At 72.2% G+C, this 49597-nt stretch carries 42 protein-coding genes and 1 riboswitch (1 of these 43 running past the window's edge); of the genes, 30 read left to right on the top strand and 12 right to left on the bottom strand.

Annotation, left to right across the window (positions count from 1 at the left end; all coding sequences use genetic code 11):
* A partial coding sequence (locus tag ACIP93_RS35480) for a catalase (protein ID WP_401766118.1) occupies positions 1-413 on the bottom strand: 413 nt, incomplete at its 3' end.
* A 417-nt stretch (positions 414-830) separates the two neighbouring features.
* Here ACIP93_RS35480 and ACIP93_RS35475 point away from each other — a divergent pair.
* From ACIP93_RS35475 to ACIP93_RS35435, 9 genes are all read left to right on the top strand, one after another.
* Positions 831-1940: a glycosyltransferase family 1 protein gene (locus tag ACIP93_RS35475; protein WP_401766115.1), complete on the top strand. Its 1110-nt coding sequence runs from the start codon at positions 831-833 to the stop codon at positions 1938-1940.
* Positions 1937-3007 carry a glycosyltransferase gene (locus ACIP93_RS35470; protein ID WP_345218025.1) on the top strand — a complete coding sequence of 357 codons (1071 nt, stop codon included), beginning with the start codon at positions 1937-1939 and terminating at the stop codon, positions 3005-3007. The genes ACIP93_RS35475 and ACIP93_RS35470 overlap by 4 nt, the downstream gene beginning before the upstream one ends.
* Positions 3004-4038 (top strand): glycosyltransferase, encoded by a 1035-nt coding sequence (locus ACIP93_RS35465; RefSeq protein WP_401766112.1) that lies wholly within the window; start codon positions 3004-3006, stop codon positions 4036-4038. Before ACIP93_RS35470 ends, ACIP93_RS35465 begins: the two co-directional genes overlap by 4 nt.
* A complete protein-coding gene (locus tag ACIP93_RS35460; RefSeq protein WP_401766109.1) occupies positions 4023-4859 on the top strand; it encodes a glycosyltransferase family 2 protein in 837 nt (278 codons plus the stop codon). The genes ACIP93_RS35465 and ACIP93_RS35460 overlap by 16 nt, the downstream gene beginning before the upstream one ends.
* 130 nt (positions 4860-4989) lie before the next feature.
* A complete protein-coding gene (locus ACIP93_RS35455) occupies positions 4990-5868 on the top strand; it encodes an SDR family oxidoreductase (RefSeq protein WP_401766106.1) in 879 nt (292 codons plus the stop codon).
* Between the two features lie 256 nt (positions 5869-6124).
* Positions 6125-6310, top strand: a riboswitch (cobalamin riboswitch).
* 28 nt (positions 6311-6338) lie between these two features.
* Positions 6339-7040: an energy-coupling factor ABC transporter permease gene (locus tag ACIP93_RS35450; protein WP_345218035.1), complete on the top strand. Its 702-nt coding sequence runs from the start codon at positions 6339-6341 to the stop codon at positions 7038-7040.
* Entirely contained in the window at positions 7037-7411 is a 375-nt protein-coding gene (locus ACIP93_RS35445) for an energy-coupling factor ABC transporter substrate-binding protein (RefSeq protein ID WP_345218037.1), read from the top strand. The genes ACIP93_RS35450 and ACIP93_RS35445 overlap by 4 nt, the downstream gene beginning before the upstream one ends.
* A gap of 6 nt (positions 7412-7417) precedes the next feature.
* The gene (gene cbiQ / locus ACIP93_RS35440) at positions 7418-8167 is read left to right on the top strand and encodes a cobalt ECF transporter T component CbiQ (RefSeq protein WP_401766102.1); all 750 of its coding nucleotides are present in this window, start codon (positions 7418-7420) and stop codon (positions 8165-8167) included.
* The gene (locus ACIP93_RS35435; RefSeq protein WP_401766099.1) at positions 8164-9021 is read left to right on the top strand and encodes an energy-coupling factor ABC transporter ATP-binding protein; all 858 of its coding nucleotides are present in this window, start codon (positions 8164-8166) and stop codon (positions 9019-9021) included. Before cbiQ ends, ACIP93_RS35435 begins: the two co-directional genes overlap by 4 nt.
* 254 nt (positions 9022-9275) lie before the next feature.
* On the opposite strand, the gene ACIP93_RS35430 is transcribed toward ACIP93_RS35435, so the two are convergent.
* The 4 genes from ACIP93_RS35430 to ACIP93_RS35415 all read right to left on the bottom strand — a co-directional run bounded on the left by ACIP93_RS35430 (position 9276) and on the right by ACIP93_RS35415 (position 14523).
* Positions 9276-9620 (bottom strand): hypothetical protein, encoded by a 345-nt coding sequence (locus ACIP93_RS35430; RefSeq protein WP_401766096.1) that lies wholly within the window; start codon positions 9618-9620, stop codon positions 9276-9278.
* A gap of 12 nt (positions 9621-9632) precedes the next feature.
* On the bottom strand, positions 9633-12308 hold the full coding sequence (locus ACIP93_RS35425; protein ID WP_401766093.1) for a DNRLRE domain-containing protein: 2676 nt from the start codon (positions 12306-12308) through the stop codon (positions 9633-9635).
* 847 nt (positions 12309-13155) lie between these two features.
* Positions 13156-13392, bottom strand: coding sequence for a hypothetical protein (locus ACIP93_RS35420; RefSeq protein WP_401766091.1), 237 nt, complete (start codon positions 13390-13392; stop codon positions 13156-13158).
* 501 nt (positions 13393-13893) lie between these two features.
* Entirely contained in the window at positions 13894-14523 is a 630-nt protein-coding gene (locus ACIP93_RS35415) for a class I SAM-dependent methyltransferase (RefSeq protein ID WP_401766088.1), read from the bottom strand.
* Positions 14524-15767: 1244 nt separating this feature from the next.
* Between ACIP93_RS35415 and ACIP93_RS35410 the strand changes: the two genes are divergently transcribed.
* The 21 genes from ACIP93_RS35410 (at position 15768) to ACIP93_RS35310 (ending at position 39895) form a co-directional block, all read left to right on the top strand.
* On the top strand, positions 15768-16553 hold the full coding sequence (locus ACIP93_RS35410; protein WP_401766085.1) for a hypothetical protein: 786 nt from the start codon (positions 15768-15770) through the stop codon (positions 16551-16553).
* A gap of 463 nt (positions 16554-17016) precedes the next feature.
* Positions 17017-17679 (top strand): hydrolase, encoded by a 663-nt coding sequence (locus tag ACIP93_RS35405; RefSeq protein WP_401766082.1) that lies wholly within the window; start codon positions 17017-17019, stop codon positions 17677-17679.
* Between the two features lie 5 nt (positions 17680-17684).
* Positions 17685-18191 (top strand): DoxX family membrane protein, encoded by a 507-nt coding sequence (locus tag ACIP93_RS35400; protein ID WP_401766079.1) that lies wholly within the window; start codon positions 17685-17687, stop codon positions 18189-18191.
* A gap of 84 nt (positions 18192-18275) precedes the next feature.
* Positions 18276-18854 carry a Dps family protein gene (locus tag ACIP93_RS35395; protein ID WP_401766076.1) on the top strand — a complete coding sequence of 193 codons (579 nt, stop codon included), beginning with the start codon at positions 18276-18278 and terminating at the stop codon, positions 18852-18854.
* 216 nt (positions 18855-19070) lie between these two features.
* Positions 19071-20024 (top strand): alpha/beta hydrolase, encoded by a 954-nt coding sequence (locus tag ACIP93_RS35390; protein ID WP_401766074.1) that lies wholly within the window; start codon positions 19071-19073, stop codon positions 20022-20024.
* The gene (locus ACIP93_RS35385) at positions 20021-21907 is read left to right on the top strand and encodes an amidohydrolase (RefSeq protein ID WP_401766071.1); all 1887 of its coding nucleotides are present in this window, start codon (positions 20021-20023) and stop codon (positions 21905-21907) included. The genes ACIP93_RS35390 and ACIP93_RS35385 overlap by 4 nt, the downstream gene beginning before the upstream one ends.
* 120 nt (positions 21908-22027) lie before the next feature.
* On the top strand, positions 22028-22765 hold the full coding sequence (locus ACIP93_RS35380; protein ID WP_401766069.1) for a GPR1/FUN34/YaaH family transporter: 738 nt from the start codon (positions 22028-22030) through the stop codon (positions 22763-22765).
* Positions 22766-22812: 47 nt separating this feature from the next.
* On the top strand, positions 22813-23127 hold the full coding sequence (locus ACIP93_RS35375; RefSeq protein ID WP_345218073.1) for a GNAT family N-acetyltransferase: 315 nt from the start codon (positions 22813-22815) through the stop codon (positions 23125-23127).
* A 67-nt stretch (positions 23128-23194) separates the two neighbouring features.
* The gene (locus ACIP93_RS35370; protein WP_401766066.1) at positions 23195-23920 is read left to right on the top strand and encodes an alpha/beta fold hydrolase; all 726 of its coding nucleotides are present in this window, start codon (positions 23195-23197) and stop codon (positions 23918-23920) included.
* A 103-nt stretch (positions 23921-24023) separates the two neighbouring features.
* The gene (locus ACIP93_RS35365; RefSeq protein WP_401766064.1) at positions 24024-25355 is read left to right on the top strand and encodes an ABC transporter substrate-binding protein; all 1332 of its coding nucleotides are present in this window, start codon (positions 24024-24026) and stop codon (positions 25353-25355) included.
* Positions 25355-26320: a sugar ABC transporter permease gene (locus ACIP93_RS35360; RefSeq protein ID WP_345218082.1), complete on the top strand. Its 966-nt coding sequence runs from the start codon at positions 25355-25357 to the stop codon at positions 26318-26320. The genes ACIP93_RS35365 and ACIP93_RS35360 overlap by 1 nt, the downstream gene beginning before the upstream one ends.
* Positions 26317-27204, top strand: coding sequence for a carbohydrate ABC transporter permease (locus tag ACIP93_RS35355; protein WP_401766060.1), 888 nt, complete (start codon positions 26317-26319; stop codon positions 27202-27204). The genes ACIP93_RS35360 and ACIP93_RS35355 overlap by 4 nt, the downstream gene beginning before the upstream one ends.
* On the top strand, positions 27201-29972 hold the full coding sequence (locus ACIP93_RS35350; protein ID WP_401766057.1) for an AAA family ATPase: 2772 nt from the start codon (positions 27201-27203) through the stop codon (positions 29970-29972). The genes ACIP93_RS35355 and ACIP93_RS35350 overlap by 4 nt, the downstream gene beginning before the upstream one ends.
* Before the next feature lie 130 nt (positions 29973-30102).
* Positions 30103-30939, top strand: a complete 837-nt coding sequence (locus ACIP93_RS35345; protein ID WP_345218089.1) for an alpha/beta hydrolase — start codon at positions 30103-30105, stop codon at positions 30937-30939.
* Between the two features lie 100 nt (positions 30940-31039).
* Positions 31040-32125 carry an LLM class flavin-dependent oxidoreductase gene (locus ACIP93_RS35340; protein ID WP_345218092.1) on the top strand — a complete coding sequence of 362 codons (1086 nt, stop codon included), beginning with the start codon at positions 31040-31042 and terminating at the stop codon, positions 32123-32125.
* Positions 32122-32736, top strand: coding sequence for an FMN reductase (locus ACIP93_RS35335; protein WP_345218096.1), 615 nt, complete (start codon positions 32122-32124; stop codon positions 32734-32736). The genes ACIP93_RS35340 and ACIP93_RS35335 overlap by 4 nt, the downstream gene beginning before the upstream one ends.
* 60 nt (positions 32737-32796) lie before the next feature.
* On the top strand, positions 32797-35637 hold the full coding sequence (locus ACIP93_RS35330) for an AAA family ATPase (protein WP_401766052.1): 2841 nt from the start codon (positions 32797-32799) through the stop codon (positions 35635-35637).
* Positions 35638-35773: 136 nt separating this feature from the next.
* Entirely contained in the window at positions 35774-37036 is a 1263-nt protein-coding gene (locus ACIP93_RS35325) for a helix-turn-helix domain-containing protein (RefSeq protein WP_345218100.1), read from the top strand.
* A gap of 168 nt (positions 37037-37204) precedes the next feature.
* Positions 37205-38056: an alpha/beta fold hydrolase gene (locus tag ACIP93_RS35320; protein ID WP_401766049.1), complete on the top strand. Its 852-nt coding sequence runs from the start codon at positions 37205-37207 to the stop codon at positions 38054-38056.
* Positions 38057-38101: 45 nt separating this feature from the next.
* Positions 38102-39001: a helix-turn-helix domain-containing protein gene (locus ACIP93_RS35315; protein ID WP_401766046.1), complete on the top strand. Its 900-nt coding sequence runs from the start codon at positions 38102-38104 to the stop codon at positions 38999-39001.
* Positions 39002-39181: 180 nt separating this feature from the next.
* On the top strand, positions 39182-39895 hold the full coding sequence (locus tag ACIP93_RS35310; RefSeq protein WP_401766044.1) for an alpha/beta hydrolase: 714 nt from the start codon (positions 39182-39184) through the stop codon (positions 39893-39895).
* Positions 39896-40095: 200 nt separating this feature from the next.
* Here the strand turns inward: ACIP93_RS35310 and ACIP93_RS35305 are convergent, their stop codons facing one another.
* The 7 genes in view from ACIP93_RS35305 to ACIP93_RS35275 are tightly spaced (at most 50 nt apart) and all read right to left on the bottom strand, a layout consistent with a single transcriptional unit that may run on beyond the window.
* Entirely contained in the window at positions 40096-43251 is a 3156-nt protein-coding gene (locus ACIP93_RS35305; RefSeq protein ID WP_401766041.1) for an amidohydrolase family protein, read from the bottom strand.
* A 37-nt stretch (positions 43252-43288) separates the two neighbouring features.
* Complete coding sequence (locus ACIP93_RS35300) at positions 43289-44602, bottom strand: PLP-dependent aminotransferase family protein (protein ID WP_401766038.1); 1314 nt, start codon at positions 44600-44602, stop codon at positions 43289-43291.
* Positions 44599-45981: a (3,5-dihydroxyphenyl)acetyl-CoA 1,2-dioxygenase DpgC gene (dpgC, locus tag ACIP93_RS35295; protein ID WP_401766035.1), complete on the bottom strand. Its 1383-nt coding sequence runs from the start codon at positions 45979-45981 to the stop codon at positions 44599-44601. The genes ACIP93_RS35300 and dpgC overlap by 4 nt, the downstream gene beginning before the upstream one ends.
* 16 nt (positions 45982-45997) lie before the next feature.
* On the bottom strand, positions 45998-46723 hold the full coding sequence (gene dpgB / locus ACIP93_RS35290; RefSeq protein WP_345218116.1) for an enoyl-CoA-hydratase DpgB: 726 nt from the start codon (positions 46721-46723) through the stop codon (positions 45998-46000).
* Positions 46724-46752: 29 nt separating this feature from the next.
* Positions 46753-47844: a 3,5-dihydroxyphenylacetyl-CoA synthase DpgA gene (gene dpgA / locus ACIP93_RS35285; protein WP_345219049.1), complete on the bottom strand. Its 1092-nt coding sequence runs from the start codon at positions 47842-47844 to the stop codon at positions 46753-46755.
* Positions 47845-47888: 44 nt separating this feature from the next.
* Entirely contained in the window at positions 47889-49133 is a 1245-nt protein-coding gene (locus tag ACIP93_RS35280; protein ID WP_401766032.1) for an aminotransferase class I/II-fold pyridoxal phosphate-dependent enzyme, read from the bottom strand.
* A 50-nt stretch (positions 49134-49183) separates the two neighbouring features.
* Positions 49184-49597, bottom strand: the 3' end of a protein-coding gene (locus ACIP93_RS35275) for a phenylacetate--CoA ligase family protein (protein ID WP_380837770.1). Its footprint extends 726 nt past the window's final position; the window shows 414 of its 1140 coding nt (coding positions 727-1140); the start codon falls outside the window, past its right edge — the gene reads right to left on this strand; its stop codon occupies positions 49184-49186.

Below are 49597 nucleotides of genomic sequence, written 5' to 3'. Positions count from 1 at the left end.
TGCGCGGCCGCACCACGCGCATGCACCACACGCTCGGGGATGCGCTCGTGGTCGAAGTGGGTGATCTTCTCCCGCAGGTGGTGGTCCTGGAGCAGGACCGGGCCCCGCTCGCCCGCCTTCAGGGAGTGATCGGTGTCGTAGAGCCGGGCGCCCTGCGCGGTCGTCAGATACGCCTCACGCTGCGCCACCACCTCCTGGTCGACACCGGTCGCCTCACCCGTCGGGCTGACCGTCGCGGGCCCCCGCTGGTCCGGCTTCGGCGGCAACGGCCCACGCACCTGCGTCGGCTCCTCCACCGGCACCGGCACCGGCGCCGGACGACCCGGGACATCTGCGTTCGGCGCAGCTGCCCCCTTCTCGCCGGCCTGCTTGTCGGGGTGGTCTGCGGCGCTGCTGGCGCTGGAGCGGTCCACGGGGATTCCTTCCACGTACCAAGATCGGTTCCGGAGTCGTACGTCTGCTGGGTACCCCCGTCGCACAGCCCAAACGGGGAGAACAGGGCGGAAAGCAGCCTTTCCAAGGATCGGGCACCTCCCGTCCCGCCGCACCCGGAGTCCGCCACCGGCGTCCCGGCTGGCAGGCCCGGCGGGGGTGCGGCAGAGTGGGCGTAGCCGCAACGTAACTCTGTGCGACGGAGGTCCGGTCATGTGCCTCGCCGCACCCGTTGCGACCGTGTCGACCCCGGTTCCCACCGGGCTCTCCGTGTGACACACGTCGTGGCTCCCGGAGGCTCGGCGCACCGGGCAGAACGGCGATCCCCTCGCCATACGACAGGACCGCTTCCGCAGCGGGTCCCGTGCCGTCGCGCCCAAGGCAGGAGCCCATCAGCCATGATCCGCCCCAGTTCGCTAGCGTCCCCGCACGCCCCGGCCGGCCCGGGCGTGATCCGCGTCGCCTCCGTGCCCTCGGGTCATGTCTACGTGAGGCACTGCGCGGACGGGCGGCAACCCGACGGCGTGGTGCGGCTCGCGGACCCGAGACCCAACGGCGCGCCCAGTAATTCCCAGCAGTGGTGGCCGCCGGTCATGCTCGATCCCGCGTGGGTGCGCGCCCATCACACCGAGTTCGACCTGTTCCACCTGCACTTCGGCTTCGACGCGCAGACCCCCGCCCAACTGGCCGAACTGGTCCGCACGCTCAAGGAGTTCCGCAAACCCCTCGTCTACACCGTGCACGACCTGCGCAACCCGCACCAGGCCGACCCCGCCCCGCACGACGCGGCACTGGACGTCCTGATACCGGCGGCCGACCACCTCTTCACGCTGACCCCGGGGGCGGCCGGCGAGATCGCCCGGCGCTGGAACCGCCACGCCACCGTCGTCCCCCATCCCCACGTGGTCGAGGAACCCCGGCTGTCCGCCCCGCGCCCGGAGCACGAGGGCTTCCGGGTGGGCCTGCACGCGAAGAGCCTGCGCCCCAACATGGCGCTGCTGCCGGTCCTGGAAGTGCTCACCGCCGCCGTCGGGGAACTGCCCGACGCCGTGCTCCAGGTGAACCTCCACCGCGAGGCGGCCGACCCGGGCGCGCACGCCCACGCCCCCGAGGTCGTGGCGGAGCTGCGCGCCCTGGCCGCCGCCGGGCGCATCGTGCTGCGCGAGCACGACTACTTCGACGACGACCAGCTGTGGGACTACCTTTCCTCCCTGGACCTCTCGGTGCTGCCGTACGCCTTCGGCACCCACTCCGGCTGGCTGGAGGCCTGCCACGACCTCGGCACCGCGGTCGCCGTCCCGACCTGCGGGTACTACGCCGAGCAGCGGGCCTGCCTGCGGTACGGGCTCAGCCTCGCGGACGGGCTGCACGCGGGCTCGCTGCGGGCGGCCGTGCGCGAGGCGTACCGCACCCGCCCGCAGTGGCGCGCCGACGCCGCGGACCGGGCGGCCGAGCGGGCCCGGGTGGCCGAAGCGCACCGCGCCGTCTACCAGGAACTGCTGGCGTGAGCGACCCGCTGCGCGTCGCTCTGATCGCCTCCGTGCGCTTTCCCGTCAAGGAACCCTTCGCCGGCGGGCTGGAGGCGCACACCTGGACCCTGGCCAGGGCCCTGCGGGAGCGCGGCCACCGGGTGGACCTGTTCGCCGCCCCCGGCTCCGACCCCGGACTGGGAGTGCGGGAACTGCCGGTCCACCTGCCCGTGCTGAGCAAGGAGGCCCGGGCGGACGTCAGCATGCCCGATCCCAGGTGGCTGGAGGAGCACCATGCGTACCTGCGGCTGATGCTCGACCTCGCCGCGGACGACGGCCGCCGCTACGACGTCATCCACAACAACAGCCTCCACTACCTGCCGGTCGCCATGTCGCCCGCGGTGCGCGGCCCGATGTTCACCACCCTCCACACGCCCCCGACGCCCTGGCTGGAGTCCGCGATGCAGGCCCACGGCCCCCACCGGGCGGTCTACAGCGCGGTCAGCCTGCACACCGCGTCCTCCTGGCACCCGCTGGTCGCCGACGCCCGCGTCATCCGCAACGGCGTCGACACCCGCCGCTGGCGGCCGGGCCCCGGCGGCGACCAGTTGGTCTGGTTCGGCCGGATCGTGCCCGAGAAGGGGCCGCACCTGGCGGCGCTGGCCGCCCGGAAGGCGGGCCGCCGCCTGCGCCTGGTGGGGCCCGTGGGCGACCGCGGGTACTTCGATACGAACCTGCGCCCGCTGCTGGACGAGAACATCACCTACGCGGGCCACCTCACCGGCCGCGACCTGGCCGAACTGGTGGGCCGTTCGGCCGCCGCCCTGGTCACCCCGTGCTGGGACGAGCCGTACGGACTGGTCGTCGCGGAGGCGCTGTCCTGCGGGACACCGGTGTGCGCGTTCGACCGCGGCGCTCTCGGCGAGATCCTCACCCCGGAGTGCGGGACCCTCGCCCCGCCGGGCGACGTGGACGCGCTCGCCGACCTGATCGGCCACGCCGTACGGCTGGACCGCGGATCGGCGCGGCGACGGGCGGAGGACTTCTGCTCGCTGGAGGCGATGACCGACAACTACACCGACTTCTACCACGAGCTCGCCGCATGATCGGCTACTACGTCCACCACCACGGCCGCGGCCACCTGCACCGCGCCGTGTGCGTCGCGCACCGCCTGCGCACCCCGGTGGCGGGCTTCTCGTCGCTTCCCCGCCCCGCCGGCTGGCCGGGGGAGTGGACCGAGCTGCCGAAGGACACCGGCGCCGGGGCGGAGGGCGCGGCCCCCACCGCGGGCGGCACGCTCCACTGGGCGCCGCTGGGCCACGCGGGGCTGCGCGGACGCATGGGCGCGATCGCCGGGTGGATCGCCGAGGCGGGACCGGACCTGTTCGTCAGCGACGTCTCCGTCGAAGTCGCCCTCCTGGCCCGGCTGATGGGGGTGCCCGTGGTGGTGGCCGCGATGCGCGGCGACCGCTTCGACACCGCCCACCGCACGGCGTACGACCTGGCCGACGCCCTGCTGGCCCCCTGGCCCGCGGCCTGGCCCGAGCCCGGCTGGCCGGACCACTGGCGGGCGAAGACCACCCACACCGGGGCCTTCTCCCGCTACGACGGCCGGCCGCGCCCCACGTGGGAGGGGACCCCCGCCCCGTCCCGCCGCTCGGTCGTCGTGCTGCTCGGCGCGGGGGGTGACGGCATCACCGAGGACGACGTCCGGCGCGCCCGCGAGAAGACCCCCGACTGGGAATGGACCGTCCTCGGCGGAACCGGAGGGCAGTGGACCGACGACCCGTGGCCGCTGCTGTGCCGGGCGGACGCGGTGGTGACCCACGCGGGCCAGAACGCGATCGCCGAGTGCGCGGCCGCCCGCACCCCGGCGCTCGTCATCGCCCAGGACCGCCCGCACGACGAACAGCGGGCGACGGCGAGGGCGCTGCACGGGGCGGGACTCGCGACCGTGCGGTCCGGCTGGCCGGCCCCGGAGGAGTGGCCGGGGCTGCTGGAGCGCACCGCCCGCGCCCCGGCCGACCGCTGGGCCCGGTGGGCGCCGGGCGACGGAGCCGACCGGGCCGCGCAGCTCCTCGACCACCTGGCCACGGCCGGACCGGCCCTCGGGAGGCAGCCGTGCGCACAGCGGTGATCACCCTCGTCGCCGGACGCCACCGCCACCTCCTGCTGCAACAGGACGGCCTGGCGGCGGGCGAACGGCAACCCGACCACTATCTGGCCGTCACCATGGGCGACCCGGCCGTGCCCGCGCTCCTGCGCGGCCGGCGGCCGGTGGCCGAGACCCTCGCCGTGCCCGTGCCGTCCGACGGGCGGCTCCCGCTGGCCGCCGCCCGCAACGCCGGGGCGGCGAAGGCCCTGGCCGCCGGGGCCGACCTGCTGGTCTTCCTCGACGTGGACTGCGTACCGGGAACCCGGCTGCTCGCGCGGTACGCCGAGACGGCCACGGACGGCGCCCTGCTGTGCGGCACCGTCGCCTACCTGCCGCCACCGCAGCCCGGCGGATACGACCTGGCCGCCCTGCACACGCTCGCGCCGCCGCACCCGGGCCGCCCCGTGCCCGCCGACGACGAGGTGCTGGGCAATGGGAACCACGACCTCTTCTGGTCGCTGTCCTTCGCCCTCACCGCCCGTACCTGGCACACCGTCGGCGGCTTCTGCGAGGAGTACAGCGGCTACGGCGGCGAGGACACGGACTTCGCCCGGCTGGCCGCCGCCCGCGGCGTCGAGCTGCGGTGGGTGGGAGGCGCGCCCGCCCACCACCAGCACCACCCGGTCTCCCGCCCGCCCGTCGAGCACGTCGACGACATCGTCCGCAACGCGTCCCTCTTCCACCGCCGGTGGGGAACCTGGGCGATGGAGGGCTGGCTGCGGGAGTTCGCCGACCTGGGCCTGGTCGCCCGCGCGACCACGGGCGACGGATGGCGGGTGACCGCGCGGGAGGCCGCGGGGTGACGGCCGGCGGAGCCGGGGAACCCGCCCGGCGGCCAATGCGTGAAACCCCGGCCCACGGGACACACGACCTTCCGGGGCAAGGACCTATCCCCACGAACCAGAGCAAAGCGCACCACAGGAGGAACAACCGATGGGCGAGACGCCGCAGCACCCCAGGACGAAGCACCCGCAGCCCCCGTTCCCCCAGCAGGACCAGGAGCCGCCGGGCACGACCGCGGCCATGGACCCGGTCCCCGACCACGGCGAGGAGTCCTACCGGGGCAGCGGTCTCCTGCCCGACAGGGCCGCCGTGGTGACCGGCGGCGACTCGGGCATCGGCCGGGCCGTCGCGCTCGCCTACGCCCGTGAGGGGGCGGACGTCCTCTTCACCCACCTCCCCGAGGAGGCGCGGGACGCCCAGGAGACCGTGCGCCTGGTCGAGAAGGCCGGCCGCCGGGCGGTGGCCGTGCCCTGCGACATCCGGGAGGAGGAGCAGTGCCGGGCGCTCGTCGAGCGGGCCGTCGCGGAGTTCGGGCGGATCGACGTACTGGTCAACAACGCGGCGTACCAGATGGCCCAGCCCGAAGGCATCCAGGACATCAGCACCGAGCAGTTCGACCGGGTGGTGCGCACCAACCTGTACGGCATGTTCTGGCTGTGCAAGGCGGCCGTGCCGCACATCCCCGCGGGCGGCTCGATCATCAACACCACCTCGGTGCAGGCCTACCAGCCCAGCCCGCAGCTCCTCGACTACGCCATGACGAAGGGCGCGATCGTCACGTTCACGAAGGGCCTCGCGCAGATGCTGGTCGACCGGGGCATCCGCGTCAACGCCGTCGCCCCGGGCCCGGTGTGGACCCCGCTCATCCCGGCCACGCTGCCGGACACCGAGGAGTTCGGCGCGCAGTCCCCGATGGGCCGGGCGGCACAGCCCGCGGAGATGGCCCCCGCGTACGTCTTCCTCGCGTCGGAACAGGCGAGCTTCATCACCGCGGAGATCATGAACGCGACGGGCGGCACACCCCTGTAGCCCACCGCCGGACGCCCCCCCCGCGCTGCCGCCGCCGGCGCGGGGGCGGGCGCAACGGACGAGCCCCGGCCCCCTCCCTCCGGCGGCCTCCGGCCGGCACGGGTCCTGGCACTGGTTCCGGCACCGGTTCTGGACGAACCGACGCACCACCTCGGCGTCCGCGCCCAGTTCGAACTCCCGCACCTGACGCGCCCCACCGGCACCACGACGCCGGCGGCCACGCCGGTCCGTGGTTGTCATGCGCAGGACCTGGGCAGTAGTGTCCACCTGCCTTGGTGTACGGGAAATCCGGTGAAGTACCGGTGCGGCCCTCGCCACTGTGATCGGGAAGTCCTGCTCCAGCCCCTCGCGGGCAGCCACTGGGTCCTCGGACCTGGGAAGGCGGAGATCCGGGCGGTGTCACCCGTCAGCCAGGAGACCGGCCAGGGCACTTCAACCGTCCACGAGGTGCTGGAGAGGTCTGCTGAGCCATGCACATAGCCGAGGGGTTCCTGCCCCCAGTACACGCGATCGCCTGGGGCGTCGCGGCTGCCCCGTTCGTCGTCCACGGAGTGCGTTCCCTGACCCGGGAGGTCAAGGAACACCCGGAGAGCACGCTGCTCCTCGGCGCCTCCGGGGCGTTCACCTTCGTTCTCTCCGCACTCAAGCTGCCCTCGGTGACCGGCAGCTGCTCCCATCCCACCGGCACGGGCCTGGGCGCCATCCTGTTCCGGCCGCCCATCATGACGGTGCTCGGAACGATCACTCTGCTGTTCCAGGCACTGCTCCTGGCGCACGGCGGACTGACCACCCTGGGAGCCAACGCCTTCTCCATGGCGGTCGTCGGCCCCTGGACCGGATACGGCGTCTACCGGCTGCTGCGCCGCTACGACGTCCCGCTCATGGTCACCGTCTTCTTCGGGGCGTTCGTGGCGGACCTGACCACCTACTGCGTCACCAGCGTGCAGCTCGCGCTCGCCTTCCCCGACCCGAGCGGCGGATTCCTCGGCGCACTGGGCAAGTTCGGCTCCATCTTCGCCCTCACGCAGATCCCGCTGGCCGTCAGCGAGGGCCTGCTCACGGTGCTCGTCATGCGGCTCCTCGTCCAGTCCAGCAAGGGCGAACTGACCCGCCTGGGCGTGCTCGTCACCGGTGGACGGCGCGACTCCGTCTCCGAGGCGGTGGCCCGGTGAAGCGGAACACGAAGATCAACCTGCTGCTCCTGCTCGTGGTGGCCGCGCTCGCGGTCCTGCCGCTCGCGCTGGGTCTCGGCGACCACAAGGAGGAGCCCTTCGCCGGGGCCGACGCCGAGGCGGAGACGGCCATCACCCAGATCGACCCGGACTACGAACCGTGGTTCTCCCCGCTCTACGAACCGCCCTCGGGGGAGGTCGAGTCCGCCCTCTTCGCCCTCCAAGCGGCCCTCGGCGCCGGCGTCCTGGCGTACTACTTCGGGCTGCGCCGCGGACGCAGGCAGGGGGAACTGCGCGCCGCGCACCGCACCGGAAGCGGCACCGGCACCGCCGAAGCGGCCGCGGACCCACCTGCCGGGGACCGGACCTGAGCCCACGTGCTGCCCATCGACGTGGCGGCGCACAGCAGCCGCTGGCGCCGCCGCCACCCTCTCGACAAAGCCGTCCTCGCCCTGGGCCTCACCGCACTCGCCGTCACCCTGCCGCCGTGGCCGGGAGCCGTACTCGTACTCGTCACGGCACTGGTGCTCCTCCTGGGGCCGGCCGGAGTCACCCTCCGCAAGGTGTGGCGCGCCTGGCGGGTGCCGCTCGGCTTCTGCGTCACGGGTGCGGCCACCCTGACCGTCCAGGTCGGTGCGCCCGGCGCGTTCCTCGCTCTCGCTCCGCACGGCTGGGAGCACGCGACGCAGGTGCTGCTGCGCTCGTCGGCCGCGTCCCTGGGCGTGCTGCTGCTCGCCTTCACCACACCCGTCACGGATCTGCTGACGTGGCTGCTGCGGCTGGGCGTTCCGGCGCCGGTGGTGGACGTGGCCCTGGTGATGTACCGGATGATCTTCCTCCTGCTCGAGTCCGTCCGCCGCATCCGCGAGGCACAGGCCGCGCGGCTCGGCCACACCACGCGCACCGCCGCCTTCCGCTCCCTGGCGGGGCTCGGCGCCGTCGCCTTCGTCAAGGCGTTCGACCAGGCGGGCCGCATGCAGCGCGGGCTCGCGGGGCGCGGCTACGACGGCACCCTGCGCGTCATGACGCCCGACCTGCACGTCTCCCGCCGCTTCGTACTCCTCTCCCTGGTCCTGCTCACCGCCCTGGTGATCCTCACCCTCGTACTCGAAAGGCTGCTGCCATGAACCACGACGCCGTGGTGAGCCTGCACAGGGTGTCGTTCGCCTACGAGGACGGTCCCGCCGTGCTCAGCGACTTCGACTTCGCGATCGGCGCGGGGCGCGCCCTCGCGCTCCTCGGCAGGAACGGCAGCGGGAAGACCACCCTCATGCGGCTGCTCAGCGGAGGGCTGCGCCCCCGCACGGGCCACCTGGCCCTGGAGGGGAGGCCGGTGACCTACGACCGGGCGGGCCTGACCCGGCTGCGCACCAGCGTCCAGCTCGTGCTCCAGGACCCCGACGACCAGTTGTTCGCCGCTTCGGTCGCCCAGGACGTGTCCTTCGGGCCGCTCAACCTCGGTCTGCCGCCCGCCGAAGTGGCCGACCGGGTCGCCCGGGCGCTCGCCGCCCTCGGCATCACCGATCTCGCCGAACGCCCCACCCATCTGCTCTCCTACGGTCAGCGCAAGAGGGCGGCCATCGCCGGAGCCGTCGCCCTGCGCCCCCGCCTGCTCGTCCTCGACGAGCCCACGGCCGGCCTGGACCCGGAAGGGCAGGAACAACTGCTCGACACCCTCGCCGGGCTCCGGGCGGGCGGGACCACCGTCATGATGGCCACCCACGACGTGGACCTGGCACTGCGGTGGGCCGACGACGCCGCCCTGCTCACCCCGTCCGGGGTGCGGCTGGGCGCGGCACCCGACACCCTGGCCCGGGGCGACCTCCTGGAGCAGGCGGGACTGCGACCCGCCTGGGGGATCGCGGCGTCGCGGCTGCTGCGCGCGCAGAATCTGCTGGACCGGGAGGCGCCGGGGCCGCGTACCGCGTCGGAACTCGACACGTACACGGCCCTGGTGCGGGGTGCGCAGGCTGCGGAGTGAGCACCCGCGCCCGGGGCGCGGCCCGTGACGGTGTGTCCGACGCTCGACCGCCCGCCGGAAGAAGAGGCCGTCGACGACCGCCCGATGACTCCTCCACCGTCCGCCCCGTGCCGTGTTCTTCGGCAGGTGCGAACCGGAACCGCGGGCGGCGCCGCGCCCCCTCTCGTCCCGGCAAAGGTTCGACACCCCGTGCAGGCCGGGGGCTTGAGCCACGAGGACATTGATGCCCGCGTGTGTGGTGGTGAGGCCCTCCCCTACCAGGGCCAGGGCGCGTCGGGGTTGACTGATCCGACGGCCAGACCGCCCAGAACGGCAGGCAGCCAGGTGAGCCCGGTCCAGGACTTGGAGGCATGGCCCATCGCGGTACCTGCCAGCGTCGGGAGTACGCACCCCAGGAGCAGCAGTGGGACCAGATCGGAACCGCCGAGGCCGTAGTGGTGAGTGAGCGCGTACCCGGAACTGGTGGCCATGGCTGCGAGCAGCAGGTCCCTGACGTTCACCGTGTCCAGCGCCGGAAGTTCAGTGCCCTTGCCGCGGCGCAGCAGGTAGGTGATCAGGATCGCCACCTCGGTGACGACGAAAGCGAGTGCGATCAGCATCTTGGATCCCGGTCAGAACTTGCAGTTGTTCTGGATGCTGGCGTATCCGAGGATGGCGGCAACGATCTTGCGTCCCTCCACGGTGAGCTTGCGCCGCTTCTTCCAGGTCTGGATGAGCTTGGCGGTCTTCTTGAAGCCGATCTTCTTGATCAAGCGCACGGCGACGATGACCTTCTTGCTGGAACCGGCCGGGGTGAACCCGTAGATGAAGCCGGCGACGGACGCGGCACACTTCGTGATCTTCCAGGCGGTGGACCAGAAGGACGGGTCGATCACGAGGGGGAACTTGGAGTTCGCATCGAAGTCGACGTGCTGCACCAGCTTGTTCCCGACGACCTTGTAGCTGGTCGGCACGTCCTTGCCCTGCGCGTCCTTGGCCCAGGGGGCCTCGAAGAAGCCCGCCTCCCCCTTGCTGTCGTCCTGGGGAAGGACGGAGACGGATCCGTCGTCGTGAGGGACCGCCTTCATCCCGGCCGGGAGGGTGAAGCTGGTCTCGTAGTCGTGCGGTGCGCTGCTGTTCTTGATGATCTGCAGAGTACGGCTGCCGCCGTCCACCGTGGGCTGCACGACGGTGTCGACCGGGCCGCTGGACGTGTAGACGACGTTGCCTCCGATCGCGGTGCCCTTGGTGTCGACTGCCGGGAGGCCCAGTTTGGTCGGCATCTTCGCGTTCTGGACGTCGATCGTGCCGTCCTTGCCGTTCCAGGGCACGCCGACGGTGTTCTCGTCGGTGGCGGCGATGGCGGCGTACTTCTCGTCGGAGGAGGTCGCGGCAGTGGTGTCGGCGGCCTCGGAGTAGGCGTTGGCCAGTCCGAGGGCTTCCTCCGCAGCGGTGAGCTTCCAGGCCGTATCGACGTAGAACTTCACCGGTGAGGACCAGCCGGCGGAGTAGTGGGTGCCGTCGAAGGCGGTCGTGCGGAAGCTGTAGGTCTTGCCCGAGGTCAGTTTGCCTGCCGGGACCTTGACCGAAGCCGTGGTGTTGCCCGGGACCTTCTCGGAGTTGACCGTGGCGACGACCTTGCCGGTGGCGTCGTCGGTGATCTCGAAGGTGCCCTGGACGGTGTCCTCGGGGTCGGAGTCGGCCATCGACGCCCGCAGGGTCGGGGTGGTGGAGTTGACCTTGAAGATGCCGCCGGAGGAGATGAACGGGGTGCCGGCCTGGAGGTTGGCTCCGTCCCCCGGGCGGTAGTTGTGGGTGACTTCGAGGGTCGGGACCTGGTCCTGGTCGGCGGTCTCGGCGGAGTAGAAGCGCTTCCAGCCGTAGGTGTCGGATTCGTCTGCGGCCTTGAGTCCGACGGATCCGCTCGTGGCCTTCGCGGACGACCAGGTCTGGGCGAGCTGCGTGATGTCGGCGTTCACCCAGCCCGGGGCGGTGCCGGGCTTGGTCCCGGTCGAAGTGGCGGCCTTCGCCTTGAGCGCCGGCTGCTTGGTCCAGCGGGTGTTCTTGTCCGCCGGGTCGGCGGCCCATACCTCCCAGCCGCGTGCCTCGCCCGACCAGGAGTGGTAGTTCCACAGCTTGAGGTTCGCCTTGGAGACGAGGGAGTCGGCGAAGCCGGCGGTGTTGAACGTCAGGAAGGAGCGGGCGGTGCGCTTGGTGGAGCCCGAGTAGTCGCCGGGCCAACCGATCTTGAGGTCGGTGCTGGCGGACTGATCGGTGGTGTCACCGGCCTGGACGAATGTGTCGAAGAGGACGTCCAGCACATTGGCTGCCGGGTCGATCGTCACGGGGTACTGCGTGCCGGCGTCGTTCAGCCAGTCGATGTCCGGGGTGAGGGTGAGGGTGACGGTGTTGCCGGACTGGGCGACCGTCATGTCGACGGCATGACGGTTGGTGTGCTCCAGCGACTTGGGGTCGCGCTGGGAGTCCCACATCACCGGCGACGGCATCACTGCCGACTTCCCGCCGTCGGCATCGGTGAAGGTGACCGACCCGTCCGGGTTCTGGGCGGCCTTGGTGCCGTCCGGGACGGTCATCGGCAGTACCATCGGGGCCCCCTTCCGGGGGGCCCGGTGCAACTTCAGGTACTGCTCGAACCCGGTGCGGGTGGCCTCGACGATCAGGTCGCCGCCAGGCACCGCTTCCCTGTAGGTGGCGGTGTTGGCGGACAGTGCGGGGGCCGGCAGGCCCCCCTTCCACTGCAGGGCGAGCTTGTCACGGCCCTGGCCCAGGGAGACCAGGTCCTTGGCCTGGGAAGGGGCGGCCTTGGCCATGGCCTCGATGGACTTGGGCAAGGCGCCTTCCTTGCCGGCGATCTTCAGGTGCTCGGGGTGCGCCTTGGCCTGGACGGAGCCGTCCTTGGCGCGCTCCAGGTCGAGGTCGACCGGTACCCAACTGCCGTCCTTGACCATCCGGACGGGGCCGGCGGCCGTCTCTGTGGTGAGGGTGCCGTCGGGGTTGGCGAAGGTGGTGTCGGTTTCCGTGCGCATCTGCAGGACCTCGACCTTGTGGCCCTGCGCCGCTGCAGCCGCCTGCGCCGCGTCGACTGTTTCGGCTTCCTTGATCGGATGGGCGGTGAAGGTCTTCAGGGCCTTCTCCAACTCCGTCATCGCCTGGTCTTCCCGCTCATCGGTCACCCTCGTCCGATCGTCCGCGGTGGCGACGTGAGCGGTGGAGAGGAGGACCGCACCGGCGGTCAGCACGGCTATCCCTGAAACCGCGGTGGCGCGGGAGCGACTGGCGCTGTTCATGTGTGTTGTGTTCCTGAGGCTTGTCTACGCGCCCACACACCTGCGTGGGGAAGTGGACCGGATCGATTCCGGGCCGAGCGCCGACGCAGTGGCTGGGGGCAGTGGTGAAGGGGTGACACCTTTCCCAGGTGACCCGTTCATGACTCTGGCATATGCCGCACCAGGTACGGAAGGGGGCATGTGAGATAAATAAGTTTATGGCCTTTGGTCCCGAAGCGGTTAAATTACCTTTTTCTGCGGCATTCTGACGACTCGTCGGCCTGCGCAGGCGGGTACGGGAAGCGCTGCGCGACACTCGCCCTGTGGAATGGCGCGAGCAGAGGCAAGCGGCAGAACAGACCGGTGACTGGGGTGCGGCCGGCTCGCCGCTCAGGGCTCGTGCCAGGGGCTGCTGCACCGACCTCCTCGCGCGACAGCCTTCTGCGACACATGTGTCCGCGTGTTCGTGCGGAGCGATTCGTCCAGCTCGTCGAACTCGCGCTCACGGATGTCCAGGCGCGTCGGCGACTCAACAGATCGCTGCGCGAACGGGGGATCGGCACAACGCTGAGGCCGGCGACAGCAATGCCCTGTTGGGCAGACCGTTCCGCTCTTGCAGACCACCCCGTCGAAGACGGACCAAGAGCGACTTGTCTTGGTCACGCCGGAGTTGGCGGACGTGTTGAGTACGGTCGTCTCTCGAGTCCGAGGCTCGGACGGGAGAGTCCCCGTTCTTCGCAGCTACGACCACTACGAACGGGTCTGGAACCCGCCGATGCCTCTCCTGTTCCAGGATCGCTCCGGTGGCTACCTGCGTCCGCTGTCACGAGCGATGATCCGTCGGGGACTCGACGTCACCATGTTGGCCTCAGGTCTGACGGACAGCGCGGGTGACCCCCTCATCTTGCAGCCCCACGACTTCCGGCAGATCTTCATCACGGACTCCGTCCTCAACGGCCTGCCACCTCACATCGCCCAGGTCATCGCTGGTCACGACCACGTCGGAACGACGATGGGACACGCCGCGATCTACCCCACTGATGCCATCGAGGCACATCGAGCGTTCGTCGCCCGGCGCCGGGCTCTGCGGCCTGCCGACGAACACGCACCGTCACCCCTGAGGAATGGGGAGAGTTCCTCGGACACTTTGAGCGCCGCAAGCTCGCCCTGGGCGACTGCGGCCGCGCATACGGAACTGACTGTGCTCACGAACACGCTTGCGTCCGATGCCCCGCCCCGATCGTCCACGCGACAGAACGTCCCCGGCTTGTCGAAATCCGCGACAACCTCCTCACGCGCATCTTGGAAGCCGAAAGGGAAGGCTGGCTCGGCGAGATCGAAGGGCTGCAGAGCAGCCTGACCCATGCCGAGGAGAAGCTAGCCCAACTCGACGCCCGGATCTCCCGGAAGCAGGAGTCTGTCGACCTGGGAACCCCTGCCTACCGGGAGGTCGTTGCTCGCACCACTGCGGCGGCCACCCCGCCGGGGCCTGCGTGACTGAACGGCTGTCAATCCGGCGTGCTCAGCGGACACCGCCACAGAACACGGCGCGTGGACGAGCTTCGTCCACGCGGATGATCTACACCACCCCGACCCCGGCCACGTTCTACGGGCGGCGGGCCAGCAGGTGAGTGTCGAGGAAGCCCCGCTCGGACGCTGGGTCGTGGAGCAACCGAGCCACCGTGACGAGTCCGGCCCCGGCCAGCAACTCGGCAAACTGCTCCGCCGGCCAGCTATAGGCAGGCGCCACCTTGTGGTCGAAGCGGACAGGCTCCGGCCCTTCGGTTCCGAAGAATGACGCCAGGAGCAGGCCCCCTGGTGCCAAGACACGCACCTGCTCAGCGAGAAGCGCGGGCAATTCTTCAGGTGGGGTATGGATCATCGAGTAGTGGGCCAGCACTCCGCCGAGCGCGCCGTCCTCGACCGGCAGGGCCTCCATTCGTGCTTCATCGAACCGCAGCACCGGATGGGCCCGCCGGGCGTGGGCGACCATAGCCGGGGAGAGGTCGAGCCCGAAGGCGTCCAAGCCCAAGTCGTGCAGCATGGCGGTCAAATGGCCGGGCCCGCACCCGACGTCGGCTGCCCGCAGGTTCCCCGTGTCACGCACGAGCTCGGCGAAGGTGCCGATCATGTTCCGCGCGAACGGCTGCGTCTCCAACCGATTAGCGAACATCGACGCATACAGTTCGACGACCCCGTCGTAGGCCGCCCTGGTCTGATCCTGGTGTTTTAACACGGGAGTGAAGCTAACACCCGCGCCGTTCACAGCAGTTCTCCGGCCCCATACCGGCCCCTTCCCCGCAGGATTGATCGTCCTGTCACCTGACCACGGGACGCCCCGGTAGTTCGGAGAAGGTGCCCTCGGTGACATGACGGGTGTTGGCCTGGGATGCGTGTGGTCCACTGTTGTGGGTTGGACGAGCTCGTCCTGCCCTACACGGTTGCGCGAGGAGAGACTCTCGATGCGCGGGCGGACTGGGTGGGGCGTCGGACGGCCACCTGGCGGGTCGACGGAAGCGATGTCGTCATTCCCGTACGTGATCTGGCCGCCTTCCCTTGGAGTCGGGCCCGGCCTGTTCGCGCGTTCTCCTGGCGTCCGGGACAGCGGCACCGGCCCGGGCTGGCGTTCATGGGGGCGAGACGGGACGCGGGCACGGATTCGAGAGCCTGGCCGAGCGCCGCGCGCCGCGCGCTGACCGTTCTGGACCTCTGCGGTCAGGTCCGCGATGTGCTCTCGCAGCCGTTTCGCCTCCGCTTCTTCGACGACGGGGTTGGCCGGCAACACGTCCCGGACTTCCTGGTGGCCACTGCGGGAGCGACACTGCTGATCGACGTCCGCCCGGCACACGTCGTCAGGGAGTCGGACCTGGCCGTGTTCGCGGCGACCGACCGGGTGGCGGTTTCCGCAGGCCGGCGCTGCCTCGTGGTGACCGGGTGGCGGGACCACGTCGCCGACACCGTGGAGGCCCTCGCGCGTGGGCGTCGTCCGCGTACGGATCCGCTGGGCCTGGAGGAGGAATTGCTTACGGCGGCGGTCGGCCCCAGGCGCTTCGGGGAGCTCGTCGCGGCGACGGCGTGGCCAGCGGTGGCGCGGGACCATCTGCAGCGGCTGCTGTGTCGCCGCCGCAGCAGCCCGCGACGGCACCGCCTTGGAGATCCCGTCGCCCGAGCTGTACTACGAGCTGCTGCCGGTGCACTTCGTGAAGGTCGACGCCCGGCGAGGAGCAAAGGTCGGCGGCCTCTGGTACGGGGCCCACAGCCCGGCCCTCGACCCGTGCCGCGGTGTCCTGGCACCGCGCGGTGGGCGGCATGCCGGAAAGCGGGCGGTTCACCGGGCTGTGACGGAGCGCGATAGTTGGCCTTTGAGCACCCTGGTTGGCCTTGAGCGCGATGGTTGGCGCGGGAGCACCCTGAGTGGGGTGTGCCGGGCGGTCTGGCCTGGCTGGGGAGGCCCTTCACGCCGGGTGCGACTCTGGGCGGATGCACGAGACAGCTGCAGCTCTGGCGACCGCTCGGTGGCCCCTCACCGCGGGCCGGGAAGCCGACTGGTTGCGGGACCTGACCTCCGATGACGGACTGACGGGGTTCATGCCGCCAGCGCTGCCCGACGCGGTCTGGGTGCTTCACTCCATGTACGAGCACGAGCTCGGACCGACGGACATGTCCTACGTCGAGTACGAGCGGCGCGTGCTCCTGGGCGGCGGGCCCGAGATCGTCCCAGGTCTGGACCCGGCAGACGTGATGGACGCGGTCCCCGGTGAGCCCCCCGGACCTCATTGGCGCCGACTGCGATGGACGGAGCTCGCGCGCCGGATCGGTGACCCGACCGTGCCTGAGGGACGCCTGCCGTGCCACAGCTCTTTCCCCTCGATCGCGCCGCGCCCCTGGCCGGTCGGGATCCAGGTCCCGTCCGAAGGCAGCATGGACCGGGCCGCCTGGCACCGCCTGATCACGATCCTCACCGAGCACAGCCCGCAGGGCCCCGACACCCCCTGCCTGGCCTACTACAGCCCGCTGCTGCATGGAGCCGACGACTTCGACAACCTGCACATCCGCACCGGCACGCTCGCGGGCGCCTACGTGCTGTACGACCACCCTGAGGAGGACGGCTGGAGCCCGTCCAACCTCTGGCCGCGGGACCAGTCCTGGGTACTGTGCACGGACTACGACCTCTGGGCCACCAAGGTGGCCGGCCCGACCGCGCTGATCGAAGCCCTCCTCAACGACGGCGACCTCGAAGCCGTACGGCTTCCATGGGCTACCTGACCGGCCGGGGGGCGGAGCTGTGCATCGGAGTTGTCCATCCGCGCCCTCTACCGTGCTCAGTCACAGTTGAGCAGGAGCAGGAAGGCCACCCGGAGCGGCTGTCGAGATCTGTGCCGGGTGTTCCCCGGCGGGCCGGCGGCGGAGGACAGCGACGTCCCACCGTTCCTCCGGCGACCTCCCGGACTGCGCCGGCCTCGGCTGCCTGATCGAGGACACCGTCCACCACCCCGGCGACTCGTTCCACACCCCCGCCCCCCGGCGCTTAGGAAGAGTCGGGGGAGCGGGCACCCCCCGCCTCGGGCCCGTGACACCGTGCGGGTCTCGTCCTCGACCGGTTGTGCGCTGTCGTGCCAACCCCTGGGCGCAGGAGGTCAACGCGGTCGGTCAGGTCGTTCGTAACTTGGGGAAGTGCCGAGCCGCGGAGGTGGCGGGCACGTCACCGATCGCTTCGAGAGGACCCCTCATGTTCGACATCAACAAGGTGCAGGCCGCTCCGAGCAAGGATCTGCTCACGCCCGACAACTCGGTCATGCTCTTCGTGGACCACCAGCCGCAGATGTTCTTCGGCACCGGAAGCGGTGATCGCGCTGCGATCGTCAACAGCACCGTGGGCCTCGCCAAGGCGGCTCAGGCGTTCGGCGTGCCGGCCGTTCTGACCACGGTCGCCGCCGAGTCGTTCTCCGGGCCCCTGCTGCCCCAGCTCGCCGAGGTGTTCCCCAAGAACGAGGTCATCGACCGTACGAGCATGAACGCCTGGGAGGACGAGGCGCTCGTGGCGGCGGTCAAGGCGACCGGGCGCAAGAAGATCGTCCTGTCCGGTCTGTGGACCGAGGTCTGCCTGGTGCTGCCCGCGCTGTCCGCACTGGAGCAGGGATACGAGGTGTACGTCGTCTCCGACGCCTCCGGCGGCGTCAGCCCGGCCGCCCACGAGCACGCGCTCCAGCGGATGATCGCGGCCGGCGCCGTCCCGGTGACCTGGGTCCAGGTCCTCCTGGAGCTGCAGCGCGACTGGGCGCGTGAGGAGACGTACGGCGCGGTCATGGAGATCGTCAAGGCCCACGCGGGCGCCTACGGCCTGGGCGTCGTGTACGCGCAGAGCGTCATCGGCGCGCACGCCGCCGGCTGACCCCCGTGGACACCGGCATTCTCGTCCTGCGTCTGCTGGTGGGACTGCTCGTCGCCGGCCACGGTGTGCAGAAGATCAGCTCGCATCTGGGCGGCAAGGGGCTCCGGGGCGGCACCGAGGAGTTCCGCGCCGACGGTTTCCGCGGCGGAGCCCTCACCGCCCTGGCGGCGGGCGGTGGCCAGATCGGTTCGGGCCTGCTGCTCGCCACCGGCCTCCTGACCCCGCTCGCCGCGACCGGCGCCATCGGGGTCATGACGGTCGCGCTCACCGTGAAACGGAGCCACGGGCTCTGGGTGCAGAACGACGGATACGAGTACCCGCTCGTCCTCATCGGCACCGCCGCCGCCCTCGCCGCCACCGGCCCCGGCGCCTGGTCCCTCGACGCGGCCTTCGGCCTCACGCCGTACCCACTGTGGTGGGCGGCCCTCGCGCTCGTCGTCGGTCTCGGCAGCGGGCTCCTCGTCCGGCTCGTCCTCCACCGGCCCGCCGCCCCGGCCGTCGCCGAGCGCTGAGCGCGAGCCGCGCAGACCGGCCCGGCCGCCCGCGTACCCCCGACCGGGCCGCCTTCTCTCCCGATCTCCCGAACGGAGCACCCGATGGACACCCTCACGGCCCCACACGGCGGCGGACAGCCGCTGCTGCACCAGAAGGGCGCCGAGACCCAGGCGTTCGGCACGCTCAAGCAGCTCCCGATCGGCCTCGGTCACGACACCCGCATGTACGCGTGCCAGCGGCTCAACCGCGTACTCGCCGACACCCAGATCCTGTACTCCCTCTACAAGAAGCACCACTGGCTGATGCGCGGGGCGACGTTCTACTCGCTCCACCTGATGCTGGACAAGCACGCGGAGGCCCAGCTGGCCGTCGTGGACGCGCTGGCCGAGCGGATCCAGAGCCTCGGCGGCGTCGCCGTCGGGGACCCGCGCCACGTCGCGGAACTGACGTCGGTCCCCCGTCCGCCGGACGGCGTCGAACCGGTCCCCGTCATGCTGTCGCGACTCCTCGACGCGCACGAGCGGATCCTGATCGACGCGAGGGACGCCGCCGCCCGGATCTCGGCGGAGGGCGACGAGGGCAGCACCGACCTGCTCGTCTCCGACGTCATCCGCAAGGGCGAGGCCCAGGTGTGGTTCCTGGCCGAGCACCTCGTGGACACCCCTCTGGTGCACGGCTGACGGACACGTACGGCCCCCGAGACGGGGGTCCACCCCGACCGCCGCATCCGTTCGACCCGAGCGGCGCGCCCCGGGCACCGCACCCGCCGTACCCGCGGGCGGTTCGGCCGCCGTCGGCGCCGACCGGCACGGGCCGACGTGATCCTCGACGCCGTGCGGGCGTCCCGCTGGGGCCCCGACCCGCGCACTCTCGTACATCCACAAGGAGAACCCCTCATGACGAACCGTCCGATCCTCGAACCCGCCGCCCAGGCCTTCGCCGACGCCACCGCCCAGCCGCCGTACCTCTACCAGATCCCCGTCGCCGAGGGCCGCAGGGCCGTGGACGGCGTCCAGAGCGGTGAGGGCGTCCCCCTGCCCGAGGTCGACGAGGAGTGGATCACCGTCCACGGCGGCCCGACCGGCGACGTCCGCACCCGGATCGTCCGCCCCCGCGGCGTCGCAGGACCGCTTCCCGTCATCCTCTACCTCCACGGAGCGGGCTGGGTCTTCGGCAACGCCCACACCCACGACCGGCTCGTCCGCGAACTCGCCGTCGGCACCCGGGCGGCCGTGGTGTTCCCCGACTACGACCTCTCGCCCGAGGCGCGCTACCCGGTCGCCGTCGAGCAGAACTACAGCGTCGCCCAGTGGATCGCCCGCGAGGGGTACCACAAGGACCTCGACGGCACGCGGATCGCCGTCGCGGGCGACTCGGTCGGCGGCAACATGAGCGCCGCCCTCACCCTCATGGCCAAGCAGCGCGGCGACGTCGTGTTCGTCCACCAGGTCCTCTTCTACCCGGTCACGGACGCGGGCTTCGACACCGACTCGTACCACCAGTTCGGCGAGGGCTACTTCCTGCGCCGCGACGCCATGAAGTGGTTCTGGGACCAGTACACGACCGTCGAGGCCGAGCGGGCCCGGATCACCGCCTCGCCGCTGCGCGCCACCACCGAGCAGCTCACCGGCCTGCCGCCGGCCCTGGTCGTCACCGCCGAGGCCGACGTCCTGCGCGACGAGGGCGAGGCGTACGCGGCGAAGCTCCGCGCCGCGGGCGTCCCCGTCACCGCCCTGCGCGTCCAGGGCGTCATCCACGACTTCGTCATGCTGAACGCGCTGCGCGAGACGCAGGGCGCGGAACTCGCCATCGGTCTCGCCGTCGACACCCTGCGCAAGGCCCTCGCATGACCGGGCCGTCGGCCGGCATGCCGGTGGCGGGCCTCGTCCCCGCCCCGCGCCGGGAACACGGGCACGCGGACCTCCTCGTCCGCAACGCCAAGGTCTTCACCGGCGACCCCGGCCGGCCCGAGGCCTGCGCGGTCGCGATACGCGACGGCCGGGTCGCGGCCCTCGGCGACGACCACGGCCTCGCCCCCCTCGTCGGGCCGGGGACCAAGGTGGTGGACGCCCTCGGCCGCCGGGTGGTCCCCGGCCTGAACGACTCGCACCTGCACGTCATCCGGGGCGGCCTGAACTACGTCCTGGAGCTGCGCTGGGACGGGGTGCGCAGTCTGCGCCACGCCCTGGCCATGCTGCGCGAGCAGGCCGGCCGCACCCCCAAGGGGCAGTGGATCCGCGTCGTGGGCGGCTGGACCGCCGAGCAGTTCGCCGAACGCAGGATGCCGACCGTCGCCGAGCTGAACGCCGCCGCCCCCGACACCCCGGTGTTCGTCCTCCATCTGTACCAGTCGGCGCTGATGAACCGGGCCGCCGTCAAGGCCGCCGGATTCACCCGGGAGACCCGCGATCCGCGCGGCGGGCAGATCGTCCGCGGCAGGGACGGCGAACCGAACGGTGTCCTCCTCGCCGCCCCGAGCGCCCTCATCCTGTACTCGACCCTGGCCAAGGCGCTCACCCTGGACGAGGCCGACAAACGGACGTCGACGCGCCACTTCCTGCGCGAGCTGAACCGCTTCGGACTGACGTCCGCGGTCGACGCCGCCGGCGGGTTCCAGAACTTCCCCGACGACTACGCCACGGTCGCCGACCTCGCCGGGGCGGGGGAGCTGACCCTGCGGATCGCCTACCACCTCTTCCCGCAGACGGCCGGTCAGGAGCTGGCCGACCTGAAGCGGTGGACCGAGACGGTCGAGCCGGGGGACGGGGACGAGTGGCTCCGGCTCAACGGCGCGGGAGAGAACCTGACCTGGGCCGCCGCCGACTTCGAGAACTTCTCCGAGCCCCGGCCGGAGCTCGTCGCGGGCTACGAGGCCGAATTCGAGAGCGCCGTCCGTCTTCTCGTGGAGAACGGCTGGGGCTTTCGGCTGCACGCGACCTACGACGAGACGATCCGCCGCGACCTGGCGGTCTTCGAGAAGCTCGCGGCCGAAGGGCTGTTCCCCGGCGGCAACCGCTGGCTCTTCGACCACGCGGAGACGGTCTCGGCCGACAGCCTCGACCGGATCGCGGCCCTCGGCGGCGCCCTCTCGGTCCAGAACCGCATGTCCTTCCAGGGCGGTGCCTTCCGCGACCGCTACGGCGCCGAGGCCGCCGCCCGCACCCCGCCGGTCCGGGCCATGCTCGACCGGGGCCTGACCGTCGCCGCCGGGACCGACGCCACCCGCGTCTCCTCGTACAACCCGTGGGTCGCGCTGCACTGGCTGGTGACCGGGCGCACCGTCGGCGGCACGGCCCTTCGTCCGGCCGGGAACCTGATCGACCGGGAGACCGCCCTCGGCCTCTACACCCGGGGCGGGGCGGAGCTCACCGGCGAGCAGGACGTCAAGGGAATCCTCCGCGAGGGCTTCTACGGCGACCTCGCGATCCTGTCCGACGACTATCTCGCCGTGCCCGAGGACGTCATCCCCGACATCGAGTCCGTCCTCACCGTCGTCGGCGGCCGCATCGTCCACGCCTCCGCCGAGTACGCGGGTCTCGACGAGGCCGTCCCGCCGGTGAGCCCGGCCTGGAGCCCCGTGGCCCACTTCGGCGGCTACCAGAGCGGTGCGCGTCAGGCGTCGCTGGTGGCCGAGGCCGTCGCCGAGTCCGAGCAACACCGCCGGTGGCGCGTCGCTCGCGGCTCCGTCCCCGACACGACGCCGTCCTTCGTCGACCCCTGCTTCGAGCACTGAACACACGAGCGCTGACGTACGACCGCTGACGTGCGAGCGCTGAACGTACGAGCACTGAGCGTTCGGGCGCTGGAAGTTCGAGCACTGAAAGTCCGTAGCACCGAAAGAGAGATGCCCCCGATGTCCGCAGCCTCCCCCGACACCGACAGCGGCGACACCCCGGCGACCTCGCCGGAAGCGCCCCCGGGACGCCGTTTCGAACCGGACCTGCGGTCGATGACCCGGATCAACCTGCACCCCATCGCCTCACCCATGCCGCTCGGCTTCTTCACGATAGCCATCGCCTCGGTGATGACGGGCTGCCTCCAGCTCGGGATCTTCGACGAGACGGCCCGCGCCGCCGTCGCCTGCACCGTGCTGCCGGCCTTCGTCCTGCAACTCCTGGTGAGCTTCCTGGCGTTCGGCGCCCGTGACGTGATCGCGGCGACGCTGATGGCGGTCTTCGCCGGCAGTTGGCTGCCCTACTCGCTCATCATGCTCAGCGGCGCGGCCGACGGCCTCCGGGTCCTCGGCGTGCTCAACCTGGCGCTCCTGTGCTTCGGGGCCCTGATGACCGCCGTGACCCGGCCCAAGCGCGCGCTGTGGCTCGTCCTCGCGGTCTCCCTGCCCCGCTGGGCGGCCACCGGTCTCGGGGGCGTCACCGGCGCCGAATGGCTGACGCGCACGTCCGGTGCGCTCGGCCTGGTGGTGGCGCTGGTCGCGATGTACACGGCGTTCGCCCTGATGCTCGAAGACATGCGCAACGAGCAGGTCCTGCCCATCGGCCGCAGCGGCCCCGCCCACCACGCCGTGGAAGGCGACCTGACCGTCCAGCTCCGCAACCTGGAACGCCAGGCGGGCGTACGCCGCACGCTCTGACCGCGCCCTGCCCACCCCGCCCCACCACGACCGCACAGGAGCACCCCATGGAACCGCAGACGACGGACCGGCCCCAGAAGTCCCGGTACGAGATCGTCACCGGCGACGACGGCACGGAGACCGCGGGCTTCGCCGAGTACCACCTCTCGGAGGGCGAGATCGCCTTCCTCCACACCGAGATCGACGGCCGGTTCGCCGGCCGGGGCCTGGGCGGTCTCCTCGCCCGGGGAGCGCTCGACGACGCCGGGGCCCGCGGGCTGCACGTCCTGCCGTACTGCCCCTTCATCCGGAGCTGGATCGGCAAGCACCCCGAGTACGCCGACCTGGTTCCCGAGGCGAAGCGCGCCCGCTTCGGTCTGTGAAGCACCGCGTACCCCTCTCCCGTACCACCAGACCCACCCCTCCCGCCACGCCCCGAGGAGTTCTCGTATGTCCCGGCCCGCCCGCCCCACCGTCGTCCTGGTCCACGGCGCCTTCGCCGACGCCTCCAGCTTCGCCCGCGTCATCCCCGAACTGACCGCCGCCGGCCTGGACGTGGTGGCCCCGGCGGTGCCCAACTGCGGCCTCGTCGACGACGCCGCGTACGTCGCCTCGGTGATCCGTGCCGTCGAGGGCCCCGTGATCCTGGTCGGGCACTCGTACGGCGGTGCCGTCATCACCCTCGCCGGCACGGAGGACAACGTCCGCGCACTGGTGTACCTCGCGGGATACGCGCTGGAGGAGGGGGAGAGCCTGGGCGAGCTGCAGGGCCGCTTCCCCGACTCCGGTCTCGCCGACGCGCTCGTCCACACCCCGTTCCCGGTGGCCGGTTCCACCGGGACCGGCACCGACGTCTCGGTGGAGGCCGAGAAGTTCCCCGCCCTCTTCGCGGCGGACGTGGACCCCGGCCTCGCCGCGGTGCTCGCCGTCTCCCAGCGCCCGCTGGCCGCACGTGCCTTCTCGGAGGCGGCGCCTGTCGCGGCGTGGAGGACCAAGCCGTCGTGGGGCCTGGTCGCCTCTCGCGACCGCACGATCAACCCCGATGTGGAGCGCTACGGCTACGAGCGCGCCGGCATGACCACCGTCGAGGTCGACTCCTCCCACCTGGTCATGCTCGCTCAGCCCGAGGCCGTGGCGGAGCTGATCCAGGAAGCCGTGCGGGCCACCGCCCACTGACCCGATCGTTCAACATCGAACGATTAGTCGATAATGTTCGAGCGCTGGTAGCTTCTGATCGCCCCCGAGAATCCTTCGGCGGGCGATCGGAGGAGCTACACCCATGAGGTTCGGCGCGAGGCCCGCGCTCGCCGTCATCGTCCTCGCCGCCCTTGCCCTCGCCTGCGGTGTTCCGCGGGACGGCGGTGCGCAGTCGCACACCGCCGCGGACTGCGGGCCGTACGCCGGATACGGCAGGCACCCCGGCACCGCGGTGACCGTCTACGCGGAGAACCGGGACCGGGAGGCCGACCTGTTCGAAGAGACCTGGGCGGACTTCGCGGACTGCACGGGGATCGACGTCCGCTACGAGGGGGACGGGGAGTTCGAGGCCCGGATCCAGCTCCGGGTCGACGGCGGAAGTGCGCCGGACGTGGCCTTCTTCCCCCAGCCAGGGCTCCTGGAACGCTTCGCGCGGGCGGGCAGGCTCAAGCCCGCGAGCGCCGGGGTCGTGGCGCTCGCGAAGAAGGGCTGGTCGGCGGACTGGAACAGCTACGCGACCGTGGACGGCACCCTCTACGGCACGCCGCTGGTCGCGAATGTGAAGTCGTTCGTCTGGTACTCGCCGACGTTCTTCCGCGACAGGGGGCTGAGCGTTCCCCGTACGTGGTCCGAGCTGATGGCCGTGACGGAGAAGGTCGCGGCGTCGGGCGTCAAGCCGTGGTGCGCGGGCATCGAGTCCGCCGAGGCGACCGGCTGGCCCGTGACGGACTGGATCGAGGACGTCCTGCTGCGCCAGCAGGGCACGGCCGTCTACGACCAGTGGGTCGCCCACACGATCCCGTTCGACGACCCCCGGGTGATCAGGGCCATGGACACCGTGGGGTCCGTCCTCAAGGAGGACCGGTACGCCAACGGCGGGTTCGGCCCGGCCCGTTCGATGGCGTCGATCTCCTACCAGGAGGCCGGCACACCGATTCTCTCCGGCGACTGCGCGATGCACCGCCAGGCCTCGTTCTATGCCGGCCTGTGGCCGAAGGGCACCCGGATCGGACCGGACAAGGACGTCTACGCCTTCCTCCTGCCGGGGACCGAACCGGCCAGCCGCCCCGTACTGGGCGGGGGAGTGTTCACCGCGGCGTTCACCGACCGTCCCGAAGTGCGGGCCTTCCAGGAGTACCTGGCCTCCGCGGACTTCGCGAACGCGCGCATGAGGAAGGGCCCGTTCGTCTCGGCGAACAGGGGAGTGGACCCGGCGAACGCCGCGACTCCGGTCGACGGGCTCGCGATCCGGCTGCTCCAGGATCCCCGGACACGGTTCAGGTTCGACGGTTCGGACCTGATGCCCGCGTCGGTCGGCGCCGGGACGTTCTGGAAGGCAGCCGTCGACTGGATCAGCGGTGAGGAGACCCGGCAGGCGGCCGGCTCCGTCGAACGGTCCTGGCCGAGTCGCTGATGCCGTTCGACGTCGTCGCCCAGCAGCCCAAGCTGCTGTACCTGTTCCAGGGCATCGCCGCCTTCGCGGCGGTGGTCTGCGTGATCCTGTGGGCGCTGCACCGCGGGCCGGCACGGAGGCGGGGCGCGGCCCTGATCCTGCTGGCCCCCGCGCTGCTGCTGCTCACGGCCGGTCTTCTCCTTCCCGCTCTGCGCACCGTGGCGCTGTCGTTCACCGGCAGCGGGGGAGAGGCGTGGGCCGGCTTCGACAACTACGCGTGGATGCTCACCGACCCCCGGGCACTGGTCGCGCTGCGCAACACCCTGGCGTGGGCGGTGCTCGTGCCGTTCGCGGCGACCTCGGTCGGCCTGCTCTACGCGGCGGCCGTCGCACGGTCGCGGTTCAGAACGTTCGCGCTGTCCCTCCTCCTGATGCCGATGGCGGTCTCCTTCGTCGGCGCGGGGGTCGTCTGGAAGTTCGTCTACGCCTACCGTCCCGCGGAGACCGGGCAGATCGGGCTGCTGAACCAGCTCGTCGTCGCGTTCGGCGGCGAACCGAGGCAATGGCTCGTGGACTCCCCCTGGAACGTCCTCTTCCTCGTCGTGGTGATGGTGTGGACGCAGGCGGGCCTCGCGGCCGTCCTGCTGACCGGCGCGATCAGAGCCGTTCCCCGGGAGCTGACCGAGGCGGCCCGGCTCGACGGCGCGTCCCCCCGGCAGATCTTCCGGTGGATCACCCTGCCGTCGATCGGGCCCGCGCTGCTCGTCGTGGTCCTCACCCAGGCGATCGGCACCTTCAAGGCCTTCGACGTCGTCAAGACCATGACCGGCGGACAGTTCGACACGGGCGTCATCGCCCACGAGATGTACGACCAGGCGTTCCGCTACGGCGAGACGGGCCGCGGCGCGGCGCTCGCCGTGCTCCTCTTCGTCCTCGTCGTCCCCGTCGTGGCCGTCCAGGCGCGGGCGCGCCGGAGGACGGGATGAGCGGCGTCCGGGAGCGTCTGGCCTCCCGCGCCCTCACGTCGGCCGCCGTGGTGATCGCCCTCCTCTGGACGACGCCGACCCTCGGCCTCCTGCTCTCCTCGTTCCGCCCCGAGGAGGCGGTCAAGACGACGGGCTGGTGGACCGTGTTCGGCACGCCGCGGCTCACGCTCGACAACTACGGCGAGGTGCTGGCCGGAGGCGGGAACGGGCCGGGGCGGCTCGCGGAGCACTTCGTCAACTCCGTCGTCATCACCCTTCCCTCGGTGCTGTTCCCGCTCGTGCTGGCGTTCTTCGCGGCGTACGCCCTGGTGTGGATCGACTTCAGGGGCCGGGACGCGCTCCTCGTCGGCGTCTTCGCGCTCCAGGTCGTGCCGCTCCAGATGGCGCTCGTCCCCCTCCTGAAGCTGTTCTCCCAGGGGTGGCTGTTCCTGCCCGCCTGGAACCTCGCCGGCCCCGCGCGTTTCGGCCAGGTCTGGTTCGCCCACACGGTCTTCGCGCTGCCGTTCGCGGTGTTCCTCCTGCACAACTTCCTGGCGGGGCTGCCCCGGGAGCTGATCGAGGCCGCCCGCGTCGACGGCGCCTCGCACGGCACGCTGCTGCTGCGGATCGTGCTGCCCCTGGCCCGCCCGGCCCTGGCCTCCCTCGCCGTCATCCAGTTCCTCTGGGTGTGGAACGACCTCCTCGTGGCACTGACGCTGTCGGGCGGCACGGCCGAGACCGCGCCGATGACGGTCGGGCTGGCGAACCTGGCCGGGACGTACGGCAACGAGTGGCAGCGGCTCACCGCAGGAGCCTTCGTGGCGGCGTTCGTGCCGTTGCTCGTCCTCTTCCTCCTCCGTCGGCACGTCGCACGGGGACTGGCCGCCGGATCGGTCAAGGGATGACCCCCGGCCGGCCCGACGGAGAAGGCGTCGCGACACCCGGGAGCGCGGGGCTGAGCCGCCCCGGGCTGCGGGGCCGCGAAGCCGAGCTGGAGCGGCTGCGCGCCCTGGTCGAGGCAGTGCGCGACGGCGAGGGCGGAGCGGTCGCGTCGCTCCGGGGCGAGCCCGGGATCGGGAAGACCGTGCTGCTGGAGGAGACCGTCTCCATCGCACGGGCCCGCGGATTCGCCGTCAGTCATGGACGCGCCGAGGAACTGCACGAGCTGGCGCCGCTCGCCTCACTGGCCTCGGGCCTCCTGCACGGCGACCCGCCGCTGCTGTCCAGCACGGACTTCGCGGACCTCGCGGGCCACCACGACCAGCGCGTCTGGCTCGTCGAACGGCTGGCCCAGCTGATCGAGGAACGCGCGGCGGCCACGCCCGTACTGATCGCGATCGACGACGTCCAATGGGCCGATCCGCTGAGCCGGTTCGCCCTGGGCGTCCTGCCGGCACGGCTGCTCAGCTCCCCGGTCCTCTGGCTGCTCGCGGGCCGGAACGCCCCGGAGCCGTACGGGCAGGGGCCGCGGACGACGACCCTCCCCCTCCGGCCGCTCTCCGGCACGGCCCTGGCCGCGCTGGCACGGGACGTCCTCGGCGAGAACGTCCCGGAGCGGGTCGCCCGGCTCCTCGACGGGGCGGCAGGCAACCCCTTCCTCGCATCCGAGATGCTCACGGGCATCGCGGCGTCGGGCGGGGACGGGCCGCAACCGCCGGAACGGCTGGTCCTCGGCGTACGCGACCGGCTGGCCGGCCTGCGGCCGGACACCCTCCACTTCCTGCGCATCGGCTCCGTCCTCGGCCGCGCGTTCACGCTCGCCGACGCCGCGGCCCTGTGCGGCAGGCCCGCTTCCGGACTTGGTGCCGAACTGGACGAGGCGATCTCCACCGGGCTCCTCCACGACGAGGGCGAACGCCTCCTGTTCCGCCACGACCTGCTCCGCCAGGCGGTGTACGCCGACCTCACCCCCTCCGTGCGCCGGGCGCTGCACCGGGAGGCCGCGAGCCGGCTCGCCGCGGCGGGCCGAAGCTCCGTCGACGCGGTCCCGCACCTGCTGAAGAGCGCCGAACCCGGCGACCTGGAGGCGGTCGGCCTGCTCGGGGCGGCCGCCACGGACATGATCGCCGTGATGCCCGAGCGCGCCGCCGACCTGGCCACGCGCGCCCTGGAACTCGTACCGCGGCATGCGCCCATGATGTTCGACGCGGGAGAACGGGCCGTCGTCGCGCTCACCCGCGCGGGCCGGTACACCCGGGCACGGGACACCGGCGACGCACTGCTCGCCCGCCGGCCGCCCCTGGAGGTCTTCGCGCGTCTGCAGTGCGTGCTCGGCGACACGCTGTGGCACCTCGACGAGGTCCACGAGCTGACCCGCCGCTCGACGGCGGCCCTGGCAGCCGTCACGGACCCGGTGGTCCGCGCCCGGCTGACCGCCCGGCTGGCCATGGCCCGGTCCCGCGGGCGCGACCTCGGGGCCGCGCGCGAGACCGGCGAGCGGGCCCTCGCCGAGGCGGAGCGGGCCGGCGACCGGGAGGCGCGCGTCCTCGCGCTGTGGGCCCTCGGCGAGATCGCCCTCAACGCCGGCGACTGCGCCGCCGCCGTCGAACACCACACGGCGCTGAGCGTGTTCGACACGGCCTTCCTCCCTGAGGAGGCCGTCGCCCGGATCCACACGGACGACTTCGACACCGTACGGCGGCTGCTCGGGACGGCGGGCGACGCTCCGCTGCGTCCCGCCATGCTGATCTGGGCCCAGGGAACCCTGAACATGGGGCTCGGCCGGCTCGACGACGCGGACGCCGACTTCGTCACCGCCGAGCGCCTCGAAGCGGACCTCCATGTCCCCGGCAACCTGGTCAACATCCGCGTCAACCGGGGCCTCCTCGCGATGCTGCGCGGCGACCGCGACGCCGCGCGGGAACACCTGGACGTCGTGCGGGCGGCCGTGGCCGCGCGGCCGAACACGGGCAACCAGGCCGCGCACCAGTACTTCGAGGCCGTGGTCGCCGACGCCGGGGGCGACCACGCGGCGGCGGCCGAACTGGTCCGGTCCGCGCAGCGCGACCACCCCCTCCTCCGGTGGCGGCTGCTGCGCCCCCACGTCGTCCAGGCGGTGGGGATCGCCCTGCGGGGCGGCGACCGGAACCTGGCCGAAGACCTGGCGGCCCAGGCCGGGGAACACGCCGCCCGCAACCCCTCCGTGCCGACCGCCCGGGGTGCGGCCGCCCACGCGGCCGGTCTGGTGGACGCCGACCCCGGACTCCTGGAGCGGTCGGTCCGCGTCCTCCTCACCGGCCCCCGGCCGCTGCCCCTGGCCGCCGCGTCCGCCGACCTCGGGCGCGCGCTCCTCACCGCGGGCGACCCCGCCGCGGCGCCCGCCCTGGCCAGGGCCCACGACATCTACGCCCGGGCGGGGGCCGACGCCGAGGCCGACCGGGTCCGGGCCGATCCGGAACGGGCCGCCGGCCGCTCCGGTCGACGCACCGGAGGGCTCCGGCCGCGCCACGGCCAGGGCTGGGACGCGCTCACGGCCTCGGAACGCAAGGTGGCCCGGCTGATCGCCGCCGGTCACACCAACCGGTCGGCCGCGGAGGCCCTCGTCGTCTCCCCGCACACGGTCAACACCCATCTGGCGTCGATCTTCCGCAAGCTCTCGGTGCGCTCCCGGGTCCACCTGGCCCGCATCGTGCTCGCGGAGGGCGACGCCGGAAAGCCACCGGCGGCCGAGTGACCCCTGCGCCCCCGTGCCAGGTGCGGTGCGCCCCACGGCAACAGCGGGTGCGGGACCGGTCCTAGCGTGACGGGCATGCCGCGCCGCTCCGACGCGCGGACCAGCCGACCCGGATCGAGGAAGCACCCCCATGCCGTACATCACCGTGGGCCAGGAGAACACCAACCCCGTCGAGCTGTACTTCGAGGACCAGGGCGGCGGGCAGCCCGTCGTCCTCATCCACGGCTTCCCGCTCGACGGGCACTCCTGGGAGCGCCAGAGCGCAGCCCTGCTCGACGCCGGCTACCGGGTGATCACCTACGACCGCCGCGGATTCGGGCAGTCCTCGCAGCCGACCACCGGCTACGACTACGACACCTTCGCCGCCGACCTGAACACCGTGCTGGAGACCCTCGACCTGAAGGACGCCGTTCTGGTCGGCTTCTCCATGGGCACCGGCGAGGTCGCCCGCTACGTGTCCACGTACGGCTCCGGCCGCGTCGCCAAGGTCGCCTTCCTGGCCTCGCTCGAACCCTGCCTGCTCAAGAGCGACGACAACCCCGACGGCGTCGCCCCGAAGGCGTTCTTCGACGACGTCGTCGCCGCCGTCAAGGCCGACCGCTACGCCTACTACACGGCCTTCTTCCACGACTTCTACAACCTCGACGAGAACCTCGGCACCCGCATCAGCGAGGAGGCCGTCCGCCACAGCTGGAACACCGCGGCCCGCGGCGGCTCCTTCGCCGCGTCCGCCGCGCCCGCGACCTGGTACACCGACTTCCGCGCCGACATCCCCGCCGTCGACGTGCCCGCCCTGATCCTGCACGGCACCGCCGACCGCATCCTGCCCGCCGAGGGCACCGCGCGCCCCTTCCACAAGGCGCTGCCGTCCGCCGACTACGTCGAGATCGAGGGCGCCCCGCACGGTCTGCTGTGGACCCACGCCGAGGAGGTCAACACCGCCCTGCTCGCCTTCCTGGCGAAGTGACGCCGACCCGTCGACCCACCGGGGACGCCGGAGCCCCGGCGTCCCCGGGCCCCCGGTCCCCGCGCGCGGGAACCGGACGAGCCCAGGAGAGCAGACACCCGTGCAGTTCGGCATCTTCACCGTCGGGGACGTGACCCCCGACCCCGTCAACGGCCGTACTCCCTCGGAACACGAGCGCATCAAGGCGATGGTCGCCATCGCCCTCAAGGCAGAGGAGGTCGGGCTGGACGTCTTCGCGACCGGCGAGCACCACAACCCGCCGTTCGTCCCGTCCTCGCCGACGACCCTACTCGGCCACATCGCCGCCCGCACCGAGAAGCTGATCCTGTCCACGTCCACGACGCTGATCACCACCAACGACCCGGTGAAGATCGCCGAGGACTACGCGACGCTCCAGCACCTGGCCGACGGCCGGGTCGACCTCATGCTGGGGCGTGGCAACACCGGCCCGGTCTACCCGTGGTTCGGCAAGGACATCCGCCAGGGCATCGACCTCGCCGAGGAGAACTACGCGCTGCTGCGCCGGCTGTGGCGCGAGGACGTGGTGGACTGGGAGGGGACGTTCCGTACCCCGCTCCAGGCCTTCACCTCGACGCCCCGGCCCCTGGACGGCGTCCCGCCCTTCGTCTGGCACGGATCCATCAGATCCCCCGAGATCGCGGAGCAGGCCGCCTTCCACGGTGACGGCTTCTTCCACAACAACATCTTCTGGCCGGCCGACCACACCCGGCGCATGGTCCAGCTCTACCGGCGCCGGTACGCCCACCACGGCCACGGCCGCCCCCAGGACGCCGTCGTCGGCCTGGGCGGACAGGTCTTCATGCGGAAGAACTCCCAGGACGCCGTACGGGAGTTCCGGCCCTACTTCGACAACGCGCCGGTGTACGGCCACGGCCCGTCGCTGGAGGACTTCACCGAGCGGACGCCGCTGACGGTGGGCTCTCCCCAGCAGGTCATCGAACGGACCCTGTCGTTCCGGGACAGCGTCGGCGACTACCAGCGCCAGTTGTTCCTGATGGACCACGCGGGCCTGCCCCTGAAGACCGTCCTGGAGCAGCTGGACATCCTCGGCGAAGAGGTCGTGCCCGTCCTGCGCGGGGAGTTCGCGAAGGGACGACCGGCCGACGTGCCGCAGGCCCCCACGCACGCGTCCCTGCGAGCCGTCCGGGAGGTGTCCGCCGCATGAGACTGGCCGTCGTCTCCGCGGGGCTGAGCACCCCCTCCTCCACCCGCCTGCTCGCCGACCGGCTGGCCGCGGCGGTCCGCGACGAACTCACCGCCCGGGGGCGGGCGCCGTCGACCGAGGTCGTGGAGCTGCGGGAACTGGCCGGCGGCATCGCCGACCACCTCGTGACCGGCTTTCCGCCGCCGCGGCTGGGCGCCGCGATCGACGCGGTCACGGCCGCTGACGGCCTGATCGTGGTGACCCCCGTGTTCACGGCTTCCTACAGCGGTCTCTTCAAGTCCTTCTTCGACGTGCTCGATCCGGCCGCCCTGACCGGGCACCCGGTCCTGATCGCGGCGACGGGCGGTACGGCCCGCCACTCCCTGGCCCTGGAGCACGCCGTGCGCCCGCTCTTCTCCTACCTCCGCGCCGTCGTCGTCCCCACCGCCGTGTACGCGGCCTCCGAGGACTGGGGCTCGGCAGGGGACGAGTACACCGACGGCCTGCCCGGCCGCGTCCGCCGGGCCGGGGCCGAGCTGGCCGCGCTCATGGCGGCCCGCCCGGCCGGCGAAGAGCCCGAGGACGACGTGACCGCCCTCGAACGGCAACTCGCCGACCTGCGCTTCGACTGAGACGGGCCCCCGGGCCGGGCGGCGGCGGGAACGCTCATGTGGTTCATACTGTTCCGCCGGATGAGCGTGAACCGAGCGACGACGAGGACCGTGCCCGAGGAACCCGGGGGCGTACGGACGCCCCTGCGCGGCAGGGACGCCGAACTGGCGTTCATCGAGGCGCGGCTCGACGCGCTCGGCCGGGGTGAGGGCGGGATCATCCGGGTGGAAGGCCCCGCCGGCATCGGCAGGTCCAGGCTCCTCGCGGAGGCCGCGGCGGCCGCGAGGCGGCGCGGAACGCGGGTGTTCGAAGGGGCGGCGGACCCCGACGAACAGTTCGTGCCGCTCGGCCCGCTCCTCGGCGGTCTGCTCTCCGGAGAGGAACCGCTGTCGGACGCCGGCCGCCTCAGGGACCTCGCCACGACACCCGGCCGGCGCTTCTGGCTGCTCCAGGAACTGGGGGACCGCCTGCGGGAGACGGCTCGCAACGGAACGCTGCTCGTCGTCCTCGACGACCTCCAGTGGTGCGACGACCTGACCCTCCTCACCTTCAACACCCTCGCGGCCGGACTCTCGTCGCACGCCATCCTGTGGCTGGTCGCCGTGCGCGGCGGCAGCGTGCCGTCGGGAGTGCGCACGACCCTGGACCGGATCCGGCAGGCAGGCGCACACGAGCTGACGCTGGGAGCGCTGGACGACCGGGCCACCGCACGGATCGCCGAGGACGTCCTCGGCGCCGCTCCCGGCCCGGACGTCCGGCGCGTCGTCCGTCGCGCCGACGGGGTCCCGCAACTGCTGGTCGCACTGCTGGGCTCGCTGCGGGAGGCGGTGACGATCGAGAACGGCACGGCCGGACTGACGGCCGGACCCCCCGCCCCACCGGAGATCCCCTCTGTCGTGCGCCGCCTCGGCCGGCTGTCCGACGGGGCACGGGCGCTGGTGCAGCGGGCGGCCGCCGCGGGCGGCTCGGTCACCGTCGCGCTGCCGGCCGAACCGCTCGGCAGGTCCTCGGCGGCGCTCATCGCAGCGGTACGGGAATCCATCGACGCCGATCTGCTCGTCGAAAGCGGCGATCACCTCGTCTTCCGCCACGACCTGATCCGCGAGGTGGTGGAAGCCGGCCTCCCCGTGTCCCCGCGTCAGACCCTGCGCGGTGAGGCCGCCGAGCCGCCGCCCGGGAGCGCGGCCTCCCCCGTGGGGCGTCCGGGGCCGCCGGCCGTCGGAGCACTGGCAGGCGCGACGGAGGCCGACCGGCTGCGCACCGCCGCGGCGGAACTGGCGGCCACCGCTCCCGGCGCCGCCGCGGAACGCAGCCTCAAGGCCCTGGAACTCACCCCCGCGGCCGCTCCGGAGCGGCCGCGGGTCGTCGCCGAGACGATCCCGCTGCTCTGGCAGACGGGCCGGGCCGCCCAGGCGCGTGAGCTGGGAGCCGCCGCCCTGGCGGCCGGCGCTCTCGGACCCGAGGACGAGGCGCACCTCCGCCTCGCCCTGGCACGCCTCGCCACACCGTTCGACTTCTCCGAGGCGGTCCGCCAGGCCCGCGCCGGGGCGGCACTGCCCGGCATTCCCCTGGACGTCAGGGGGAGACTGCTGGCCGTGCTCGCCGTCGGCCTGTCGATCTCGGGCGAGCACGCGGCGGCCGAGCAGGTCGCCGCGGAGGCGTGGGAGACCGCGGCGGCAGCGGGGGACCGCTCCGCCGAGGCCACGCTGACGACGGTCCGCTCGGCCGCGAGTTTCCACCGCATGGACCTGACCGAGGCGTTCCGGCAGGCCGAACGGGCCGCCGCGCTGGCCGACGCCCTGGGCGTCAGCACCTCGCTGTGGGTTCCGGAGGCCCTGTGGCACGCTCTCCTGGCGAACACCACCGGACGCTCCGCCGAGGCGCTCGCCGCCGCGGACGAAGGCATCCGGATCACCCGGGAGCAGGGCCGGACGGCGGCCACCGGCATGTGGCTCATGACCCGTTCCCGCGTCCTCCTGGAGGCCGGACGGCTGACCGACGCCCGGGCCGACGCCGAGGCCGCGTCCGCGACGTCGGAGGGCCTCCCCCCGGGCAACCTCTCCGACGTCACGCTCCGGTACGTGCTGATGCGCGTCGCCCTCCACACCGGCGACCGGCGGACCGCGCGGGCGTACGCGGCGGAGGCGAGGCGCATGCGGAACGACGGCGCACCCGTCGTCCGCCACTTCGGCTCCTGGATGCTGGCGCTGATGGCCGACTTCGAGGGCCGGCCCGACCGTGCCATGGCCGAACTCGACGAGGTGATGGCGTCGCCCGCCGCGAACCGGCCGGCCTACGCGGGCCTGGTCGACCCCGCCGACGCCCCGGTCCTCGTCCGCCTGGCGCTGCGTGCCGGCGCACTCGAACGGGCCGCGCAGGCAGTGGCCCTGGCCGAACGACTGGCCGGGCTCAACCCCGGCCTCACGTTCCTGGCCGCCACCGCCGCGCACGCCCGCGGGCTCCTCGACAACGACCTCGCCCCTCTCGTGCGCGCCGTCCGGCTGTACGAGGACTGCCCCCGGCCGCTGGCCCGGGCATCGGCACTGGAGGACGCCGGACGCAAGCTCGCGGCCACCCGCAGGCCCGAAGCGGTGCCGTACTTCGACACGGCCCTCGCGCTCTACGCGCGAGCGGGCGCCGAGCGGGACGCCGCACGCGTCCGCCGGCGCCTGCGGGCCGCCGGTGTCCGCCGCCGGCCCTCGGCGCCCGGCCTCTCCGGGGCGTGGCCCGAGCTGACGGCGGCGGAGACACGGGTGGTACGGCTCGTGGCCCGGGGGCTGACCAACCGGCAGGCGGCCGAGCACCTCTCCCTCTCGCCGCACACCGTGGGCTCGCACCTGCGCCGGGCCTTCACCAAGCTGGACCTCACCTCGCGCGTGGAGCTGACCCGGCTGGCGAGGCACCGCGACAGCGGAGCGTAGTCGCTTCGCATCCCCCGCCGGTGTCGTCGCAATGGACGATTCGTGCGATGTGCCGACGTCGTCGCCTCCTCAGAATGATCAAGGGCCGCGGAAGGAGAAGTCCGCGGGGAACCCCTGGTCGAGAGAGGAACAGCGCATGACCGCAAGGCTCCAGCGAGCCCGCCCCGGCAGCCCCGAGCTCCAGGCGCTCGTCGACGAGCTCGCGGAGCGGCTCGGACGGTCCGTCGCCGTCGACGACCCGCTGGTCCGCATGGTCTGCACGAGCCGCCACTTCGGCGACGAGGACCCGGTCCGCATCGGCACCCTGTTGCAGGGCCGCGCCGACACCGCGGCCATCCGCTACGTCCTCGCCCAGGGCGTGACCCAGTGGTCCCGGGCCGGATTCATCGACGGCCGCGACGACCTCGGACTGCGGCCCCGTTACGTCGTGCCCCTGCGCGAGCGCGGGCGCCTCCTCGGACTGCTCCTGGTGGTCGTGCCCGAGAAGACGCTCACGGAGCACGAGACACGCGCCGTCGACCGAGCCGCGGACGCCATGGCCGCCCAACTGCACGCGGAGCACATCGCCACCGACACCCGGAAGGCCGACGAGCGCGACCTCGTCCTCGAACTCGTCGGCACCGACGCCGCCGCCCGTACCGCCGCACGGCGGCGGGCCGAGGAACTCGGACTGCTCGGAGCGGGCGGACACGTCCTGGTCACGGTCGTCCAACTGAGCTGTGCGACCGAACTCGTGCGGCAGTCCGAGGCGGCCCTGTGGGGGGCGCTGGAGGGGTACCGGCAGACGCGTTCGGCCCAGGGCCTCATCGCGGTCGGCAAGGAGCGCGCGACGTTGCTCCAGCTGCGCGACCGCCCACCCGGCCAGGACGAGATCACCGCGCAGTCCGCTCGCATCCTGGACGAACTCCGCACGTTCCTGGCCCCGTCGGCGGACCCCGTGGTCGGCGTCGGCGGCCGGCACCGCAGCCTGGACGGCGCACGGACGTCGTACGAGCAGGCGCTCGTGGCGGCACGCGCGGCACGCCGACTGCCCAGCCTGAAGAGCACCGGTGACTGGGAGCTGCTCGGGGAGTTCGCGGTGCTGCTCCAGCTCCCCGAGCACGCCCTGAACGCGTCGTTGGTCCCCGAGCCGCTCCGTGCCCTGAGCGACACGCACGGCGGCGGGCGCCTGCGGGACACCCTGCGCTGCTTCCTCGAACACGCGGGATCGGTCCCCCGGAGCGCGGACACGCTGGGAATCCACCGCACCTCGCTCTACTACCGGCTGCGCCAGATCCAGGAGATCACCGGACTCGACCTCGACGACGGCGCCCACCGGCTCACGCTGCACCTCGGCCTCAGGGTCGAGGAACTCCTCGCCGCGGGCGGCGACGGGGCCGCCCGACCGCTGCCGCGCTGATCGCCGCCCCGCTGACCGATGCCTCTCCGGCCAGGGGCGCGCTTCGACAAAGCGAGGAGGATTCACGGCCCGATTCCTACAGCTCGCGGTGGTGCGGGCGGCGGGCCGCATTCGATGATGTCCGGGACGGGCGGGGGCTGTGTACCGTCTCTGACCAGGGGAGAGGTCATGAAGGAACTGATCACGACGGACGGCGCACGGCTCGCTTACCAGGACACCGGCGGCGCGGGCGTCCCGCTGGTGATGCTGCACGGCTGGGGGCAGACCCAGGCGATGTTCCGCCACCAGACCGAGGGGCTGGCGCCCGGCCGTCGCGTCGTCACCGTCGACCTCCGCGGCCACGGGAAGTCCGGCAAGCCCCGTCACGGCTACCGCATCGCCCGGCTCTCCCGCGATGTGCTCGAACTCGTCGACCACCTCGGCCTCGACCGCTTCGACGCACTGGGCTGGTCCATGGGGGTCTCGGTGTGGTGGAGCTTCATCGACCTGTACGGAACCGGACGGATACGGCGCTTCGTCGCCGTCGACCAGCCCGCGGCGGTCGCCGCCGTGCCCTGGATGACCGAGCGGGAACAGCGGGACTCCGGTGCCATCTTCGACGTGTCGGGGCTGCTGTACCTGGGCGCGGCTCTCGCGGGCCCGGAGGGCGGGACGGTCCGCGCCGACTTCGTGCGCGGCATGTTCTCCGGTGAGCCCGACCCCGAGGTGCTGGCCTTCGTCGCCGAGGAGATCAGGTCGACACCCGCGCACGCGGGCGTACCGCTTCTGTTCGACCACTGCGCGCAGGACTGGCGCGACGTGCTTCCCCGGATCGACGTGCCGACCCTGGTGATCGGCTGCGAGGGAAGCCATGTGCACCCCGATTCACAGCGCTTCGTCGCCGAGCGGATTCCCGGCGCACGCCTGCACGTCTTCGCCTCCGACGTGGCGAGCTCGCACTTCCCCTTCCTCGAGAACCCGCCGGCCTTCAACGCCGTGGTGGAGAAGTTCCTGGCCGAGGAGCCGGCGAACCGGGCCTGAATCCGCTCCCCGCCCCGCACACCTACGGCTAGGACACGACACCCCATGACCCTCACGCTGATGTCCCGCGTGCCCGAACGGGCGCCCCGGCAGGCGCCCGCACCGGCCCCGTCCGCCTCCTCCTCGGAGTGGCTGGTCCAGATGCTCTCCGAGATGCCGGAGACGAACGACCCGAACCACGTCTACCTCGGCGTCCACGTCCGTGGGCCCGTCACCGTCGTCCACGGGCGTGCCAGGACCCCGCTGGAGCCGAACGACCTCGTCTTCTGCGACCCGGCCCGACACCACCTGCTGCGGTTCGGCGAGGACTGCCGGATGATCTTCTTCCGGGTGCCCCGCTGCTATCTGGGCGTCACGGAGCCGGAACTCGACAAGGTGCTCGGCGTGCCCGTACGCGGCGGGGAGGGGATCGGGGCGCTGGCGTCCGACTTCCTGACCGCGCTCGCCGCCAGGGCGGAGTTCCGCCGGTCCACGATCGGGGACCGGCGCGCCCGGACGGCCGTACACCTCCTCTCCGTCCTGGTCATGGAGCTCCTCGACGCGGACACGTCAAACGAGGCGGACGACGCGTCCGGGGCCGTCAACGCACTGCTGTCCCGTATCCACGGCTACATCGAAGAACACCTCATGGACCCGGACCTCTCACCGGAGTCGATCGCACGCGCCCACCACATCTCCGTCCGGTACCTGCAGAAGCTCTTCCAGAACGACGGCAGCACGGTGAGCCACTGGGTGCGGCAGCGCAGGCTGGAGTTCTGCCGCCTCGAACTGGGCCGCTCCAACCGGAGGGTCACCATGGCCGCGGTGGCGCACCGCTGGGGCTTCAGCAGCCCCTCGCACTTCAGCCGCACGTTCCGCGGGGCGTACGGAATGAGCCCCAGCGCATGGCAGGCACTGGCGACCTCGGCCTCCGCGACGACGACCGCCGGCGCCCAGGACGAGTGAAGGCGCCGGGACGCGTGTGCGCCGGCGTGACAGCGCGGCTGCGCACACGTACCAGAGGGGCCGCTTCCACGGCTCTACCGTGAGCAGCCCTCGCTCGGGCCTCCTTCCGGATTCCGGTCCGCGACCCGACCGTCGTGACGACGCCCCCCCACGTGGCCCGACACCGAGAAGAGAACTCGCATGACCAACCCCACCGTCGTCCTCGTGCACGGCGCCTTCGCCGACGCGACGGGCTGGATAGGCGTGATCTCGGAACTGCGGAGCAGCGGCATCCCGGTGATCGCCCCGTCGAACCCGCTCCGGGGCCTGACGTCGGACGCCGCCTACCTCGCCTCCGTCCTCGCGCAGGTAGACGGCCCGGCCGTACTCGTCGGACACTCCTACGGCGGCGCGCTGATCACCGTGGCCGGCACCGCGGAGAACGTCGTCGCGCTCGTCTACGTGGCCGCCTACGTGCCCCGTGAGGGCGAGAGCCTCGGCTGGCTCGAAGGGGGCTTTCCCGAGTCCCCGCTGACGGGCCACCTGAAGGAGTGGACGTACCCGCTCCTCGACGGCGGCTCGGCGGTCGAGGTCACCATCGAAGAGACGGCTTTTCCCGCCGTCTTCGCGGCGGACGTGCCCGAGAACGTCGCCGGTGTCCTGGCGGCGGCCCAACGCCCGCTCGCCATGGCCGCCTTCACCGAGACCGCGTCCGCGGCGGCGTGGCGGACGAAACCGTCCTGGGCCCTGGTGGCCGGGGCGGACCGCACGATCAGCCCCGAGGTCCAGCACTTCGGCGCCGTACGGGCCGGAGCCGTCGTGGTCGAACTCCCGGACGCCTCCCACGCCGTCGCCCTGTCCGAGCCCACCCGGGTCGCCGACCTGATCAAGGACGCGGTACGGGCGACGAGCTGACCGACCGGCCCCCGCCGCGAACAGGGGCGGGGGCCGGGCAGCCGGGGCGTCCCGCCCCCGCCGACGCCCCGCCCGCTCCCTCGCCACTGAGAGCCGCACGGGCTCCCGAACGTGCCGAGGGGGGCGGGCGGACGGGTGGCGCACGGCTGCGGTGAGGCTCCGGGGCCGTGCCGCTCGCTTCTGGGGCCGTGCCGCTCGCCTCAGCAGAGGCAGCCCGTCGAGTTCGGCCGCGGATCGTGCCAGCCGTGGGCACGCTGGGCCTCCGCGGAGACCAGGGACCGGGCGACGCGGTTGACGGGGGCGGCCGCGGCGCCGGCCGGTGTGGACGTGAAGGGCTCCATCAGGGCGGCGACGGTGCGGGCGACACCGCCCACCACCACGCTGCGCACCCTGGCCGCCGCGTCGATGTCGCTGAGCGGATCGCCCTCGACGCACACGAAGTCGGCGAGCGCTCCGACCGACACCGTGCCCAGCTGCGTGCCCAGTCCCAGCCGCTGGGCGGGATTCACCGTCGCGGTGCGCAGGGCCTCGTACGGGGTGAAGCCGCCCCTGACCATCGCCCGGAGGTTCTGGTGCAGGGAGATCGCCGGGTCGTCGAGGGGGGCGTCCGAACCGGCGACCACGCTTCCGCCGCCCCGCTGGACGCGCAGCAGCATGTCGACACCGCCCGCCAGGAGAACCCGGTTCAGCTCCGCGGTCGGGCCGCCCGCCGCCTCTGCCTTGGCCACCAGCGCGCCGTAGTCCCAGGCCGGGTAGAAGCACTTGGTGCGCTCGTCGTCGACGAGTGACCGGTCATCGGCGAGGAGCACGGAGGAGTTCATGAGGGTCGAGGTGACGGGCATCCCGGCGGTCGTCAGGACGCCGACGGCGTCCTGGTACGCCCGCCCGAGCCGGGTCTGTGTCTGCGAATAGCCGACGCGGTTGCCGCCGCCGGTGTGCTCCATGAAGTCCATGCCGTACGTCGCCTGGGGGTAGGCGTAGTGCGAGGTCACCGGCATGCCCCTGAGGTGTGCCTGCGCCGTCGCGGCGGCCTCCAGCGGGGCGGGCAGCCGGATGTAGGTCTTGACGAGGTCGTACGAGAGGGCCTGGGCCCGCCCCATCTCCAGCCGGAGCTGGGGGGCGCTGACCACCGGGCGGGCGAAGTTCCAGAAGACCCGGGCCCCGTCCAGGGCGTCACCCGTCCCGAAGAATCGTGGCCCGGCTTTCGCGCCGGACTCCAGGGCCTCCCTGGTCTCCACCATCTGGTAGGCGGGATCGCCCGGGGAGACGACGGTCGTGATGCCGTACGACAGGAGGAGGCGTCCCGTGCGGTCTCCCCACTGCCTGCCGCGTATGTGCCAGTGCAGATGTGCGTCGATCAGTCCGGGCATGAGGGTCAGGCCCGAGGCGTCCACCACCTTGTCCCCGCGGCCCTGTCCCGCGGGGACCACCTCCGTCACGCGGCCTTCCTTGACCACGACGTCCACGTGGCGGCGCAGGCCGGTGCTCCGGCCGTCCCACAGGGCGCCCGCCCGGAAGACCGTGGTGCCGGCGGCGACGGGCCGGCGGAAGGAGAGGTCGACGGGCACGGTCCGCGGAGTCCCGCCGGTGACCGGCACCTTCCGCAACCTGCCGTTCGAGAGGTAGAAGAGGGTGCCGGAGCCGTCCACGGACACGGAGTCGGTGACTTCGGTGGTGATCTGCTCGGGTCCGCCGGTGATCCGTCCGGTGGCGTCCACCGGAACCCGCCACGCCGTGCTCTCCATGACGCAGACGAAGTACCTGCCGTCCGGTGTCCACACCGGGCCGTCGTCCCCGCGGGTGGCCACCGACCGGTGGGCGGCCACCGGCTCCGAGCGGGTGGCGCCCGTCTCCAGGTCGACCGACAGGACCTCACTGAGCCCGGCGCGGTTCCGCTTGGAGTACGGCTTGTTGGCGGCGAGCACGATCCGCCGGCCGTCCGGTGCCCACGAGGGGCGTCCGGGCTGGAAGACGGCCGGCAGCACCTGGCGGACGGCTCCGGAGCCGAGCTCCAGGACCCACGTTCCGCCGTTCTCGTCCTGGTAGGCGATCCTCGTGCCGTCGGGCGACCAGCGGGGGGTCAGCTGCGCGCCGCTCCGGTTGGTCAGCCGGACGGGTGCGCCGCCCTTCACGTCCTGACGCCACAGGGCGGCGGTTCCGGAGCGGTCGCTCGCGTAGACGAGCGAGGCACTGTCCGGCGACCAGTCCGGGTCGGAGTTGAAGTACCCGTCGCCGGCGAGCCGAGTGGGAGCCTGGCCGATCCGCATCACCCACAGGGCGTTGAGGGCGCGGAACGCGACCTGCCGGCCGTCGGGGGAGACCACGGGTCCCGCGATGCCCTTGACGGGCTGTGCCCCCGGCGCGGTGAAGTCCCTGACCGTGTGACGCCAGGCCGGGCGCGCGATGGAGACCGTGGCGGTGAACGGCACCTGCCGCGGGGTCTCGTTCAGGCGCAGGCGCCGTATCCCGCCGGCCGCGGTGTACAGCAGTTCAGCGGCCGACACCCAGGAGGTGCGCACGGCGTGCACGTCCTCGCCCGAGGCGACGACCTCGTCGTCCACCATGACGTCGGCGCGCGTGCCGAGGAACCGGACGTAGCTGACGCGGGTGCCGTCCGGGCTCAGCGCGGGGCCGAAGAGCTTGGCGCCCGGGGAGGGGGCGACCAGCCGGGTGCGTTCGCCGGTGGCGACGTCCACGACGTCGATGGCGGAATCGTCGACGGTGCACACGATGCGCTTGCCGTCGGAGGACCAGGCGGGCGTGCCCTCCTCGGAGTCGCCCGACGTGACGCGGGTCTGCACCCCGGTGGCCACGTCCAGCAGCCACAGGTCGTTGCTGCCCGACTGGTCGGAGGTGAAGGCGATCCGCTTGCCGTCGGGGGCGAACTGCGGCTCACGGTTGTCGTAGTCGCCCTTCGTCAGCTGCTTGAGGCCCTGACCGTCGCGGCCGACCGTCCACAGCTGGTACGCACCGTCGCGGAAGGACTGGAAGACCAGGGCGCTGCCGTCCGGCGACCAGTGCGGCTGTGTCGCGTCCTGGAGCTCGTCGGTGAGGCGCCGGGCGTTTCCCCCGGCCGCGGGAAGCACCCAGATCGCGCTCAGCACGTCGACGGCGAGCGCGGTCCGGTCCGGGGAGAGGGCTGCCGCGACATTGGTCCCCTCCGAGACCGTGAGCCTGCGGCCGGCCGAGGCGTCCTCGCCGCCCTCCGGCGTCCCGTCGTCCGCCACCGCCTGTCCCGCACCGGCCAGTGCTCCGGCGGCCAGCGCGCCGCTCCCTATCAGGATCCGGCGCCGGCTGGGTCTCGCCGGGCCCCGCGCCCCCTGGATTCGTACGCTCTTCCCATCGGTGTGATCCATCGTCATTCCCATCGGTCTGTTCGGTGAACGGGGCTGCTCAGGGGCAGACAGCACGCAGAAAACGAGCCAGGCGGCGGACTCCCTCCTCGATCTGCTCCGGGTCGAGATAGCTGCAGGCGAGCCTGAGCTGGTGGTCGCCGCCGGACCCGATGTAGAAGGGGGACATGGGGGTCCAGAGCACACCGAACTCCTGGGCCGAGCGCTGGAGCAACGGTTCGTCGGCCGGCACGGTGAGGTGCAGGCGTACGAAGAACCCTCCGCCGGGCCGGTTCCAGGACACTCCGGCCGGGGCGCCGGTACCCGCCCCGAGGTGGCGGTCGAGGGCGTCCAGCAGAATCCGCAGGTTCCGCTGGTAGAGCTCGCCCTTGGCGCGGGCCGCCTTGGCCACCGACCCCTGGTGCTCCAGCAGGATGCCGCCGATGACGGCCTGGGAGATCGGCGAGGTGTTGACCGTCACCATGCTTTTGACGGTGGCGAGTTCGTCGGCGAGCATGCCGGTGCCGCCGGAGACCTGCCGGACCGGCTGGTCGGCGACCACGTAGCCGACCCGGGCACCGGGCATGCACGTCTTGGCGAAGGTGCCCAGGTGCACGACCCGCTCGCCGCCGGGCAGCGCCTTCAGCGGTGGCAGGGCTGCCGCGTCCGTGGTGGTGAAGGCGTACGCGTTGTCCTCCAGCAGCAGCAGGTCCTCCCGCTCGGCCACCGCGAGCAGCCGGTGGCGTGCCTCCAGGCTGAGGCAGCTGCCCGACGGGTTGGAGAAGTCCGGCGCCACATACATGGCCCGGATCCGGGAGCCGCTTTCGCGTGCCCGGCGGCACACCTCATCCAACTGGGCGAAGTCCAGGCCCTCTTCGGTGTCGTCCACCGCGACTGTGTCGATGCCCAGCAGGTTCGCCGCCCCGGAGAGGCCGACGAAGCAGGGGTTGACCACGGCCAGCACGTCCCGGGGAGAGGTGAAGAGCGCGCGCAGGACCAGCAGGATCGCCTCCTGGCAGCCCACCGTGACGACGATCGACTCCTCGGGGACGTCGATGCCCTGGTCGGCCTTCAGGGCCTGCGCCACCAGCTCGTTGATCAGTCCGCGGCTGGGGCCGTACTGGTAGAGCAGCCGGTCCACCTGCGCGGAGGCCAGGCCGCGCTCCTCTTCGAGGTAGCGGCGGTACCGGGCGAGGTGGCGCGGGATGTCGATCTCGTCGAAGAAGGCGGTGTGCGGGGCGCCGGGCGCGAACGAGACGGCGTCCGGGAAGCGGCCCATCACCTCGTTGAGGAAGGTGATCGACCCCATGACGGGCGAGTCGAGGCAGGCGTGCAGAGACTCGCGTTCCAGCACCTTCTCGGTCACCGGCCTCATGCCTGTGCCTGTGCGGGTGCGGGCGCGGCCCCGTTCGCGGCGGCGCCGGACCTGGCCGAGAACTTGCCGACCTTGTCCAGTACGTCGTCCCCGTACAACCGCAGCGCCTGGGCCAGCGAGAACTCGGCCATGTAGGCGCGGAACGCGTCCTCCGGCTCCTCGGACAAGTGCAGCATCCGCCGGTTGGCCAGTACCGCGGGCGCGGCGAGTTCCTCCACCGCGTCCTCCACGGCGCGGTCCATCGCCTTCGGGTCCACGACCTCGTCGATCAGCAGCCCCGCCTGCGGGTCGCCGGCCCAGATCTTGCGCCCGCCCAGGACGATCTGGCGGGCGACCCGGGCGCCGGCCAGGCGGCCGAGGCGGAAGTTCGCGGCGCCGGGGACGATGCCTTCCTGGGCGGCCGGAAGGCTGAGGTAGGAGTCCGCGGCGGCGATGACCTTGTCCATGACGAGCAGGAGCTGGGTCCCGCCGCCGATGGCGAAGCCGTCCACCGCGGCGGCCCACGGCTTCTCGATGCCGTGCGCCGGGTAGGCGTCCCCCCGCCCGCGGGTGGACAGGCCGCGGAGCATCTTGCTGATGTAGCCCAGTTCGCGTTGGAGCAGGAATCCGACGAAGGAGATCCGGCCGTGGTGCAGATCGGCGAGGTTGATGCCGGCGCTGAAGACCCGGCGTCCCCGGTAGCGGGGGTGCGTCATCGGCGCGCCGCGCAGGACACCGACCTTGATCCCGTCGTCCAGCAGGACGAGGTCGACGGCGACCTCCAGCTGGGCGATCAGTTCGTTGTCCTCGGCGTTGAGACAGGACTCGTTGTGGAACGTGACGTGTCCGCCCGCGCCGCGGCGCTCCAGCGTGACCTTGCCGAGGTCCACGCGTCCCGTCGCGCGGAAGCCGTCCAGCAGCGCCAGTGCCTCGGCGGTGGGGTCGCGCAGGACGTCCACCAGGTGCCCCCCGGCTCCGGGCAGCCGCAGGATCTCCCGGAAGAGGATGCCCTGGTCGATCTCCCGGCCTTCCTTGTCCTCCTGGACGTGGCTCAGTTCCTGCGCGAGCTGCCCGGTGGTGGGGACGAGGCCGGGAAAGGCCTGCGCCGCTGCCGCCGCGAGCTCCGCGAGGCCGAGCCGCAGGGTCCGTCCGGCGGTCAGGTGGTCGTAGACGTCCTCCGCGTGGGCGCGCAGGAAGCCCGCCCGCAGGGACCGGCACGCCTCGTGGATCCGGGCTGCCTGCTGCTGCTGTTCGGCCGAGCGGCCGGTCCGGGGCGGCAGCCCGGCCAGCGGGGCCTCGCGTTCACGGATGCCGGCGGCGAGGGCCGCGGCGGCCTCGGCGAAGGCTCCTTCCGGCAGTGGACCGGCGGCGGGGGTGGGACGGGATTCGTTGGTCAGCACAGGATTCCCCCGGAGGTCACGGACGGGTGGCGGGCAGCGGCTGCTGCCGTCGCAGGCTTCGGTCGCATGCGGCGAGGTGGGCACCGAGCGCCTCCTCGTAGCTGAGGCCGGAGTCGAACAGCAGGCGGCGCCGGATCGACCACTCCTGGCCGGGCAGCGCGGACAGTTCTGCCACGAGGGCGGCGGCGCGCTCGCGGGCCTCCCGCGCGCTCCCGGCGGTCTCGTCCACCAGGTCGCAGGCCGCGGCCTCGGCGGCGCTCAGCCAGGGCCGCAGCAGGAGCAGGCGGCGGGCCCGGGCCGTACCGATCTGGTTGGCCAGCCGGTGCACCGCCGTGCCCGGCCAGGCCCCGTCCTCGGCGCCCGCGAGCCTCAGCCGCGCGTCGGGGGCGGCGAGCCGGTAGTCGGCGATGAGGAGCACTTCGAGCGCGGGGCCCGTGCAGGCGCCCTCGACGACGGCGAGTGTGGGACGGCCGGCGTTCTCCAGCCGTCGCAGGACGCGTTCCCAGGTGTTGACGAGGTGGATACCGGTGCCGGAGGGCGCGAAGTCGGCCGGGTCCTGCGCGGTCGGGGCACTGTCGCCGCCCAGGAGCAGCAGGACGACTCCGCCGTCGGCGCTCTCGGCCCGTGTGACCGCGGACGCGACACGGGACACGAGTTCGGGTGTGAGTCGCTCGTTCCCGCCGACCGTCAGGACGGCGGCGGCCTCGTCGGTGAGGCTGTGGGCGAGGGGAGTGGTGGGCACAGTCGTACTTCCTTCGGTCGGGTTGGTTGTCACCACTGGACGAGCGCCGTCTCGATCGTGGAGCCGGGCCCCATCGTCATCAGCACGCCGTAGTCGCCCCGGCGCACTCGGCCTTCCTCCATCAGCCGCTCGTAGGAGAAGAGGAAGGAGCCGCTGGAGAGGTTTCCGTAGTCGCGCAGCACACCGGTGGTGTGGCGCACCGCGTGCGGCGACAGGCCGAGGTTGACCTTCACCGAGTCGATGACCTTCTTGCCGCCCGAGTGCACGAGCCAGTGGTCTATGTCGCCGCGGCGCAGGCCGGTGCCGTCGAGGAGGCGGTCGACGACGCCCTCGGCGTGCGCGCCGACGACGTACGGGACGTCGCGGTCGAGGTAGAAGCTGAACTTTCCCTGCTCGTCGTCCCAGTCGTACCGCATGGCATCCACCGCGTCGGGAATGATGCGGCTCGCGAACTTCAGCACGGTGCCGGCCGGCAGGGGGCTGTCCTCGGCGGATTCCTCCTGCGACGGGCCGGTGACCATCGCGACGGCGGCGGCGCCGTCGCCGAAGAGGCTGTTCACCACGGCGGTGCGCATGGTGCCGTCGAAGACGTAGGCGGCCGAGCAGACCTCGGCGCACACCATGACGGCGAGGCGGCCGGGGTTGGCCATGGACCAGCTCGCCACGGCGTTCAGCGCGTTGAGACCGGCGTTGCAGCCCATGCCCACGACGTCGAGCCGGCTGGTGGAGGTGGGCAGCCCCAGTTCCTTGATCAGCAGGGCGGAGAAGCCGGGCGTCAGCAGGCCGGTGGTGGAGACGCAGCCGAGGTAGCCGATGTCGGACAGGGCGAAGCCGGACCGTTTGAGCGCGGTCTCCAGGGCCTGCGCGCCGATACGTATCCCGTGCGCCTTGTGTTTGGCGAGGAGTCCACCCTGCGTTTCCGTCGCGCGCGTTCCGTCCGGGAGTTCGGGCGGCAGGACGAGGTAGCGGCGTTCGATGGCGCTGTTGAGGAAGACCGATCGGACCTTGGGGTCCTCGATGGCGAAGAGGTCCAGCATCTCGCGCTGGCTGTACGAGTTGACGGGTGTGGCGGTGCCGAATCCGACGATCGTCGGCCTCGGACCGGAGTTCGCCGTTGTCATCCGCTCCTGTCCGGTGACGGGCAGGCCCCCCATGGCGGACATCGTCATGCCACGTCCCTCATTTCGCTGGTGGCGAGCTGGATCTGCTCGGTGGTGTGGGAGGCGGAGACGGCCATCCGGATCAGGCCGCTCCCCTTCGCCACGGTCGGGAAGAACGCCGGTGTGACGATGACTCCGGCCTTGCGGAGACGCGCGGCGGTGCTGAGCGCGTCCTCTTCCGTGGAGAAGAGCGCACCGCGGATCGGCGACCGGGTGCCGGCGTTGAAGAGGGCGTTGCCGGTGAGGGAGTCGAAGAGTTCCGTGTTGCGCCACAGGTCTTCCTGGAGCCGCGCCACGGTGCCGTCGAGGTGCAGCTCGGCGGACGCCCGGCAGGCGCTGATCACGGGCAGGGCGATCGGACCGCCGAAGATCAGCGGGTTGCCGAACTTGCGCAGCTTGACCGTGTCCTGCTCGGTGTTCAGCACGACGAAGCCGCCATTGCTGCAGCCGAAGGCCTTCGCGAGGGATCCGACCACGATGACGGACTCCGGCAGGTCGCCGTCGGCACCGCCGAACTCCTCGTACGCGAAGCCGGCGCCGCGCGGGCCGGTGATCGACACGCCGTGGGCGTCGTCCACGTAAAGGTATCCGTCGACGGCCGCGCACAGCTCGGACAGCTGGCGGACGTTGATCAGACCGCCCATGGAGCCGACACCGTCCACGAGCACGATCGGCGTGCGTCCGGCGGCGTGTGCCCCGGCCATGGCGTCGGCGAGGCCGTCCGGGTCCTCGAAGTCGAACCGGGCCACGGTGCCTATCTGTTCGAGCACGCCGCGCAGGACCTGGATCGACGCGTGGGCGGTGCGCTCCACGAAGAAGGCGACGCCGCCCGGGGAGACGGGGTAGCCGGGCAGTACGCCGGTGCCCAGCAGGGGCAGCACCCCGAGATGGACGCTGCCGACTGAGGTGAAGCAGGTGACGTGGCGGCCCCCGTAGACGGTGCCGAGCAAGTGCTCCAGGACCTCCAGGTCCTCGAACCGCATACGGGTCCGGGAGGAGGAGAACTGGACGCCGACCTGACGCACGGTGCGGGCCGCGGCCTCCACCAGGGCGGGGTGGGTGTCCAGTCCGAGGTAGGAGCAGGAGATGAACTCGATGGCGCGGCTGCCGTTGCTCAGCGTCACCTCCTTGCCCTCCCTCGCGGTGAAGACATGGCCCGTCAGGTCATGCGCGATGGCCCGGGACAACGCGTCCGACGTCTTGCTGACACGGGCAGCGACCCAGTTGGGGGGTTCTGTGGTTTGAGGCATCGAAGCGTCTCCTGAATGCGGATGTGTGGAGGTTGGAAACGGAAACTCCGTCAGCCGGCGTGCTCCTCATGGAAGAACGGCACCTTTCCGCGGTCCGTGTGGTGGAATCGCGAGCTGTCGACCCGCTCCACCGTCAACCCCCGGTAGGAGGGAGCCGTGAAGACCCGTTGCATGTGGTAGGCGCCGCGCAGCGCGGCGACGGCGTCGTCGGCCGTCAGTCCGGAGGGGGTCCGGTCGGAGACGAGCAGCCGGATCGAGAAGCCCGTCTCGTGCGTCCGCACCTGGAACTGGCAGTCCGCCGGGTCGGTGATGCCCAGTACGGAGAGCCGGTCCATCACCAGTTCCTGGGAAATGGTGGTGCTGTCCACGTTGACGGACTGGCGGACCCGGCCGACGAGGGTCAGGCGGCGGGCGGCGCTGCCGCACAGGCAGGGGCCGGTTTCGATGTACCCCTCGTCGCCCAC

This window comes from Streptomyces sp. NPDC088745, assembly GCF_044751045.1.
In the GTDB taxonomy this organism is placed as follows: Bacteria; Actinomycetota; Actinomycetes; order Streptomycetales; family Streptomycetaceae; genus Streptomyces; species Streptomyces cremeus.
The sequence above is the reverse complement of the archived record's forward strand: the minus strand, read 5'-3'. Positions and strand labels throughout refer to the sequence as shown.

Coding starts and splice junctions, on each gene's coding strand:
- ACIP93_RS35325 (WP_345218100.1), top strand. CDS start 35,774: ATGACCGCAAGGCTCCAGCGAGCCCGCCCCGGCAGCCCCGAGCTCCAG.
- ACIP93_RS35475 (WP_401766115.1), top strand. CDS start 831: ATGATCCGCCCCAGTTCGCTAGCGTCCCCGCACGCCCCGGCCGGCCCG.
- ACIP93_RS35365 (WP_401766064.1), top strand. CDS start 24,024: ATGAGGTTCGGCGCGAGGCCCGCGCTCGCCGTCATCGTCCTCGCCGCC.
- ACIP93_RS35465 (WP_401766112.1), top strand. CDS start 3,004: ATGATCGGCTACTACGTCCACCACCACGGCCGCGGCCACCTGCACCGC.
- ACIP93_RS35455 (WP_401766106.1), top strand. CDS start 4,990: ATGGGCGAGACGCCGCAGCACCCCAGGACGAAGCACCCGCAGCCCCCG.
- ACIP93_RS35350 (WP_401766057.1), top strand. CDS start 27,201: ATGACCCCCGGCCGGCCCGACGGAGAAGGCGTCGCGACACCCGGGAGC.
- ACIP93_RS35410 (WP_401766085.1), top strand. CDS start 15,768: ATGCACGAGACAGCTGCAGCTCTGGCGACCGCTCGGTGGCCCCTCACC.
- ACIP93_RS35300 (WP_401766038.1), bottom strand. CDS start 44,602: ATGAGGCCGGTGACCGAGAAGGTGCTGGAACGCGAGTCTCTGCACGCC.
- ACIP93_RS35305 (WP_401766041.1), bottom strand. CDS start 43,251: ATGGATCACACCGATGGGAAGAGCGTACGAATCCAGGGGGCGCGGGGC.
- ACIP93_RS35405 (WP_401766082.1), top strand. CDS start 17,017: ATGTTCGACATCAACAAGGTGCAGGCCGCTCCGAGCAAGGATCTGCTC.
- ACIP93_RS35335 (WP_345218096.1), top strand. CDS start 32,122: ATGAGACTGGCCGTCGTCTCCGCGGGGCTGAGCACCCCCTCCTCCACC.
- ACIP93_RS35310 (WP_401766044.1), top strand. CDS start 39,182: ATGACCAACCCCACCGTCGTCCTCGTGCACGGCGCCTTCGCCGACGCG.
- ACIP93_RS35395 (WP_401766076.1), top strand. CDS start 18,276: ATGGACACCCTCACGGCCCCACACGGCGGCGGACAGCCGCTGCTGCAC.
- ACIP93_RS35330 (WP_401766052.1), top strand. CDS start 32,797: ATGAGCGTGAACCGAGCGACGACGAGGACCGTGCCCGAGGAACCCGGG.
- ACIP93_RS35345 (WP_345218089.1), top strand. CDS start 30,103: ATGCCGTACATCACCGTGGGCCAGGAGAACACCAACCCCGTCGAGCTG.
- ACIP93_RS35385 (WP_401766071.1), top strand. CDS start 20,021: ATGACCGGGCCGTCGGCCGGCATGCCGGTGGCGGGCCTCGTCCCCGCC.
- ACIP93_RS35320 (WP_401766049.1), top strand. CDS start 37,205: ATGAAGGAACTGATCACGACGGACGGCGCACGGCTCGCTTACCAGGAC.
- ACIP93_RS35430 (WP_401766096.1), bottom strand. CDS start 9,620: ATGCTGATCGCACTCGCTTTCGTCGTCACCGAGGTGGCGATCCTGATC.
- ACIP93_RS35390 (WP_401766074.1), top strand. CDS start 19,071: ATGACGAACCGTCCGATCCTCGAACCCGCCGCCCAGGCCTTCGCCGAC.
- ACIP93_RS35315 (WP_401766046.1), top strand. CDS start 38,102: ATGACCCTCACGCTGATGTCCCGCGTGCCCGAACGGGCGCCCCGGCAG.
- ACIP93_RS35280 (WP_401766032.1), bottom strand. CDS start 49,133: ATGCCTCAAACCACAGAACCCCCCAACTGGGTCGCTGCCCGTGTCAGC.
- ACIP93_RS35380 (WP_401766069.1), top strand. CDS start 22,028: ATGTCCGCAGCCTCCCCCGACACCGACAGCGGCGACACCCCGGCGACC.
- ACIP93_RS35435 (WP_401766099.1), top strand. CDS start 8,164: ATGAACCACGACGCCGTGGTGAGCCTGCACAGGGTGTCGTTCGCCTAC.
- dpgA (WP_345219049.1), bottom strand. CDS start 47,844: ATGACAACGGCGAACTCCGGTCCGAGGCCGACGATCGTCGGATTCGGC.
- ACIP93_RS35370 (WP_401766066.1), top strand. CDS start 23,195: ATGTCCCGGCCCGCCCGCCCCACCGTCGTCCTGGTCCACGGCGCCTTC.
- ACIP93_RS35425 (WP_401766093.1), bottom strand. CDS start 12,308: ATGAACAGCGCCAGTCGCTCCCGCGCCACCGCGGTTTCAGGGATAGCC.
- ACIP93_RS35375 (WP_345218073.1), top strand. CDS start 22,813: ATGGAACCGCAGACGACGGACCGGCCCCAGAAGTCCCGGTACGAGATC.
- ACIP93_RS35450 (WP_345218035.1), top strand. CDS start 6,339: ATGCACATAGCCGAGGGGTTCCTGCCCCCAGTACACGCGATCGCCTGG.
- ACIP93_RS35355 (WP_401766060.1), top strand. CDS start 26,317: ATGAGCGGCGTCCGGGAGCGTCTGGCCTCCCGCGCCCTCACGTCGGCC.
- ACIP93_RS35360 (WP_345218082.1), top strand. CDS start 25,355: ATGCCGTTCGACGTCGTCGCCCAGCAGCCCAAGCTGCTGTACCTGTTC.